46 protein-coding genes and 2 pseudogenes (2 of these 48 cut by a window edge) are annotated in these 57,671 nt (G+C 72.4%); 26 read left to right on the forward strand and 22 right to left on the reverse strand.

All coding sequences use genetic code 11. The features are described from left to right. A protein-coding gene (locus ACFYO9_RS11625) for an alkyl sulfatase dimerization domain-containing protein (protein ID WP_358773554.1) crosses the window boundary here: on the forward strand, positions 1-1,013 show its 3' portion. The gene continues 862 nt to the left of window position 1, outside the view; only the last 1,013 of its 1,875 coding nucleotides appear in the window; the start codon falls outside the window, past its left edge; its stop codon occupies positions 1,011-1,013. Here the strand turns inward: ACFYO9_RS11625 and ACFYO9_RS11630 are convergent. Continuing rightward, positions 1,003-2,259, reverse strand: coding sequence for a helix-turn-helix domain-containing protein (locus tag ACFYO9_RS11630; protein WP_358773552.1), 1,257 nt, complete (start codon positions 2,257-2,259; stop codon positions 1,003-1,005). The genes ACFYO9_RS11625 and ACFYO9_RS11630 overlap by 11 nt on opposite strands. Positions 2,260-2,396: 137 nt before the next feature. On the opposite strand from ACFYO9_RS11630, the gene ACFYO9_RS11635 reads away from it, so the two are divergent. Both ACFYO9_RS11635 and ACFYO9_RS11640 read left to right on the forward strand, forming a co-directional pair. After that, the gene (locus ACFYO9_RS11635) at positions 2,397-3,686 is read left to right on the forward strand and encodes an MFS transporter (protein ID WP_358773551.1); all 1,290 of its coding nucleotides are present in this window, start codon (positions 2,397-2,399) and stop codon (positions 3,684-3,686) included. Positions 3,687-3,735: 49 nt separating this feature from the next. Beyond that, positions 3,736-4,950, forward strand: coding sequence for a cation:proton antiporter (locus tag ACFYO9_RS11640; protein ID WP_358773549.1), 1,215 nt, complete (start codon positions 3,736-3,738; stop codon positions 4,948-4,950). A gap of 30 nt (positions 4,951-4,980) precedes the next feature. Here the strand turns inward: ACFYO9_RS11640 and ACFYO9_RS11645 are convergent, their stop codons facing one another. From ACFYO9_RS11645 to ACFYO9_RS11665, 5 genes and pseudogenes are all read right to left on the reverse strand, one after another. Further along, a complete protein-coding gene (locus ACFYO9_RS11645; protein WP_358773822.1) occupies positions 4,981-6,099 on the reverse strand; it encodes a cytochrome P450 in 1,119 nt (372 codons plus the stop codon). A 180-nt stretch (positions 6,100-6,279) separates the two neighbouring features. Further along, positions 6,280-7,558, reverse strand: a pseudogene (locus tag ACFYO9_RS11650) (GNAT family N-acetyltransferase). Between the two features lie 167 nt (positions 7,559-7,725). After that, positions 7,726-8,892 (reverse strand): oxygenase MpaB family protein, encoded by a 1,167-nt coding sequence (locus tag ACFYO9_RS11655; RefSeq protein ID WP_358773547.1) that lies wholly within the window; start codon positions 8,890-8,892, stop codon positions 7,726-7,728. 126 nt (positions 8,893-9,018) lie between these two features. Further along, positions 9,019-10,074, reverse strand: a complete 1,056-nt coding sequence (locus ACFYO9_RS11660) for a polyprenyl synthetase family protein (RefSeq protein WP_358773545.1) — start codon at positions 10,072-10,074, stop codon at positions 9,019-9,021. Further along, positions 10,064-10,384, reverse strand: coding sequence for a polyprenyl synthetase (locus tag ACFYO9_RS11665; RefSeq protein WP_388666149.1), 321 nt, complete (start codon positions 10,382-10,384; stop codon positions 10,064-10,066). The genes ACFYO9_RS11660 and ACFYO9_RS11665 overlap by 11 nt, the downstream gene beginning before the upstream one ends. 349 nt (positions 10,385-10,733) lie before the next feature. On the opposite strand from ACFYO9_RS11665, the gene ACFYO9_RS11670 reads away from it, so the two are divergent. Continuing rightward, on the forward strand, positions 10,734-11,147 hold the full coding sequence (locus ACFYO9_RS11670; protein WP_358773543.1) for an SRPBCC family protein: 414 nt from the start codon (positions 10,734-10,736) through the stop codon (positions 11,145-11,147). A gap of 70 nt (positions 11,148-11,217) precedes the next feature. Here the strand turns inward: ACFYO9_RS11670 and ACFYO9_RS11675 are convergent, their stop codons facing one another. Continuing rightward, complete coding sequence (locus ACFYO9_RS11675; RefSeq protein ID WP_358773541.1) at positions 11,218-12,198, reverse strand: TIGR03557 family F420-dependent LLM class oxidoreductase; 981 nt, start codon at positions 12,196-12,198, stop codon at positions 11,218-11,220. Between the two features lie 253 nt (positions 12,199-12,451). Between ACFYO9_RS11675 and murJ the strand changes: the two genes are divergently transcribed. From murJ to ACFYO9_RS11695, 4 genes are all read left to right on the forward strand, one after another. Then, entirely contained in the window at positions 12,452-14,215 is a 1,764-nt protein-coding gene (murJ, locus tag ACFYO9_RS11680) for a murein biosynthesis integral membrane protein MurJ (protein ID WP_358773539.1), read from the forward strand. A gap of 587 nt (positions 14,216-14,802) precedes the next feature. After that, a complete protein-coding gene (locus tag ACFYO9_RS11685; protein WP_358711820.1) occupies positions 14,803-15,708 on the forward strand; it encodes an NAD-dependent protein deacetylase in 906 nt (301 codons plus the stop codon). Positions 15,709-16,125: 417 nt separating this feature from the next. Beyond that, the gene (locus ACFYO9_RS11690; RefSeq protein WP_358773538.1) at positions 16,126-17,646 is read left to right on the forward strand and encodes a UDP-N-acetylmuramoyl-L-alanyl-D-glutamate--2,6-diaminopimelate ligase; all 1,521 of its coding nucleotides are present in this window, start codon (positions 16,126-16,128) and stop codon (positions 17,644-17,646) included. A gap of 111 nt (positions 17,647-17,757) precedes the next feature. Beyond that, entirely contained in the window at positions 17,758-18,702 is a 945-nt protein-coding gene (locus ACFYO9_RS11695; RefSeq protein WP_358773536.1) for an aldo/keto reductase, read from the forward strand. Between the two features lie 47 nt (positions 18,703-18,749). Here ACFYO9_RS11695 and ACFYO9_RS11700 read toward each other — a convergent pair whose 3' ends face one another. Further along, positions 18,750-19,409, reverse strand: a complete 660-nt coding sequence (locus ACFYO9_RS11700) for a helix-turn-helix domain-containing protein (protein WP_358773534.1) — start codon at positions 19,407-19,409, stop codon at positions 18,750-18,752. Between the two features lie 84 nt (positions 19,410-19,493). Between ACFYO9_RS11700 and ACFYO9_RS11705 the strand changes: the two genes are divergently transcribed. The 8 genes from ACFYO9_RS11705 (at position 19,494) to ACFYO9_RS11740 (ending at position 27,275) form a co-directional block, all read left to right on the forward strand. Then, positions 19,494-20,705 (forward strand): pyridoxal phosphate-dependent aminotransferase, encoded by a 1,212-nt coding sequence (locus tag ACFYO9_RS11705; RefSeq protein ID WP_358773532.1) that lies wholly within the window; start codon positions 19,494-19,496, stop codon positions 20,703-20,705. 73 nt (positions 20,706-20,778) lie between these two features. Beyond that, on the forward strand, positions 20,779-21,384 hold the full coding sequence (locus ACFYO9_RS11710; RefSeq protein WP_388666152.1) for a peptidase: 606 nt from the start codon (positions 20,779-20,781) through the stop codon (positions 21,382-21,384). Positions 21,385-21,418: 34 nt separating this feature from the next. After that, a complete protein-coding gene (locus ACFYO9_RS11715; protein WP_388666212.1) occupies positions 21,419-22,654 on the forward strand; it encodes an FAD-dependent monooxygenase in 1,236 nt (411 codons plus the stop codon). Positions 22,655-22,801: 147 nt separating this feature from the next. Next, positions 22,802-24,097, forward strand: a complete 1,296-nt coding sequence (locus ACFYO9_RS11720; protein ID WP_358773527.1) for a VWA domain-containing protein — start codon at positions 22,802-22,804, stop codon at positions 24,095-24,097. After that, a complete protein-coding gene (locus ACFYO9_RS11725; RefSeq protein ID WP_358773525.1) occupies positions 24,097-24,885 on the forward strand; it encodes a hypothetical protein in 789 nt (262 codons plus the stop codon). The genes ACFYO9_RS11720 and ACFYO9_RS11725 overlap by 1 nt, the downstream gene beginning before the upstream one ends. Positions 24,886-24,995: 110 nt before the next feature. After that, positions 24,996-25,601 (forward strand): histidine phosphatase family protein, encoded by a 606-nt coding sequence (locus ACFYO9_RS11730; RefSeq protein ID WP_355805711.1) that lies wholly within the window; start codon positions 24,996-24,998, stop codon positions 25,599-25,601. Between the two features lie 90 nt (positions 25,602-25,691). Continuing rightward, the gene (locus tag ACFYO9_RS11735; protein WP_358773523.1) at positions 25,692-26,579 is read left to right on the forward strand and encodes a TIGR03619 family F420-dependent LLM class oxidoreductase; all 888 of its coding nucleotides are present in this window, start codon (positions 25,692-25,694) and stop codon (positions 26,577-26,579) included. Between the two features lie 63 nt (positions 26,580-26,642). Further along, positions 26,643-27,275: a hypothetical protein gene (locus ACFYO9_RS11740; RefSeq protein ID WP_358773521.1), complete on the forward strand. Its 633-nt coding sequence runs from the start codon at positions 26,643-26,645 to the stop codon at positions 27,273-27,275. Positions 27,276-27,516: 241 nt separating this feature from the next. Here the strand turns inward: ACFYO9_RS11740 and ACFYO9_RS11745 are convergent, their stop codons facing one another. Next, positions 27,517-28,989, reverse strand: coding sequence for an MFS transporter (locus tag ACFYO9_RS11745; protein ID WP_358773519.1), 1,473 nt, complete (start codon positions 28,987-28,989; stop codon positions 27,517-27,519). 343 nt (positions 28,990-29,332) lie between these two features. Between ACFYO9_RS11745 and ACFYO9_RS11750 the strand changes: the two genes are divergently transcribed. Then, complete coding sequence (locus ACFYO9_RS11750; protein ID WP_358773517.1) at positions 29,333-30,169, forward strand: endonuclease; 837 nt, start codon at positions 29,333-29,335, stop codon at positions 30,167-30,169. A gap of 1 nt (position 30,170) precedes the next feature. On the opposite strand, the gene ACFYO9_RS11755 is transcribed toward ACFYO9_RS11750, so the two are convergent. After that, on the reverse strand, positions 30,171-31,064 hold the full coding sequence (locus tag ACFYO9_RS11755) for an aldo/keto reductase (protein WP_358773515.1): 894 nt from the start codon (positions 31,062-31,064) through the stop codon (positions 30,171-30,173). Positions 31,065-31,162: 98 nt separating this feature from the next. Between ACFYO9_RS11755 and ACFYO9_RS11760 the strand changes: the two genes are divergently transcribed. From ACFYO9_RS11760 to ACFYO9_RS11770, 3 genes are all read left to right on the forward strand, one after another. Next, entirely contained in the window at positions 31,163-31,915 is a 753-nt protein-coding gene (locus tag ACFYO9_RS11760) for a helix-turn-helix transcriptional regulator (RefSeq protein WP_358773513.1), read from the forward strand. A gap of 70 nt (positions 31,916-31,985) precedes the next feature. Beyond that, the gene (locus tag ACFYO9_RS11765) at positions 31,986-32,804 is read left to right on the forward strand and encodes an SAM-dependent methyltransferase (RefSeq protein WP_355805690.1); all 819 of its coding nucleotides are present in this window, start codon (positions 31,986-31,988) and stop codon (positions 32,802-32,804) included. Between the two features lie 138 nt (positions 32,805-32,942). Then, a complete protein-coding gene (locus ACFYO9_RS11770) occupies positions 32,943-34,109 on the forward strand; it encodes a serine hydrolase domain-containing protein (protein ID WP_358773511.1) in 1,167 nt (388 codons plus the stop codon). A gap of 15 nt (positions 34,110-34,124) precedes the next feature. Here the strand turns inward: ACFYO9_RS11770 and ACFYO9_RS11775 are convergent, their stop codons facing one another. The 5 genes from ACFYO9_RS11775 to ACFYO9_RS11795 form a co-directional block, all read right to left on the reverse strand. Further along, positions 34,125-37,490 carry a trypsin-like peptidase domain-containing protein gene (locus ACFYO9_RS11775; protein ID WP_358773509.1) on the reverse strand — a complete coding sequence of 1,122 codons (3,366 nt, stop codon included), beginning with the start codon at positions 37,488-37,490 and terminating at the stop codon, positions 34,125-34,127. Positions 37,491-37,503: 13 nt separating this feature from the next. Next, positions 37,504-37,842, reverse strand: coding sequence for a trypco2 family protein (locus tag ACFYO9_RS11780; protein WP_358773507.1), 339 nt, complete (start codon positions 37,840-37,842; stop codon positions 37,504-37,506). Between the two features lie 99 nt (positions 37,843-37,941). Next, positions 37,942-39,243, reverse strand: a complete 1,302-nt coding sequence (locus ACFYO9_RS11785) for a phytase (protein ID WP_388666155.1) — start codon at positions 39,241-39,243, stop codon at positions 37,942-37,944. A 208-nt stretch (positions 39,244-39,451) separates the two neighbouring features. Next, positions 39,452-40,921, reverse strand: coding sequence for a glycine betaine/L-proline transporter ProP (proP, locus tag ACFYO9_RS11790; RefSeq protein ID WP_358773505.1), 1,470 nt, complete (start codon positions 40,919-40,921; stop codon positions 39,452-39,454). Positions 40,922-41,098: 177 nt separating this feature from the next. Then, positions 41,099-42,934: an alpha-L-fucosidase gene (locus ACFYO9_RS11795; protein ID WP_358773504.1), complete on the reverse strand. Its 1,836-nt coding sequence runs from the start codon at positions 42,932-42,934 to the stop codon at positions 41,099-41,101. A 287-nt stretch (positions 42,935-43,221) separates the two neighbouring features. On the opposite strand from ACFYO9_RS11795, the pseudogene ACFYO9_RS11800 reads away from it, so the two are divergent. Beyond that, positions 43,222-45,410 (forward strand): annotated as a pseudogene (locus ACFYO9_RS11800) (alpha-N-acetylglucosaminidase). 57 nt (positions 45,411-45,467) lie between these two features. Here the strand turns inward: ACFYO9_RS11800 and ACFYO9_RS11805 are convergent. Further along, positions 45,468-46,115, reverse strand: a complete 648-nt coding sequence (locus tag ACFYO9_RS11805) for a DUF4360 domain-containing protein (protein WP_355805670.1) — start codon at positions 46,113-46,115, stop codon at positions 45,468-45,470. Between the two features lie 265 nt (positions 46,116-46,380). On the opposite strand from ACFYO9_RS11805, the gene ACFYO9_RS11810 reads away from it, so the two are divergent. Both ACFYO9_RS11810 and ACFYO9_RS11815 read left to right on the forward strand, forming a co-directional pair. Further along, positions 46,381-47,268, forward strand: a complete 888-nt coding sequence (locus ACFYO9_RS11810; protein WP_388666158.1) for a chitosanase — start codon at positions 46,381-46,383, stop codon at positions 47,266-47,268. 169 nt (positions 47,269-47,437) lie between these two features. Further along, on the forward strand, positions 47,438-48,436 hold the full coding sequence (locus ACFYO9_RS11815) for a hypothetical protein (RefSeq protein WP_358773502.1): 999 nt from the start codon (positions 47,438-47,440) through the stop codon (positions 48,434-48,436). Between the two features lies 1 nt (position 48,437). Here ACFYO9_RS11815 and ACFYO9_RS11820 read toward each other — a convergent pair whose 3' ends face one another. Then, positions 48,438-48,893 carry an ATP-binding protein gene (locus ACFYO9_RS11820; protein WP_358773501.1) on the reverse strand — a complete coding sequence of 152 codons (456 nt, stop codon included), beginning with the start codon at positions 48,891-48,893 and terminating at the stop codon, positions 48,438-48,440. Positions 48,894-49,046: 153 nt separating this feature from the next. On the opposite strand from ACFYO9_RS11820, the gene ACFYO9_RS11825 reads away from it, so the two are divergent. Together ACFYO9_RS11825 and ACFYO9_RS11830 are read left to right on the forward strand one after the other, a co-directional pair. Next, a complete protein-coding gene (locus ACFYO9_RS11825) occupies positions 49,047-49,883 on the forward strand; it encodes a helix-turn-helix transcriptional regulator (protein WP_355805660.1) in 837 nt (278 codons plus the stop codon). Further along, on the forward strand, positions 49,880-50,194 hold the full coding sequence (locus ACFYO9_RS11830; RefSeq protein WP_355805657.1) for a DUF397 domain-containing protein: 315 nt from the start codon (positions 49,880-49,882) through the stop codon (positions 50,192-50,194). The genes ACFYO9_RS11825 and ACFYO9_RS11830 overlap by 4 nt, the downstream gene beginning before the upstream one ends. On the opposite strand, the gene ACFYO9_RS11835 is transcribed toward ACFYO9_RS11830, so the two are convergent. The 3 genes from ACFYO9_RS11835 to ACFYO9_RS11845 all read right to left on the reverse strand — a co-directional run bounded on the left by ACFYO9_RS11835 (position 50,163) and on the right by ACFYO9_RS11845 (position 53,405). Continuing rightward, positions 50,163-51,365, reverse strand: a complete 1,203-nt coding sequence (locus tag ACFYO9_RS11835; RefSeq protein ID WP_358773498.1) for an MFS transporter — start codon at positions 51,363-51,365, stop codon at positions 50,163-50,165. The genes ACFYO9_RS11830 and ACFYO9_RS11835 overlap by 32 nt on opposite strands. 105 nt (positions 51,366-51,470) lie before the next feature. Then, on the reverse strand, positions 51,471-51,932 hold the full coding sequence (locus ACFYO9_RS11840; protein WP_358773497.1) for an SgcJ/EcaC family oxidoreductase: 462 nt from the start codon (positions 51,930-51,932) through the stop codon (positions 51,471-51,473). Between the two features lie 81 nt (positions 51,933-52,013). Continuing rightward, positions 52,014-53,405, reverse strand: a complete 1,392-nt coding sequence (locus ACFYO9_RS11845) for a nucleobase:cation symporter-2 family protein (protein ID WP_358773495.1) — start codon at positions 53,403-53,405, stop codon at positions 52,014-52,016. 270 nt (positions 53,406-53,675) lie between these two features. Between ACFYO9_RS11845 and ACFYO9_RS11850 the strand changes: the two genes are divergently transcribed. Further along, complete coding sequence (locus ACFYO9_RS11850) at positions 53,676-54,620, forward strand: hypothetical protein (RefSeq protein WP_358706511.1); 945 nt, start codon at positions 53,676-53,678, stop codon at positions 54,618-54,620. A gap of 113 nt (positions 54,621-54,733) precedes the next feature. Here ACFYO9_RS11850 and ACFYO9_RS11855 read toward each other — a convergent pair whose 3' ends face one another. Together ACFYO9_RS11855 and ACFYO9_RS11860 are read right to left on the reverse strand one after the other, a co-directional pair. Beyond that, positions 54,734-56,083, reverse strand: a complete 1,350-nt coding sequence (locus ACFYO9_RS11855; RefSeq protein ID WP_388666215.1) for a nucleobase:cation symporter-2 family protein — start codon at positions 56,081-56,083, stop codon at positions 54,734-54,736. 389 nt (positions 56,084-56,472) lie between these two features. Then, on the reverse strand, positions 56,473-57,671 hold the 3' portion of the coding sequence (locus ACFYO9_RS11860; protein WP_355805643.1) for an 8-oxoguanine deaminase. The gene runs 211 nt beyond the window's last position; 1,199 of the gene's 1,410 nt are visible here — the last part of the coding sequence; the start codon falls outside the window, past its right edge; it ends in the stop codon at positions 56,473-56,475.

Consider the following 57,671-nt stretch of genomic DNA (forward strand, 5'->3'; position numbering starts at 1 on the left):
TCCGTGACCCGAGCGCGTGGGCCCGGTATCTGACCGAGACGATCCGGCTGTACGCCGAGGACACCGACGTCGTCTTCGGCTCCCACCACTGGCCGACCTGGGGGCAGGACCGCGCCGTCCGCTTCCTGGAGGAGCAGCGCGACGCCTACGCGTACCTGCACGACCAGTCCGTACGGCTGATCAACGCCGGGCACACCGGTGCGGAGATCGGCGAGGAGCTGCGCTTCCCTCCCGGCCTGGAGCGTGCCTGGCACGCACGGGGCTACTACGGGTCGTTGAGTCACAACGCCAAGGCGGTCTACCAGCGGTACATGGGCTGGTTCGACGGCAACCCCACCCACCTGTGGCAGCACCCGCCGACGGAATCCGCCCGACGGTACGTGGAGTTCATGGGCGGCGCCGACGCTGTCGTCGGCAAGGCGCGTACGTCCTACGAGGCCGGGGATCTGCGGTGGGTCGCGGAAGTGCTCGGCCACGTCCTGTTCGCCGAGCCGGAACACGCCGGGGCGCGCGCTCTGCAGGCCGACACGTTCGAGCGGATCGGCCAGGGCTCCGAGTGCGGGCCGTGGCGCAACTTCTACCTCATGGGCGCCGCGGAGCTGCGCGACGGCGTCCTCGGCACCCCGACGCGCTCGGCGCCGGACATCCTGGCCGCGCTCACCGCCGAGCAGATCTTCCAGTCGATGGCGGTACGGCTCAACGGCCCGCGCGCGGCCGAGGCCGGCCGGCTGGTGCTGCGCTGGGAGTTCACCGACACCGGCGAGGACTGGACCCTGCTCCTGTCCAACGGCGCGCTGACCCCGATGCGGGGTGACGCCCCGCGCGGCGAACGGCCCGTCGCCACCCTCCGGTTGGCGCGCACCACCCTCGATGCGGTCCTGGGCGGACGTACGACGTTCGCCGCCGAGATCGCGGGGGGCGGCGTGACGCTCGACGGTGACGCCCAGGCGCTGCTGACGTTCGGAGGGCTGTTGGACGCGCCCGATCCGGACTTCGCGATCGTCACCCCGTAGCGCCGGGCCGGGCGGTGGCGCCGCCGTCCGCGACGCCTCCTCCTGTGGCGTCGGCGGCTCGCACCGACAGGGCCGCGAGTGCCAGTGCCGTGTCCCTCGGTGAGCCGAGGTCGAGGCCGGTCAACTCCTGGATCCGGGTGAGCCGGTTGTCCACGGAGTTGGGGTGCAGGCTCAGGACGCGGGCGGTGGCCCGGCGGTCCTGACGCTGTCCCAGGTGGATGCGGAGGGTCTGGAGGAGTTCGGGGCGGGCGCCCAGCGGGGCGAGGAGGGCGGCGATCCGGTCACTCGCGTCGCTCGGGCGGGACAGGTGGTACTCCAGCAGGACGTCGTCGAGCCGGTGCAGACCGGGTGGGCGGCCGCATGCCCGGGCCACGCGGACCACCTCCGCGACCTGCCGGCCGGCCGCCGGGATGCCCTGTGCCGACTGTGACGCAGCCCAGGCCACCCGTACCTCGGGGCCCACCGCCTCCCGCAACGCGTCGAGGAGACGTGGGGGCGCCTCGCCGCAGCCGGGGACGACGACGTGGCCGCCCCCGGCGTCCAGCAGGGCGAGGGTCTCGGCGCCGAACGCACGGTCGAGTGCGGTCTGGGCCCGGCGCAGCAGACGCCGCACCGCCACCGGCGACCGCTCGCCGGAGGGCTCCGGTTCCATGAACCGCGCGTACAGCACCAGCGTGGGCCCGTGCACTACGGGGCCGCCCGGGTCCATGGCTCCCTCCAGGAGGGCGCGGGCGCGGGACCGGCGCTGCTCCTGCCGTTCCGCGACGAGAGCGGCCTGTTCGTCGAGGTAGCTCTCGGTCACGGCGCCCACGACCCGGTCCTCCGCGGTGAACAGCGCCTCGGCCAATTCGGCGAGTGCGTCGCGTTCCTCGGGGGCTGCGGTGTCCCGCAGGACCCGCCACAACTCCCGTACGCCCAGGCCGTACGTACGCAGCAGGAGGTGCAGCGGCATGCCTTCCTCGGCGCGCTGGGCGGCACGCTCCTGGAAGTGTTCCAACGCGTCCGGGGCCACTCCCCCGTCGGCACCGCGCAGGAACAGCCGCATCGCGTGCCGGGCCGTCGCCGCGATCTCCACGTCCTTGACGTCGGCGGGCAAGCCGGAGTATCCGCGCAGTTGCTCGAACACCTCGCGGGCCATGCGCCGGGCCAGTTCGTTCACCTTCGGCTCGCAGCGGGCGGCCAGCGCCACCGCGGCCGGGGAGAGGCCGGCCGACTGCCCGGGGTCCCGCGGTCCCTCTCGCGTCATGGTCCACACCTCGCCTACGACTGTGACCCGTCACAGTACCCGGCGCCCACGACTGTGACCCCGACGGGTGTCCGCCCCACCCTCTCTGCCTGCAAGATCGGCGCCATGCCGGTGACGCGATCCCCCCAAGGAGCTCCATGTCCGCTATGACACGGCACAGCCCTGACGGGTCCAACGGGTCCGTGTACGGCTCCGGTTGGCGGACCACGTGGGTGCTGCTGGCCTTCATGCTCGTCAACTTCGCCGACAAGACCGTGCTGGGGCTCGCCGCGAACCCGATCATGGACGACCTCGGCCTCACCCGGGAGCAGTTCGGCACCGCCTCCGCGGCGTTCTTCGCCCTGTTCAGCGTCTCCGCCCTGGCGGTCTCCTCGCTGACCCGCACGGTCCGTACGACGGTGCTGCTGCTGGCGATGGCGCTGCTGTGGTCGGCCGCGCAGCTGCCGATGCTGTGGACGGCCGCCGGGTTCGGCACGCTGGTGGCCACGCGGGTGCTGCTCGGCGCGGCCGAGGGGCCCGCCATGCCGGTCGCCACCCACCATCTGCACGGCTGGTTCGAGCAGCGGGAGCGCACCCTGCCGACCGCGGTGCTCCTGACCGGCGCCGCGGCCGGAGTCGCCGTCGCCGCGCCCACGTTGACCCTGGTGATCGACCGCTTCGGCTGGCGCTGGGCGTTCGGCGCGGTCGGCCTTGCGGGCCTGGCGTGGGCGGCCTACTGGGCGGTGCGCGGGGCCGAGGGCCCGTACGCACGCCGGGCCGGAGACGAGGGGACCACCCAGGACACCGTCCCCTACCGTCGCATCCTGCTCTCGGGCACCTGGATCAGCGCCGCGCTCGGAGCGTTCGCCGCGTACTGGATGCTCAGCGCCAATCTGACCTGGATGCCGGACTACCTGGAGTCGGTCACCGGCCTGAGCCTGCATCAGGCCGGCCTCCTGGTGACCGGCGCGGCGCTCGCCAACGGCGTCGTACTCGTGGGACACGGGCTGCTGGCCCAGCGCCGGCCGCGGCCCGCGAACGGACCGGGCACGGGCGCCCTGATGTGCCTGGCCGCGGTCGCCGTGGCCCTGTTCGCCCTCACTGACGCCGTATGGCTCAAGGTGCTGTTGATGCTCGGCCCGATGGCGCTGGCCAACGTCTTCATGACGGTGGCGCAGACCGCGTGCGCGCGGATCGCCCCGGCCTCGCAGCGGGGCGTGGTCCTCGGCGCGCTGGCGTTCGTCTACGCGCTCGCCGGCGCGCTGGCCCCCTGGACGACCGGCCGCGTCGTGGACGCCGCCGACTCGGTCGGCGCCGGGTACCGCACCGCGTTCCTGTTCACGTCCACGCTGCTCGGCCTCAGCGGGCTGGTGGCCCTGCGGTTTCTGCGTCCGGAGCGGGACGCCCGGCGCCTGGCGACGCACCAGGACCCTCAGCCGTCACCGTGACGCCGACACCCAGGTTGTCCGCTTTGCCCGGCCCCATTTAGATCGAGGCATGTCGCAGCCAGGCACGCTCATCCTGATCATGGCCATCGCGGTCCTCGCGCCCCTGCTCGCCTACGGCCTCCGCCGCAGGCTCTCGATCCCGCTGGTCATCTTCGAGATCGCGCTGGGCATCCTGATCGGCCCCGACGTCCTCGGCTGGGCGCACCACGACGAGGTCATCGACACCCTGTCGGACCTCGGCCTGACCATGCTGATCTTCCTCGCCGGATATGAGCTCGACTTCGCGGCCGTCCGCGGTGGCACCCTGCGCCGGGCGGTCACCGCCTGGGTGATCTCCCTCGGCGCCGGGCTCGGCATCGCCTTCGCCCTCACCGGCGGCGCCGCCACCAAGAGCTTCGTCATCGGCACCGCGCTCACCAGCACGGCCCTCGGCACCGTCCTGCCGATCCTGCGTGACTCGGGCGATCTGCACGGCCGGTTCGGGACCACCGTCCTCGCCTTCGGCGCCGTAGGGGAGTTCGGCCCCATCATCGCCATGGCCCTGCTCCTCAGCGGACGCCGGCCGGGCGTCTCCACCGCGCTGCTCCTGGCATTCGCCGTCATCACCGCGGGCGCCGTCCACTGGGCCCTGCGGCCCGCCCCGCCGTGGTTCTCCCAGATCATCGACAAGACCCTGCACAGCAGCGGCCAGTTCGCCGTCCGTTACGTGATGCTCGTGCTCGCCGGCATGCTCGGTCTGGCCCACGCCTTCGGCCTCGACACCTTGCTCGGCGCCTTCGCCGCGGGGGTCATCACGCGTCTGATCCTGCGCAGCGCCGCGCCCGGGAGCAGCGCGGAAGTGCTGGGCAAGGTCGAGGCGATGGGCTTCGGCTTCCTCGTACCGCTGTTCTTCGTCGTCACCGGAATCGACTTCAACCTCGACGCGCTCCTCGACGACGGCCGCCCGCTCGTCCTGCTGCTCGCCTTCCTCCTCCTCTTCCTCCTGGTCCGTGGCACGCCCCTCTACCTACTGGCCCCGCCCGGCCTGTCCCGCCGGGACCGCACGGCCCTGCTCCTGCACGGCTCCACCTGCCTTCCCCTGGTCGTCGCCATCACCACGCTCGGCCTCGACAACGGAACCATCACCACCGGCGAGGCCGCCGCCCTGGTCGGCGCGGCCATGGTGTCCGTCCTCGTCTTCCCCCTCCTGGCCCTCAGACTCCGCGCGGGCCACGCCGCGTCACAGCCGTCCGCGGCGCGGGGCGGTGGCGAGGAGTCCTGGTGAGACGCAATCGCCATCCCCTCCGTCACGGGGTCACGCCAGTACCGGAAGCGACGTCAGGCCGCGGACCAGGCGGGTGTGGCGCCAGGTCAGTTGGGGCGGTGGGGTGGCCAGGCGGATGGCGGGGAAGCGGGTCAGTACCGCTCGCAGGGCGATCTCCGCCTCCGCCTTGGCCAGCGGAGCGCCAACGCAGCGGTGGATGCCGTGGCCGAAGCCCAGGTGGGCGGCGGCGTCCCGGTCCAGGTCGAGGCGGTCCGGTGCCGGGAAGCGCGCCGGGTCGCGGTTGGCCGCCCCCAGGGCGATCTGGACCGGGGCACCGGCCGGGATCTCCGTGCCGCCCAGCGTGACGGGCTCCGTGGTGAAACGGAAGGTGGCCGTGCTGACGGGGGCGTCGAACCGGAGCAGCTCGTCCAGGACGGCGGGGACGTCGTCCGGGTCCTCCCTGAGGCGGGCCAGATCGGCTGGGCTGCGGAGCAGCCCGAGAAGGGCGTTGCCAAGGAAGTTGGTGGTCGTCTCGTGCCCGGCCACGAGCAACAGGACCGCCAGGGAGACCAGTTCCTCCTCGCTCAGGCGGTCGTCGCCGTCCCGGGCCGCGATGAGCCCGTCCAGGAGCGAGCCGCCGGGGTCGCGGCGCTTGGCGGCGATGAGGTCCGTCATGTAGTCGGCCAGGGAGTGCGACGCCGCGTCGATGACGTCCGGTGCCCCCGCCGTGAACAGCTCGGCGGACCAGCGCCGCACCCGGGACCGGTCCGCCTCCGGGACGCCGAGCAGCTCGCAGATGACGATGACGGGCAGCGGCACCGCCAGACCGGCCACGAAGTCGAACGGCTCGCCGGCGTCCCACCGGTCCAGCAGGTCGTCGGTGACGTCGGTGATGAAGGGGCGCAGTTCCCTTACGGCTCCCGTCGTGAACGCCCTGGTCACCAGCCGCCGCAGCCGCGTGTGTTCGGGCGGGTCGGTGGCCAGCATGTGGTGGGCGACCGCCGGGTGCAGCCGGCGCCGTGAACCCTTGTCCGCGAAGAAGACGGCCGTGTCCTTCGAGAGCCGGGCGTCGGCGAGTGCCTCCCTGGCCTCGGCGTACCCGGTGACCACGTAGCTGTGCCGCCCGCCCGAACCGGCGGGCACGCGCTGCACCGGGCAGGCGGAGCGCATCGCCGCGTAGGCGGGGTAGGGGTCCTGGTGGGGCTGGGGGTCCTGGTGGGGCCAGGGGTCCTGGTGGGGTTGCGGGTTTTGGAGGGGCTGGGGGTCCCGGTGGGGCCGGGGGGTCTGCCTCGGGTCGGTCACGCTCACATTCTCGTCCACCTACAGATTCCGTCCCCTCGGTCCACCCCCTCAGAACCAGTGCAGGCAGTGCGGCGGCCGCTCCGCGCGGAAGAGCGCGTCGGCCAGCGCGGCCGCGCCCGGCCGGTGCGCCCGGATGTGACCGGCCCGCACCAGCGTGCTCGGCGCCGTGCCGCCGAGGTAGACCGAGCCCAGGTCGCGCACGTCCAGGGAGAGGTCGGGCGCCCGGTCCGTCGGGACGCAGTCGGCCCTGCCGTCCCGGACGGTCAGCAGATGGCGGCCGTGCTCGCCGAGGAAGGGGTCGTCCACGTCGAGGACGAGCTCGCCGTCCGTGCACCAGCCGCGCGCGGTCAGGGCACGCGGGACGTCCAGGAGCCGCACCCAGAGCCAGTCGGAGTCGTCGCTCACCTCGGCGGCGCGGAAGTCCGCGAACCGCCGGCGCAGCGGGTGGTCGGGGGAGACCGACGCGAACACGACCCGGGAGACCAGGTCGTGGCCGAGCACGAACCGGGCCAGCTCCGCGTACACGCCGTCGTCGGTGGCGATGGTCTCGTCGACCGTCAACGTGCCGCCCTCGCCCATCGAGTAGCTCGCGTAGCCGTCCGGGACGCCGTCGGCGTCGCGGTGCAGGGCGATGTGGCGCGGCGCCGGCGAGATCGGCGGCCGGCCCGCGCGCCGGTCCCACCAGATCCGCGGCCGGGACAGCGCGCCGGGCTGGGCGCGGCGGTACCGGTCGTAGACCTCCGCGAGGATGTCCCCGCACGCGGCACGAGGCAGCACCTCGACCGAGCCGAAGCCCGAGCCGGCGTCCGAGCCGGAGCCCAACCCGGGGCCCGCCGGAGTCCGAGTCCAGGCCCTCCGTGCCCGCGCCCGCGCCCGCCCGCGACGCCGCGAACGCCCCGTTGTGACGCGGCACCGTAAGCCGCGCCGCATACGTCGCGGGCCCGTAGCCGAACCGCCCGTAGATCGGTGCCTCGGACGCCAGCAGCACGGCGACGTACTCGCCGCGCTTCCGCAGGCCGGCGAGCTGATGCCGCATCAGCGCGCTGAGCACGCCCCGGCGTCGATGCGTCGGCAGGACCCCGACCGCGGTCACCCCGGACGCCGGGATGACGCTCTCGCCGGGCAGCGTGAGCTCGAAGGAGTACGCGGCGGCGGTGCCGACGGGCCGTCCGTCGTCCGCACGGGCGAGCAGGCAGCGTTCCGCTTCGAGCGCCGACCACCAGAGTCCGCCCCCGTCGACCGGGGTGTCCGGGAAACGGCCGAACGCCGTATGGACGGTGTCGACGAAGACGTCGAAGTCCTCATCGGTGGTCGATCGGATCTGCATCGCGGCCGCTGCCTCCTCGGAACACCGGCACCACGGTGCGCGGCGCCGCGCCCCAGTCCAACGCCGGCCCGCCGCCGGGGCAAGCGGATTTCCCCGGCTCGAAGCAGCGAGTCCGCGCCGGTCTCACGGCATGTCCGCGCCGGTCCTACGGCATGTCCGCGACGGCCTCACGAGGGGACGCTCGGCGCCGGCGGCGTCCAGCGGTGGCCCGGCGGCACCGTGTGCTCGAGCCCGTACTCCGTCTTCAGCTGTTCGGGGATGGCGTAGTGCATGACGCGTCCACGGGTCAGCGAGGACAGTTCGAGGACGGCGGTGAGGTGGCCGAGGCGGTCGAGGGCCCAGGCGCCGAGCGGCGAGCGGTCCTCGATGGTCTCCAGGACGCCGAGGAGGTGCGGCACCGCCTTGACGACCGTGTCCCACGAGGTGCGGGGCACCTCAAGCCAGTCGGCGCAGGTGTCGCCGGTGAGGTGGCGGATGAGCGCGGAGACGATCGGGTCGAAGAAGGTGCCGGGCACGACCTCCTCGTAGAGGTCGATGAGCTGGCGCGTCAGATGCGCGCCCTCCTCGGAGGGGCCCATGTGCCGCACCATGTAGAGGTCGAGGAACTGCCGTGCCTCCTCAAGGGACTTGGGCACGGCGTCCTGGTCGACGCCGAGCATGGCGCCGACCACGCGCCACGCGTAGTAGTACGCGGCCGCGCCCTCGTCGGACATGTGGATGCCGAGCCGGTGCAAGCTGTCCAGGACCAGCATCGAGAAGAACATCTGCCCGCCGATCATGTCCTCCTGACAGATCGGCACCCCCAGGGTCCCGGTGTCCCAGAGGCCCTCCCGCTTCAGGTGGTGGCGGATGGAGGCGTGCAGGAGGCGGACCTTCTGGGCGGCGGGGATGAAGCGGCTGCCCGCCTCGAAGGCGTCCGGCCGCATCAGGTGGACGGTGAACTGCCCGGTCTCCGCCATCCGCTTGGAGGGGTACTTCAGCCCGTGGGTGGCCGACAGGAGCTTCGCCACGTGCGGGACGACGTAGCAGGCCGGCATGGAGGCGAAGGAGAGGGCGGTGGAGATGTGCACGTTGTTGTCGATGAAGAACAGCCGGGCCTTCTCCATCTCGCCCCAGTCCACCCAGTCCGGCGGCGCGGCGGTGGCCCGCAGGTACTCGCGGGCGACGTCCGGCAGGCCCTCCGGGAGCGGGGCGCCGACCGTGGAGACGTACCGCATCAGGGTGTTGAACTTCCCGACCTCCCCGCGTTCGAAGAGAGTGGCGACGGTGGCGTCGGCGAGCTCGTCACCGGCGGTCCTGAGGGCGTCCATCGAGGCGTCGGTGTAGCGGGTCATGGCGGGCTCCTCGTCTCGTACGGGATGGGTACAGCGCGGGCGGGTCGTACGTGGGGCGCGCAGGCGGGTCGTACGCGGGGCGGCGCGGGCGGGTCGTACGTGGGGTCGGTCCCGGCCCGCGGGTCGTCAGGACACCCGCGCCGCCGCCGAGTGCGCCAGCGAGGTCAGCGCGGTCTCCGCGTGCGGGGGCAGGTTCAGCTCCTGGAGGGCGTCGAAGGCCTCCGCCACGCGCGCGGCGATCATGGCCTCGACGCGGTCGGGCGTCCCGAGCCGCCGCATCACCTCGCGCACCTCCCGCAGGCCCTCCCCGCCCGGATCACGCCGGCCCAGCAGAGCGCCGAGCCGTGCGCGGTCCTCGTCTCCGGCGAGCCGCCACGTCTCGGCCAGCAGGGCCGTCGGCCGGTGGCCGCGTACGTCGTCGGCGTTGGCCTTGCCCGTGTGCTCCGGGTCCCCGAACAGACCGAGCAGGTCGTCCCGGAGCTGGAAGGCCTCGCCGAGCGGAAGACCGTAGCCGGAGAACCCCGCGCGCAGCCGCCCGCTCGCACCCGCCAAAGCGCCGCCGATCAGCAGCGGCTGCTCGACGGTGTACTTGGCGGTCTTGTAGCGGATCACCTTGAGCGACGCCGCGGTGTCCGGCTCGGCACCGGTACGGAGGATCTCCAGACACTCCCCGGCGATCAGCTCGCGGGCCAGCACGGACCACAGCGGGCGGGCCCTGGCCAGATACGCGGCGGGCAGGCCGCTGGTGGTGAACAGCTGCCCGGCCATCCCCATCAACAGGTCCCCCACCAGCATCGCGAGGGACCTGGCGGCGGCGACGGCGCGCGGCCGGCCGCGTACCGCGCCGCGCAGGGCCACGTGCGCGGTGGGCCGGCCGTGCCGTCGCGCGCTGTCGTCGATGAGGTCGTCGTGCACGACAGCGGCGGCGTGCACGAGCTCCATGGAGGCCGCGGCCCGCACCAAGGCGTCGCTGTCGGGCTGCCCGACCGCCCGCCAGCCCCAGTAACAGAAGGCCGCCCGCAGGCGTTTGCCGTCCGCGACCGCCGCGCCCAGCTGCTCGGCCACCGGTTCGAGGGCCGGGTCGACGGCCGCGAAGCGGTCGCCCTCCTCGGCCACGAACGGATGCAACACCGCGTCGACGCGTGCCTTGAACGCGGCCGGCTCCCACCGCTCAGACGTCATCGGCGGCCCGTCGGGCCATGGCCTGGCGGGCGAGGATCTCCAGGTGGGCCGGGGGCGCGGCCGCGTACCGGTCGAGGGCCAGGCGTCCGCGGGCCAGCAGGTCGTGCTCGGCGTCGGCCGCCAGCTCCGTGGCGTCGGAGCGCCGCGTCAGCTCCCGTACGGTCCCGAGCACCGACCCCGCCGTGCTCACCGCCAGATCGGCGAGGCCCGCCACCAGCAGGACCATCCGCTCGTCGAGCCCCCCGCCCCTGCCGCCTCCGCTTCCCCCGCCGCCCCTTCCGGTTCCACCACTGCCGGCGTCTCGTGTCATGGCGCTCCCCACCCCCAGCACGTCCGTCGACGCCGGTCGGGCGCCGCGTTCTCCAGCATCGGGACGCGCCGGGCGCCGGGTGGGCGGAAGTCACGATCGGGCGATCATGTCGCTCGGCTGTACGGGGATCGGCGCCGTGCGGCATTCCGCTTCCATGCACGGGGCCCGGCTTTTCGTCCCCCGCGCGTGACGTGACGGCGAGGGCTCACCGCGAGCCCGGCGCCGCCCCGCGCGCAATCGGGTGGATTTGTCGCACCGCGGCTTCCCGTCCGGAGGTCCGGGCATGCGTTGTCTCGTACGTCCCCGAGTACGTCCCGAGTACCTCCCCGAGCCGAGGAACGGTGTCCCGATGACCGAGTACGAGCGTTCGCGCACGATGCCCGCCCTGCCGGAGCACGTCTTCGACCAGGCCGCCGACGTCGCCCAGATGGACGAGTGGCTGCCGCGGGAGCTGCACGTGGACGCCGGGGAGCTGCCCGCCGTCACCGTGCACGAGGACCGCACCGACCAGGACGTGTCCGCCCTGCTGCGCGCCCAGCCCGAGCAGATGCGGCTCGAATGGGGCACGCGCGAGCAGGGCGGCTACACGGGCTGGCTGCAGGTCGCGGGCCTGGACGGCGGGACCAGTGAGGTCACGGTGCACCTGTCGTTCTTCGAGGAGGCGCACGACCCGGGCGAGCAGGCCGTGCACTCCGCCCTGGACAGCAGCCTGCAGCGGCTGGAGGAACAGGTGCGGCTGCGCGTCGACAACGCGGCGGGCTGAACGATACGGCGACCGCGACGGAACCGGGCCCCGGGCGGAGGCCGGACAGCCCTCTCGGCGACCGGGCGGGTCAGCCCCGCCCGTCCCCCGGCCGCAGCGCACGCATGCGCCCGTCGAGTTCGCTCCGGTAGAAGTCGATGAAGCCGTCGGGGTCGGGCCCGGCGTTCTGCATGACCAGCCGGTCGAAGCCCGCGTCCACGAACGGCTGCGCCACCTCGACGAACCGGGCGGGGTCCGTGCCGCAGGCGAACTTCTCCCGGATGTCCTCCTCGCGCACGGTCGCGGTAGCCGCGTCGAAGTTGACCGGGTTGGGCAGCTCGCTCATGACCTTCCAGCCGGTCAGCGCCCAGCGCGAGGTCTCCAGGGCCGCCTTCGCCCCGGTGTGCTCGTCCGGCGCCCAGGCCATCGGCACCTCCGCGTAACACGGCCCGTTCCCGCCCGCCTCGCGGTACTGCCGGACGATCTCGGGCTTGTCCTCCGTGGCGAACAGGCCGTCGCCCAGCTCGGCGGCGAGCCCCGTGGAGGCCTTGCCGCTGGCGGCGACCGCGATCAGGGGGAGCTCGTCGGGCAGATCGAAGACCCGGGCGTCGCTCAGCCGCAGGTGCTTGCCCTCGTACGACCGGTAGCCGCCGCGCCACAGCAGCCGGATGATCTCCAGGGCCTCCCGGAACATCTCGTGCCGGGTGGACACGGCGTCGGGGAAGCCGACGCCCGTGACGTGCTCGTTGAGCCGCTCCCCCGAGCCGAGGCCGAGCACGAACCGGCCCTCCGAGAGGAGGGCGAGCGTGGCGGCGGCCTGCGCGATGATCGCCGGGTGGTAGCGCACCGTCGGGCAGGTCACGCCGGTCGCGAGACCGATCCGTTCGGTCTTGGCCGCGACGCTGCCGAGGACCGTCCACGCGAACGGCGAGTGGCCCTGGTTGTCGAGCCACGGGTGGTAGTGGTCGCTGATCTCCACGAAGTCGAAGCCGGCCCGCTCCGCGAGAACCGCCTGCCGCACCAGCTCCGCCGGGCCGAACGCCTCGGCCGCCAGCTTGTATCCGATCTGCATGTACCTCTCGTCTCCTCGCACCTCGGCACCGATTTCGTCCGCACAGAGGTACCCGCCGACATCCGGGCATAACACGCACACCCACCGATGCGGCCGATCGAGGCGGGGGCCCGGCGGGCCGCGCGGAAAGGGATTGATCTGACCATCTATTAGGCTTCTGGACCGGTTCGAAGGAACTGCCGTCCCTTCACCGCCCGTTCCGTGGAACAGGCGAACCCGCGAACCCGCGTATCCGCGAACCCCCTGGAGCCTCATGCGCATCGACCGGCCCGTCCCTCCGCCCGAACCGACCCTGAACCTGGGCGTCCTGAGGCCGGGCCCACCCCCGGCCCAGGAGACCGTGCCCGGCGGCCAGGGGCCGGGTGGCGGCGACGGCGCGGGCGGTCGTGACTCCGGTCTGCTGAAGTCCAGTGCGCTGATGGCCGTCGGCACCGTCGCCTCCCGGCTGACCGGGTTCCTGCGCACGCTGGTCATGGCCGCGGCCATCGGCGTCGGCACGCTCAACGACAGCTACCAGGTCGCCAACGTCCTGCCGACGATGATCTATGTGCTCGTCTGCGGCGGCGCGCTGAACTCCGTCTTCATCCCGCAGTTGGTGCGGTCGATGAAGGAGGACGACGACGGCGGCGAAGCGTACGCGAACCGCCTCACGACGCTGGTCCTCGTGCTGCTCGGGGCCATCACCCTCATATCGGTGCTTGCCGCCCCGCTCCTCGTGCAGATGATGTCGCCGTCCCTGCGGAAGGATCCGGAGCAGCTCGCACTGGCGACGACCTTCGCCCGTTACTGCCTGCCGACCATGTTCTTCATGGGCGCGCACGTCGTGCTCGGGCAGATCCTCAACGCCCGGGGCCGCTTCGGCGCGATGATGTGGACGCCGGTCCTCAACAACGTCCTGATCATCGCGTCGTTCGGCACGTTCATCTGGGCCTTCGGCCCGTTCTCCGACTCCCGCCTCGACGCCGGCAGCATCACGCCGCAGGGGGTGCGGCTGCTGGGGATCGGCACGCTCCTCGGCCTCGTGGTCCAGGCCCTCGCCATGGTGCCGTACGTCCGCGCGGCGGGGGTGCGGCTCAGGCTCCGCTTCGACTGGCGGGGGCACGGTCTCGGGCGGGCGTTCGGCCTCGCCAAGTGGACCCTCCTGTTCGTCCTCGCCAACCAGCTCGGCCTGATCGTCGTCACCCAACTCGCCACCTGGGCGGGGCCGATCGCCGAGAAGCAGGGGCACCCCGGCACGGGCATCGCCGCGTACAACGTCGCCCTGCAGCTGTGGCTGATGCCGCAGGCGATCATCACCGTGTCCGTGATGACGGCGGCGCTGCCGCGGATCGCCCGCGCCGCCGACGCCGGGGACACCGGTGCCGTGCGTGCCGACATCTCCTACGGGCTTCGCACCTCCGCCGTCGCCATCGTGCCCTTCGCCTTCGCCTTCCTGGCGTTGGGCGTGCCCATGGCCACGCTGATGTTCGCGACCGCCGGCAGCGGCGCGCGGAACATCGGCTACATCCTGATGGCGTTCGGCCTCGGCCTGATCCCGTACTCCGTGCAGTACGTGGTGCTGCGCGGCTTCTACGCCTTCGAGGACACCCGAACGCCCTTCTACAACACGGTCGTCGTGGCCCTGGTGAACGCGGCCGGCGCCGCCCTCTCCTTCTTCGTGCTGCCCGCGCGCTGGGCCGTCGTCGGTATGGCGGCCTCGTACGGGCTGGCCTTCGCCGTGGGCGTCGGGGTGGCCTGGCGCCGACTGCGGGCCCGCCTTGGCGGCGACCTGGACGGGGCGCGGGTCGTGCGGACGTACGGGCGTCTCACCGCCGCCTCGCTCCCGGCGGCCCTCGCGAGCGGCGCGCTCGCCTTCTTCCTCCTCGACGCACTCGGCACCGGAGCCCTGGGCTCCGCCACGGCCCTCGTGGCGGGCGGTGTCGTGCTCGTGGTCCTCTACGTCGCCCTCGCGCGCCGGCTCAAGGTCGACGAACTGGACGGGATGCTCGGCATGGTCCGGGGGCGGGGCAGCCGCTGAACGGCTCCGGCCGCCGGTCGCAGACCGGTCCGGAGGGCTCAGGCCCTGCTGGCGCAGAGCAGGTGTCCCCCACCGGGACGGTCTCTCTCCCCCCCGGCCGGGACGACCTCTCTTTGCCCCCCCCGACAGGGGTGATCACCCCCACCCGCCACGGGTTGAAGCCCGAGCGCCGACGAGGCGGCGGGGTGATGCCGGGCCGCGCGCGGCGGCCCCCTCTCCCGCGCCGGGGACACCGCCCCCGGGGCCGTCAACCGTCCTGGCCCGCCGTCCCCGTACCGGGAGCGGCACCGTCGACCGTCCCGGCCCGCGCCGCGCCGGGGGCGCACCTCAACCGTCCCGACCCCGCCCCACGCTGGGGGTGCACCCGCCGTGCGCGAAGCGCTGCGCCGCAGCCTTGCCGGCCCCGCCCCGGGCTGGCGGGGCACCCTCAACCGTCCAAACCCGCCGCCCCGCGCCGGGGGCACCCCAACCGTCCAAGCCCCCCACCCCGCGCCGGGGCACCCCCAACCGTCCAGGCCCCCGCCCCGCGCCGGGGGCACCGGAAACCGTCCAGGCCCGCCGCCCAGGCGTTGCGTACGCTGGGGCCCATGCGGATGCGCCCCACCCTTAGCTGGAACCCTCCCGAGGATCTGCCGCCCGCGACCGTGGATCTGACGCCCGTCGCCGACGCGCTCGGCGCGGGTGGCGTGCTCGTGCTCAGTGGGGCGGGGATCTCCACGGAGTCCGGGATCCCCGACTACCGGGGCGAGGGCGGGAGTCTCAGCCGGCACACCCCGATGACCTACCAGGAGTTCACCACCTCCGAGCGGGCCCGGCGCCGGTACTGGGCGCGCAGTCACCTCGGCTGGCGCACCTTCGGCCGTGCCCGTCCCAACGCCGGGCACCGCGCCGTGGCCGCGTTCGGGCGGCACGGGCTCCTCTCCGGCGTGATCACCCAGAACGTCGACGGTCTGCACCAGGGCGCCGGCAGCGAGGACGTCGTGGAGCTGCACGGCAGCCTCGACCGCGTCGTCTGCCTCACCTGCGGCACCTTCGGCCGGCGCCGCGAGCTCGCCCGCCGGCTGGAGGAGGCCAACCCCGGCTTCTCGCCGGTCGCCGCCGGCATCAACCCCGACGGTGACGCCGACCTCGACGACGAGCAGGTCGGCGACTTCCACGTCGTGCCCTGCACGGTCTGCGGCGGCGTCCTCAAACCGGACGTGGTCTTCTTCGGCGAGACCGTCCCCCCGCAACGGGTCGAGCACTGCCGCGAGCTGGTGCGCGGGGCCACCTCGCTGCTGGTCCTCGGCTCCTCGCTGACGGTGATGTCGGGCCTCCGGTTCGTCCGCCAGGCCGCCACCGCGGGGACGCCGGTGCTGATCGTCAACCAGGACCCGACCCGGGGCGACCAACACGCCGTCACACGGATCTCGCTCCCGCTGGGACCGGCGCTCACCACGGTCGCCGAGCGGCTGGGCGTCCCCGTCGGCTCCGGCATCCAGTCGGCCTTGTGAGCGCGTAGCCGAGCGGGCACCTGGGGACTCGGTCCCCGTAACAGCCGTACACTCGGCCCCATGGGTCACACGGGTTCCACCAGGCAGGGCCGAGAGCGGGCCGCCTCGGAACCACGCCCCGGAGACGTTCGACCGGTGACCACTACGGGTCCCGGAGCGCCCCGCGCCCTCCGCATCGCCGTGCACGAGCACGGCTAGCGATTCTCCCTGCGGCCCACCGGCCGCCCCCGTCGGCATCCCCGCAGGGCCGCCCCCGTCGGCCCTCCCCGCCGCACCGCTCGGGTCCGCCTCTCCCCTCTCAGGGTTTCCCTCTCCACCTCAGGGTTCCCCCCCCACCCCACCGCGCCCCGGCCCCCGCCGGTGCCGCAGCACGGCCGCGACCGCACGACCGGGCCGCGCCGCCTCGAAGGGATCACCGTGAAACTGAACGAGCTGTTGGCCGGACACGACCACCACGTACTCCGGGGCGAGCCGCGTTCGGTCGCGGTCACCGCGGGCGTGACCTTCGACGTCGACCGGGTCCGGCCCGGCACCCTCTTCGTCGCGGTGCCCGGTCACCGGGAGGGCGGGCCCGACTCCGTGGCCGCCGCGTTCGCCCGCGGCGCCGCCGCTGTCATCGTCGAGGGGGCGGACCCGACACGTACGACGGTGCCACCGTCCGCGGCCGGGTGCACCATACGCGTGGCGGACACCCGGCGGACCGCCGCCGTGGTGTCCTCCCGGTACTTCGGCGAACCGGGGCGGCACATGGACGTGGTGGCGGTCACCGGCACCAACGGCAAGACGTCCGTCTCGTACATGGTCGAGTCCGCCCTGCGGCTCGCCACCGGGGCGAAGGTCGGCGTCATCGGGACCGCGGGCAGCCGCATCGGTGACGAGCGGATCCCGATGCCGCCTTCGGTGCTCACCACGCCCGAATCACCCGATCTGCAGTACCTGTTGGGCCACATGCGCGACCGCGCGACCGGCAGCGTGGTGCTGGAGGCCACCTCCATGGCGCTGTTGAACCACCGGGTGGACCGGACGTTCATCGACGTCGGGGTGTTCACCAACCTGACGCAGGATCACCTCGACGACCACGGCACGATGGCCGCCTACCGCGACGCCAAGCTCCGGCTCTTCCAGGGCCTGTGCCGGCACGCCGTGGTCAACGCCGACGACCCGGTGGGGGCCGGCATCGGCGCGATGATGCCGGGCGCGGTGACCACGTACGCGCTCGACGCCCCGGCGGACTACCGGGCGACCGATCTGGTGGTGAGCGCCGAGGGCACGCGGTTCGTGCTCCATCACGAGGGGCGCGCCCGCCCGGCGTCGATCCCCTTCCCCGGCCGTTACTCGGTGGCCAACGCCCTCGCGACGCTCGCCTCCTGCCACGTGCTGGGACACGACCTGGACGCGCTCGTCGCCGCGCTCGGTCAACTGCCGCCCGTGCCGGGGCGGTTCGAGCGTTTCGAGACCGCCGAGGGTGTCTCGGTGGTCGTGGACTACGCCCACTCCCCCGACTCCCTGGACAAGGTCCTCGCGACCATCCGTGGCTACGCGCGCGGCCGGGTGATCACCGTCTTCGGGTGCGGCGGCGACCGGGACACGACGAAGCGGGCCGACATGGGGAGGATCGCCGGGCACCACTCCAACCTGTGCGTCCTGACCTCCGACAATCCGCGCGACGAGGACCCGGAGGCGATCCTCGACCAGATAGAGCCCGGCCTCGCCGCGGCCGGGGCCCCGTTCGAGCGGCTCGCCGACCGCCGCGAGGCCATCGCCTTCGCCCTGACGGCGGCGGCCCCCGGGGACACCGTGCTCATCGCGGGCAAGGGCAGCGAACCGCACCAGACCGTCCGCGGGCAGCTGCTCGCCTTCAGCGACATGGCCACCGCGCGGGAGCTCGCCGCCGCCCGGACGGCGGCCCGCCGGTCGGAAGTCCAGCCCGCCCGCTGAGCGGTTGAGCGACGACTGTGCAGGTGAGCGACGATTGAGCGGGTGAGCGACCATTGAGCGTGGAGCGACGATGAGCTGACGCGTCACGGAGTTCACCATGGAGGGAGACGTATGACCGCGCAGAACGACCTGCCCGCGGGACAGCCGCTGTACGGGTGCATGGGGCTCGGCGGGAGCTGGGACACCGCCCCGTACACCGCCGCGGACATCGCCCACGCGGAGGCCGCCGTCGAGGCCGCGCTGGCCGTCGGCATCACGGTGTTCGACCACGCCGACATCTACCGGAAGGGCAAGGCCGAGGCGGTCTTCGGCGAGCTGCTCGCCAGGGCTCCCGAGCTGCGCGGCCGCATCGTGCTGCAGACCAAGTGCGGCATCCGGCAGGCCGACGGCGAGCTGCCGGGGAGGTACGACCTGCGCGGCCCGAGCATCCTCCGGCGCGTCGAGGAGAGCCTCGGCCGGCTCCGCACGGACGTGATCGACGTACTCCTGCTGCACCGGCCGGACCCGCTGACCGGCCCCGAGGAGATCGCGGAGGCGCTCACCTCCCTGCGCGACCAGGGCCTGGTGCGCCACTTCGGGGTCTCCAACATGAGCGCCGCACAGATCGCGCACCTTCAGGAACACCTCGAATTCCCGCTGGTGGCCAACCAGTTGGAGATGAGCCTGAGCAGCAGGGACTGGGTCGAGGCGGGGGTCCTCGTGAACACCCCGGCCGCCGCCGAGAACGGCTTTCCGCACGGCACGATCGAGTACTGCCGGTCCCACGACGTCCAGTTGCAGGCGTGGGGCGCGCTCGCCCAGGGCCGCTACACCGGCGGCACCGACTCCCCCACCGCGACGCTCGTCTCCGCCCTCGCCGAACGCAAGCGGACGACACCGGAGACGATCCTGCTCTGGTGGCTCCAGCGCCACCCGGCCCGCATCGCACCGGTCATCGGCACGAGCCGCCCCGAACGCATCCTCGCCTGCCGCGACGCCGTCACCCGCGAGCCGGAACTCACCCACGAGGAGTGGTACGAGCTCTGGATCACGGCCCGCGGCGGCCCGCTGCCGTGACCCGCGCGAGCGGCCGGGGAGCCCGAGTCCTCGGAAACCGGCCGCCGTTACGACTCCCGCAGCGCCTTCGCAAGCACCGAGTCGCCGCTGACCTCGATCCGGCCCTCCCGTACGCCCTGCCCGATCGTGAGTTCGCCACGGCTCACCGCCACGCACGTCGCGGCGTCCAGCGTGAGGGCGGCGTCGGCCCCGTCCGGCGCGGGCCCGTCCCCGTACGTCCGGTCGTCGGCGTCGGCGGCGCCGCCGAGCCGCACGTGGAAGCAGCCCTCGTCGAGCCGCATCTCCACCACACCCTCTGCCCCCGGCCCCGCTCCCGCCGCCGCCGCGAGGCACCGCAGCAGCGGCAGCGCGAACCAGTGCGCCCGCACCGCGTCCGTCGGCGCACGCTCCGCCAGCGCGGGCGCGCCCCACGCGGCGAGTGCCTCCAGGACGGGCAGCAACTCCCGCCCCCGCAGGGTGAGTTCGTAGACGTACGCCGCCGACGGCGGGGGCAGCCTGCGTCGCGTCGCAAGGCCCCGCTGCTCCATGTCCTTCAGGCGCGAGGCCAGCACGTCCGTGCTGACGCCCGGCAGGTCGGCGTGGAGGTCGGTGTAGCGGCGGGGGCCGGCCAGCAGCTCCCTGACGATCAGCAGGGTCCAGCGGTCGCCCACGGCGTCGAGCGCCCGGGCGGCCGCGCAGTACTGGTCGTAGCTTCGGCGAGGTGGCATGCGACATAGTCTATGCAAGTTGTTGGACTTTCCAAGCGCCCCCTTGGTAAAACCAAGTAACACACGTCACGGGAGGCGCACCGCATGGAGTTCCGGCAGTCGAGCAAGCTCAGCGAGGTCTGTTACGAGATCCGGGGCCCCGTCATCGAGCACGCCAACGCCCTGGAAGAGGCGGGCCACAGCGTCCTGCGGCTCAACACCGGCAACCCCGCGCTCTTCGGCTTCGAGGCGCCCGAGGAGATCGTCCAGGACATGATCCGGATGCTCCCGCAGGCGCACGGCTACACGGACTCGCGCGGCATCCTCTCCGCCCGCCGCGCCGTCGCCCAGCGCTACCAGGCGCTCGGCCTCGACGAGGTCTCCGTGGACGACGTCTTCCTCGGCAACGGCGTCTCCGAACTCGTCACCATGGCGGTGCAGGCGCTCCTGGAGGACGGCGACGAAGTCCTCATCCCCGCCCCGGACTTCCCCCTCTGGACCGCCGCCACGACCCTCTCCGGGGGCAAGGCCGTCCACTACGTGTGCGACGAGGCCGCCGACTGGTATCCCGACCTCGACGACATGGCCTCGAAGATCACCGACCGCACCAAGGCCGTCGTGATCATCAACCCCAACAACCCCACGGGCGCGGTCTATCCGAAGGAGATCCTGGAGGGCATCCTCGACCTGGCGCGCCGGCACGGGTTGATGGTCTTCGCCGACGAGATCTACGACCAGATCCTGTACGACGACGCGGTGCACCACAGCGTCGCCGCCCTCGCCCCCGACCTCGTCGTCCTCACCTTCTGCGGGCTCTCCAAGACGTACCGCGTGGCCGGGTTCCGGTCGGGCTGGCTGGTCGTCACCGGGCCGCAGCAGCACGCGAAGAGCTATCTGGAGGGGCTGACGATGCTCGCCTCCATGCGGCTGTGCCCGAACGCCCCCGCGCAGTACGCCATCCAGGCCGCGCTCGGCGGCCGCCAGTCCATCCACGAACTCACCGCGCCCGGCGGCCGGTTGCACGAGCAGCGCGACCGGGCCTGGGAGAAGCTGAACGAGATCCCGGGCGTCTCCTGCGTGAAGCCGAAGGGCGCCCTGTACGCCTTCCCGCGCCTGGACCCGAAGGTCCACCCGATCCACGACGACGAGAAGTTCGTCCTCGACCTGCTCCTCCAGGAAAAGATCCAGGTCGTCCAGGGCACCGGCTTCAACTGGCCGCGCCCCGACCACTTCCGCGTCCTCACGCTCCCGCACGCCGACGACCTGGACACCGCGATCAGCCGCATCGGCCGCTTCCTCAGCGGATATCGTCAGTGACACCGGACCCGCCGCCGAGGCCCCGGAGCCACTGAGGGCGCGCCGCCCCGCCGACACCGACCCCTGGAGCCCCGTGCCGTCCTGCGCCACCTGCGCCGTGCCCGTCCACACGCAGTTCGCCTCGCCCGACCTCGTCGGGCCCATCGTGTACGAGGGCTTCGACCGCGCCGCCGACCCGGCGTGGCCCGCCTCGGGCGCGGCGACCGTGCAGGACTACGCCCGCTGGTGCGGCCACCTGTGCGGTCTGACCTGCTACCGGATGGCGCTCGGCCCGGACGCGCCCTCCCTCTTCGAACTGCGGGACGGAGCGCTGAAGTTCGGCGCCTACACCGACGTGGACGGCGAAATCCGCGGCATGATCTACGCGCCCTTCGCGGAGTACGCCCGCGCCGCGCACGGCGTCGACGCCGAGGTCCACCGGCACCTGACCGTCGAGGAGATCGGCGCCCTCCTCGACGAGGGTCACAAGGTCATCGCCTCGGTGCACTTCGAGATCCGCCGCCCGCACCGCCCCGCGCCGGGCAGGGGCGGCCACCTGGTCCTCGTGACCGGCCGCACCGCCGACGGGGACCTGCACTTCCACAACCCCTCGGGCATCGACGCGGCGACCCGCACCGCTCGGCTCTCCCCCGGCGAGTTCGAGCCGTTCTTCGCCGGGCGCAGGGTCTCGCTGCGCTGACACAGGCCACCGGTGCTGCCAGGATGCCGTCATGATGCGTGGAGGGAACGTCGCCGTCGTCGGCGGCAGCATCGCCGGGTGCGCGGCGGCGCTGGCCGCACACCGGGGCGGCGCGGACCGGATCACCGTGTACGAGCGCGCCGCCGGGGACCTGGCCGACCGGGGCGTGGGGCTCGCCGTGCACAACTCCCGTTACGCGGAGCTGGAGTCGGCGGGTTACCTCGACGCGGGCATGCCGTGGGTGCGGCTCACGCGGCGGCGCTGGTACGTGCGGGACGACGCGGCGGGATCCCCCGTGGGGCGGGAGATCGGCGTGCTGCCGTTCCCCTTTCGTACGTACAACTGGGGTCCGCTCTGGCGGGAGTTGCGCGGGCGCGTCCCGCAGGGCGTCGACTTCCGGACGGGCGCCGAAGTGCGGTCGGTCCGGCCGGCGCACGGCGGGGACGGCGGCGTCGAGGTGGTCACCGAGACGGGGAGCGCGCGCCACGACCTCGTCGTCGGCGCCGACGGCTACCGCTCGGTGGTCCGCGAGGCCCGCTTCGGTACGGTGCGTCCGGCGTACGCGGGGTATCTCGCCTGGCGTGGCGCGTTCCCCGAAGCCCGCCTGAGCGACCCGGAGTTGTGGGCCGACGACATCTGTGTGTACGCCGTCTTCCCCGGCGGTCACGTCATCATCTACCGCATCCCGGATGGCACGGGCGGCCACCGCGTCAACTGGGTCCTGTACACCGCGCCGCCCCCGGACCTCGACCTCGGGCTCGGCCTCGACCTGCGGCTGACCGGCCCCACGAGCCTGCCGCCCGGCGGCCTCACCGAGGCGCTCGCCACGCACCTGGCGTACGTCGCCGACGAACTCCTCCCGCCGTACTGGGGCAGTCTGCTGCGCGAGACGGCGCCCGACGAGCTCTTCCTGCAGCCCATGTACGACTTCACCGCGCCGCGCTGCACCGCCGACCACACCCTGCTGCTCGGCGACGCGGCGGCGGTCGCCCGGCCGCACACCGGCGCGGGCGCGGTGAAGGCGCTGCAGGACGCCACCGCCCTGGAGGCCGCCCTGACCTCGGCGGACACCTGGACGGACGCCCTCGCGGCGTACGACGCCGAGCGCACCGTCTCCGGCCGCGCGCTGGTGGACCTCGGGAGGCGGCTCGGCGGGGCGCTCGTCCAGGCGACCCCCGACTGGCACGCCATGGACCAGGCCGCGTTGGAGACGTGGTGGAAGCGGGCGGACGGGTCCGGGGCGTTCGGCGGCCGGGAGCTGAAGCGCTGATCCGCCCGCGCGGGCACGGTGTGACGCGTGATCAGACAGTGGCTGTGCGTGCCGTACTGACCACGCTTCGGGGATGGACGCACCTCGTTTCGGGGACGCACGCACCTCGTTTTGGGGGATGGGCGCGGAGATCAATAAGATCCGGCGATGATCACAAGACAACGGCCGGCGGCCTGGGTCATCGCCCTGCTCGCCGCCCTGACCGCCGGACTCGTCACGGCGGGCCCCGCCGCGGCCGACGACGGCGACGAACCGGCCCGGCCCTCCCCCAAGGTCGAGCTGGTCCTCGACGTCAGCGGCTCCATGCGCGCCCGCGACATCGACGGCAAGTCCCGCATGGCCGCCGCGAAGCAGGCCTTCAACGAGGTCCTGGACGCGACGCCCGACGAGGTCGCGCTCGGCATACGCACCCTCGGCGCCAACTACCGCGGCGACGACCGCAAGACGGGCTGCAAGGACACCGAGCTGCTCTACCCCGTGGAGCGGCTCGACAAGGCGGGCCGCACCGACGCCAAGACCGCCGTGGCGACGCTCGCGCCGACCGGCTGGACCCCCATCGGCCCGACGCTGCTCAAGGCCGCCCACGACCTGACGGACGACACCGCCGGGCGCAGCCGCCGTATCGTGCTGATCTCCGACGGCGAGGACACCTGCCAGCCGCTCGACCCGTGCGTGGTCGCCCGTGACATCTCGGCCAAGGGCATCCACCTCACCATCGACACGCTCGGCCTGGTGCCCGACGCCAAGACCCGCGACCAGCTGAGCTGCATCGCGGAGGCCACCGGCGGCACGTACACCTCGGTCCGGCACACCGATGAACTCTCCGGCCGGGTCAAGCAGTTGGTGGACCGGGCGGCCGACCCGGTCGTCACGCCCGTCGAGGCGAAGGGCGCCGCGCAGTGCGCCGCCGCCCCCAAGCTGGACTCGGGCCTCTACACCGACCGGGAGAAGTTCGGCGAGCACCGCTGGTACCGGGTGGACGTCCCGGCCGGCAAGGAGCTGCGCGCCTCCGTCAGCGTGGCCGCGGACCGTGCCGTGAACCAGGACTACGGCGTGCTGCTGCGCGCCGAGACGCCCAAGGGCCGCGAGATCGTGCGCGGCCAGGAGTCCGGCGACGGACGCACCGACGTGATCTCGACCGGCCTGCGCTACCCCAGGCCCGAGGCGGACGACGAGGACGACGAGAGCGCCGCGTCGCAGACCGTCTGCCTGCGTATCAGCAACTCCTTCTCCGCGCCCGCGTCGGTGAAGACGTCGCCGGGCCTGCCGGTCGAGCTCGCGGTCGACCTGGTCGACTCCCCCGACGACGCGTCCGACGTCGCCTTCTTCGGGCTCGGCCACGGCTGGTGGCTGCTCGGCCTGCTCGTCCTCGTCGGCTTCCTCGCCGGTGTGCTCTGGGGCTGGCTGTCGCGCTGGCGCTTCGCGGTCTGGAGGACCAACTGATGCGTACGACACGTGGGGTGCGGCGCTTCGCCACCGTGACCGGTACCGCCCTGCTGGCGCTGACCGGCGCCGCGGGGGCCGCGACCGCCGACGACGAGGCGCCGGAGAAGGTCACCGAGGCGGGCACGTCCTTCCGTACGGCGACCGCGATCCGCCCGGACCAGGAGGCCTCCGCGGAGGCGTCCACGGGTGACTACCTCTACTGGGCGTTCCCCGTGGACACCGGTCAGCGCGCCACCGTGCACGCGACGGTGAAGCTGCCGGACGCCGCGGCCCGGCACGCCGCGTCCACCTGGCGGGTCGACGTGTACGACGGGCTGCGGCGCCGCCAGGCCTGCCGGCTCGGCACGCCGTCGAGGACGGTCGGGCAGGACGCCGCGTCGGTGACGCTGACGTGCACGCTGCGCACGGTGCGGGCCTGGTCGGAGCAGTGGGCGAACGACCCGCTGCCGGGCACGTACTACGCGCGGCTCACCGTCGCCGACCTCAAGGCCGACGACCTGGGCCTTCCGGTGCGGGCCGAGGCGAAGGTCACCACGACCGACGCGGGCGGCGCGCAGGCGGTGGACGGGACGCTCGGCGACCCCCTGGTGCCGGGCGCGGGCGCGGACGAGAAGCAGGCCGGCGCGGCCGCCGTCGAGCCCGAGGACGGCTGGGCGGGCGGCTGGTGGTCCTCGCGCTGGCTGTGGACGGGCGCCGGCGGTGTCCTCGCGGCGCTCGCGGGCGTCGGCGGTTACGCCCTGACGCGCGGCTCGGGCCGTCCCGCGCGGGCGCCGCAGGGCGTGTAGCGCCCGCTTGCCGGTCCCCGCCGGGCGCCGGTCCCCGGGGGCGTGGCAGGCTCGGTGGTGGCGGTGCCGGACGGCGCCGCCACCACCGGAAGAACAGGAACGGCGCGACCATGGGTGATCTGCTCCTCGTGCGGCACGGCGAGACGGAGTGGTCCCTCTCGGGGCAGCACACCGGCTGGACGGACATCCCCCTCACCGACAACGGTAGGGAGCAGGCCCGCTCCCTCGCCCCGCTCATCGGCAGGTTCCGGATCGGGGCCGCCTTCACCAGCCCCCGGCAGCGCTCGCGGGAGACCGCTGAGCTGGCCGGTTTCGCCGACGCCCGGGTGGACCCCGACCTCGCCGAGTGGGACTACGGGGCGTACGAGGGCGTCACGACCTTCGACATCCACCGCACCCGGCCCGACTGGTACCTCTTCACGGACGGCGTCGCCCCGGGCCCGCCGGAGCACCCCGGGGAGTCGCCCGAGCAGGTGGGCGAGCGCGCCGACCGGATGCTCGCGAAGGTGGACGCGGCGCTCGCCGACAACGAGGGCAGCGTGGTCCTCTTCGCCCACAGCCACTTCCTGCGCGTCCTGACGGCCCGCAGGCTCGGCCTGCCCGCGTCGGGCGGCTCGATGTTCCTGCTCGCCACCGGCACGGTGAGCCGGCTGAGCACGGAGCACCGGCGCCATGTGGTGGCGAGCTGGAACCTGCGGCCGCAGCTGCTGCACTGACGGACCGCGTCCGACGGGGCGCCCTGTCCCAGGGGTGCCGGGCCCCTTCCGTATTCGACACGCCCGCCGATGATCATCAAGACTGCGCTCATGCGATACGGCGTGAACCTCCTCAACTTCGGCTCCGGCACCACCCCCGACTCCCTGCTGCGGCAGGCCACCGACGCCCGCGACCTCGGGTTCGAGTTCGCGATGATCTCCGACCACATAGCGGTGACCCCGGACGTCCACGGGGTCTATCCGGCGCCGTTCTACGACCAGTTCGTGCTCGCCGCGTATCTCGCGGGGCGGGTGCCGGGGCTGCGGCTCGGCACGACGATCACCGTCATCCCGTACCGGCACCCGCTGCAGACCGCGCGGATGGCCGCCAACATCGACCAGTTGAACGAGGCCGGGTTCATCCTGGGCGCCGGGGTGGGCTGGTCCGCCGCCGAGTACGAGGTGCTCGGCGTGCCCTTCCGTGAGCGCGGCGCGATCACCGACGAGTATCTGACGGCGATCCGCGCGGCGTGGAGCGAGGACCCGACGTCCTTCGCCGGCCGGTACGTCGCGTACGAGGGCGTCCGCACCGCCCCGGCGCCCGCGACCCGGCCCCACCTGCCCGTCTGGGTCGGCGGCAACTCCCCGGCGGCACAGCGCCGCGCGGCCGGTCTCGGCGAGGGCTGGCACCCGTTCATGCCGAGCCGTGCGCTGCTAGAGGAGGCGCTCCCGCGCATCGCGGCGCAGGCGGAGGCGGCGGGCCGTCCGGTGCCGGACCTGGTGCCGCGTCTGCAGATCCGGCTCGGCGAGCTCCCCGATTCCCCGGAGCGTCCGCTCGGGCACGGCAGCGCGGAGCAGGTCCGCGCCGACCTGGAGACGCTGGCGGTGCTCGGCGCCACGGACGTACTCCTGGACACGTATCCCGGCACGCCCGGGGAGCGGGCGGACGCGGCGGAGGACCGGCGGGTGCTCGAGCTCGTGATGTCGACGGCGCCCTGATGTCAGTGGCTCGGTGCACCATCGGCAGGAGGTGAGGGACCGGCCGGGAGAGGGGTGCGTGCGGTGAGACCGCCTACTGCCGTTCAGCGACGGATCATCGAGGCCGCGGACCCGGAGACCGGGCGCCTGTCCGGCACCGAGACCCAGCTCGCGGGCCTGGTGCGGGCGCGCCTCGCCTTCCGCCATCCCCGGCCGCCGCACGCGTGCTTTCTGACGCCGGCGGGCCATCGCGTACGGGAGGAGGGCGCGGCCCCGGCCCCTTCCCCGCCGCCCGTACCTGCGGCTGCTTCGGCGGTCTTCGCCGCGCGGACGGGCACGGAGACGGAGCGGCCCGGCACCGAAGGCGCCGCCCGCGCGCGGGAGGTCCGCAGCGCCTGGGAGGGCCTGGTGGAGCTGCGCCGCATGACGAACACGGACGGCGCGCGGGACCGTCCGTGCGGCTGGGAGCGGGCGCACCTGGTGCAGGCGGCGGCGCTGGCCCTGGAGGCGGCCGCGTGCCGCCCGGCGGCCCCCGGCACCCCCGGCTACCGGGTGGAGGAGACCCCGCAGCCGGAGGCGGTGGCCGTCCGGGAGCCGACGCGGGAGGGCCTGCGGGCGTGCGCGGACGCCCTGTCCCGTGCGGGCTGGCAGACGAGCGAACACGCGGAGCGGCGCGCCGGAGGACGGTATGTACTGGCGTCGCCGCGGAGGGCGTGAGCCCCGGGGGGGCGGCTGCGTCGGCTCGCCGGGGGGGGCGTGAGCGAGGGCGTACGGGAGCGATGGCGTGCGGGGCTGCGGGAACGAGGGGGTACGGGAGCGGGCCGAATCGCCTGCTCGGCGCGTCCCTCGCCGGGCCGCAGCAGCGGTTGGCGAGACGCCGGGGTCAGGCGCCCACCGGCACCACCGCCTCCTGCGCATCCCTCGCCGGGCCGCAGCAGGCGCGGGCGGGACGCCAGAGTCAGGCCCCCGCCACCCCCTCCGCCTCCGTACGGCGTTTGATCAGCACGCACATGCTCAGGACCGCCGCCACCAGCGCCAGGTCGATCAGGGCGGAAACCGTCATCGCGTGCGCGTAGTCGCTCGCCGTCGGGGACGCGCCCAGCATGGCGAAGAACGTCGCCCCGACCACCGCGACGCCCGCCGAACTCGCGAACTGCTGCGAGGTGGTGAGCACTCCGGAGGCCGCGCCCGCCTTGTGCGGACGTACCTGCACCAGGGCCGCGCCGATCAGCGCCGGCAGCACGAGGCCGTTGCCGAAGCCGATCAGGCAGAGGCAGAGCACGACCCACGGCACCCCGACCGACGCACCGGACGCGTGGAGCAGCAGCGTCAGCGCCAGCAGACCGGCCCCCGTCGTCGCGCTGCCCGCGAGCAGCACCTTCATCCCGTACCGGTCCATGAACCGTCGCCCCAGCAGTGAACTCACGCCGAAGAGGACGCCCATGGGAGCGAATGTCAGACCGGCGGCGAGCGGGCCGAGTCCGAGGCCCGACTGGAGCAGCAGTGTGAGGGTGAACATGAAGCTGCCGAAGTAGAGCTGGAAGGCGATCCCCGCGATCATGCCCGAGCTGAAGGAGGCGCTGCGGAACAGCGTGAGGTCGAGCACGGGGCTGCCCGAGCGGCGGGTCAGGGCGCGTTCCCAGAGCAGCGTGCCGACGGCCACCGGGGCCGCCGCCACCATGCAGATCCACGACCAGGCGGGCCAGCCGGAGGTCCGCCCCAGGGAGAGCGGCAGCAGGACGAGGACCAGCGCGAGGCAGACCCCGACCGCGCCCACCGGGTCGAGGCCCGCCTTGCCGCCCGGCGCCGGGGCGGGCAGGTGACGGGCCGCCAACACCGCGGCCACCGCGCAGACCGGCACGTTGATCAGGAAGATCAGCCGCCAGCCCGGCACGAACAGCTGCGTTTCGAGCAGCGCGCCGCCCAGCACCTGCCCCGCGATGGACCCCAGCCCGCTCGCCATGCCGTACCCGGCGAGGGCGCGCGGCTTCGACGCGGCCGGGAAGTGAGCGGTGATCACGGCCAGCACCTGAGGAACCATCAGCGCGCCCGCCGCACCCTGCACCAGGCGCGCCGCCACGAGCTGTCCGGCCGTGACGGTGACGCCGCAGAGCAGCGAGGCGATGCCGAAGGCGGCCATGCCGGTGACGAACAGGCGGCGGTGACCGTAGAGGTCGCCGAGGCGTCCGCCGGTGATCATTCCGCTGGCGAAGGCGAACGCGTAACCGCCGACGACGAGTTCGAGCATGCCCGCACTCGCGTGCAGGTCGCGCTCCAGTGACGGCGCGGCCACGTTCACGACGAAGAAGTCGAACTGGACGATGAACATCGCCGAGAGCAGCACGCCGAGCACCAGGCCGCCGGGTGCCGATCCCTTCGTCTCGTCATGTCCGGCGGCGCCTGCGTCGGCGGTGGGCAGAGCCTCGGGCAACGGGAGCTCCTCACGGGTACGGCGGCGGTGCGCGACGGGCGGCGCGCGGTGAGCCAACCCGCGCACCGGGCCGGGTCGATGGCCCGGCCACTCAGTTTTTAGAATAGTTCTTCCGCACTCCGAAATGACACGCACCCGCGGCGCGGCACCGAGTCCCGCACCCCACCGACCGTGCACATGACATCGTCACCCAACCGCCGCAATCCGTTCACACGGCCGTACACACATCCGTGCCACTCTCCCGATGGTTGATTAGTCAACTCGCGTAGACCGCACGCCTCTTGGCCCCCCACGGCCGGGCGCGCGGCGTGCGCGAGACCTTCGGGAAAGGACACACCCCCACATGCCCCTCCCGCGTGTACCCCACTGGAAACCGCTGGCCCTGACCGCCGCCGCCCTCCTCGTCGGCGTCACCGTCCCGGCCACCGCCACGGCGACCCCGGCCGCCCCCGCGCCGCCCCGCACGTCCGTCGGCGCCCACGCCGGCACGTACTACGACGACACGTACTACAAGGACGCGCTCGGCAAGACGGGCCCCGAGCTGAAGTCGGCGCTGCACACGATCATCAGCGAGCAGACCAAGCTGACGTACGACCAGGTCTGGGACGCGATCAAGACCACCGACCAGGACCCGGCCAACAGCTCGAACGTCATCCTGCTCTACAGCGGCGCCTCACGGAGCAAGAGCGCGAGCGGCGGCGACCAGGGCGACTGGAACCGCGAGCACGTCTGGGCCAAGTCCCACGGCGACTTCGGTACGGCGACCGGACCCGGCACCGACATCCACCACCTGCGCCCCGCGGATGTCACGGTCAACAGCATCCGCGGCAACAAGGACTTCGACAACGGCGGCAGCGCGGTCGACGGCGCCCCCGGCAGCCTCACCGACGACGACTCCTTCGAACCGCGCGACGCGGTCAAGGGCGACGTGGCCCGGATGATCCTCTACATGGCCGTACGGTACGACGGCGACGGCGGCTTCCCCGACCTGGAGCCCAACGACAAGGTCGACAACGGCAGCGCACCGGCGATCGGCCGCCTCTCGGTCCTGAAGCAGTGGAGCGACGAGGATCCGCCGGACGCGTTCGAGAAGAACCGCAACCAGGTCATATTCGACAAGTTCCAGCACAACCGGAACCCGTTCATCGACCACCCGGAATGGGTGGAAGAGGTCTGGTAGATCAGGCGAGTTCCGCGAGTTCCGCGAGGTCGTCGGCGTCGAGTCGCAGTCCGGCCGCCGCCACGTTCTCCTTCAGGTGGTCCGGGGACGACGTCCCCGGGATCACCAGCGTCGCCGGGGACATGCCGAGCAGCCACGCCAGCGTGACCTGCGCGGGCGTGGCCCCGTGCCGGTCGGCGACGCGCCGCAGCACATCGAGGTCGGGCGCGCCCGCGCCGCCGAACGGAAAGTACGGGACGTACGCGATGCCCTGCTCCGCGCACAGGTCGACCAGGCCCGCGTGCTCGCGCGACAGCGGGCTGAACCTGTTCTGCACGGCGGCGACGGGCGCGATCTCCCGTGCCTCGGCGAGCTGTTCGGGCGTGGCGCCGCTGACGCCGAGGTGGCGGATCAGGCCCTCCTCGCGCAGCGCCGCCAGCGTGGCGAAGCGGTCGTCGCCGGGGCCGTCGGTCCGCAGGAAGCGGAGGTAGACCAGGTCGAGATGGTCGCGGCCCAGCTCGCGCAGGTTGCGGTGCACGGCCGCGCGCAGCTCGGCGGGGCCTGCCGGATCCGTCCAACTCCCGTCCGGCCGACGGCCCGGGCCTACCTTGGTGGCGATGACGAGGTCGTCGGGGTACGGGTGCAGGGCCCTGCGGATGAGGTCGTTGGCCGCGATGTCCTCGAAGAAGTAGAAGGCCGCCGTGTCGATGTGGTTCACGCCGAGTTCGGCGGCGCGGCGCAGCACGGCGACGCTCCGGTCGGGGTCGTGTGCGGGCCCGTCCCACTGGGCGGCGGGCAGCCGCATCGCCCCGAACCCCATGCGGCGGACGGGGAGTTCACCGCCGATGCGGAAGTGGCCCGCGGCGGCCGCAGAGGCCTCGGCGGCCGAGGTGTCGCCGTCGTTCGTCGTCGTCATGGGCGAGATCCTCAGTCGTACGCATTTCGTACGCGAACACATGGCCACTTGCTGCCACCGTTGACCCCCTCGACCCGGCGCCGCAGACTGTCGCCACCATGGCGAGCACATCGGACAACGATCAGATCGTGACCCTGCGGGGCGAGCGGGAGCTGGTGCGGCGGGCGGGCGGCCTGTTCACCGGGGCCCGCGAGGAGTTCCTGTGCGCGGCCGCCGATCTCGTGACCTTCTCGCCCGGCGTGAACGCCGCGTTCGCCGGCGGCAGACGGCCGCCGCTCACCCCCGGCGGGCTGACCATGCGCAAGCTGTACACGCCGCGGGCGCTGGCGAACCAGGAGTCCGAGGAACGGCTGCTCAGGATCGCCGAGTCCGGGGCGCACGTGCGCATTTCTGCGGCGCCGCTCGCCCACGAGGCGATCGTCATCGACCGGCGCGTGGCGATCCTCGCCGGCGCCCCGGTGCGCGGCGTGCGGACCTTCACGGTGATCCGGTCCCCGATCGCCGTCGACGGCGTCAGGGCCCTGGTGTACGCGGCGTGGGAGACGGCCGCCGACCTGGCCGAGTTCCGCCGCACCCGGCCGCCCGCGCTGGACGAGGAGGAGCGCCGGATCCTGCGGGCGCTCGGCGCCGGGCAGACGGACGAGGTGACGGCGCGCGAGCTGGGCATGTCGCTGCGCACGTACCGCAGACGCGTCGCCGGACTGATGACGGTGCTCGGCGCCACGTCCCGTTTTCAAGCGGGCCTGCGGGCGCACGAGTTCGACCTGAGAGGGCCGGGAGGGACCGGCGACGCGAAGGTGTCCGGCACTAAGCGTGGAACAGGGCATGGAACAGGGCGGAAAACCGTCTAGATTGTCGCTCGATCGTCGAACTACCCGGTACGGCGGACGCAGGACGCAAGCACCTTGCCAGGAGGCAACCGTGTCAGATCACGACCCTCAGCACGACTCAGCAGCCGCTGCCATACGCACGCGCATCGACACCAGCACACCGCACTCCGCGCGCTTCTGGAACTACTTCGTGGGCGGCAAGGACAACTACGAGAAGGACCGGGAGCTCGGCGACCACATCAAGCAGATCTTCCCCGGCCTGGTCGACGTGGCGCGCACCAGCCGGCTCTTCCTCGGGCGCGCGGTGCGCCACCTCGCCGCGGAGCAGGGCGTACGGCAGTTCCTGGACATCGGCACGGGCCTGCCGACGGCCGACAACACGCACGAGGTCGCCCAGCGGGCCGCCGCCGACTCGCGCATCGTGTACGTCGACAACGACCCGCTGGTCCTCGCGCACGCGCGGGCGCTGCTGACCAGCACCCCGGAGGGCCACACGGCGTACATCGACGCCGACCTCTACAAGCCGGAGGCGATCCTGGCGGAGGCCGGCAAGACGCTGGACCTCTCGCAGCCGGTCGCCCTGATCATCCTCAACACGCTCGGCCACGTCGCCGACCACGCACAGGCGCGCGACCTCGTGACCCGTCTCATGTCCGGCCTGGCGTCCGGGAGTTACCTGGTCATCAGCGACTCGACGGCGACGAGCGAGGGCATGATCGCGGCGTCGAACGAGTACAACAAGAGCGGCGCGATCCCGTACTACGTACGGAGCGTGGCGGAGATCGGCGCCTTCTTCGACGGCCTGGAGCTGCTGGAGCCGGGCGTGGCCCAGGTCACGCGCTGGCGCCCGGAGGACGAGGGGGAGGCGACGGAGGTCGACGCGTACGGGGCGGTGGGCAGGAAGCCGTAACGCGGCGCGGGCCTCCAGTCCCGTGGCGCTCCCACCGATGAGTTCCGGCCCCGCGGAAGGTCTCCTCTATGTACGTGGCGTATGCGGCGTACATACGGTCCGAGGACCCGAGGAGACGGTGATGGACGTGATGGACCGATGAGCGGGACGGAACTGCGGGACGTGCTGGAGGCACACGTCGGCAAGGGGCCGGGGATGGCGCCGGGAGCGGTCGCCGTGGTCGCGCGCGGCGACCGCGTCGAGGTGCGGGCCGTCGGCGCGGTCGACGCCGACGGCAGCGCGCCGATGGCCCGGGACTCCCTCTTCCGCATCGCCTCGATCACCAAGCCGATCGTCGCCGCGGCCGTGCTGATGCTGGTCGAGGAGGGCCGCCTCGCGCTCGACGCGCCCGTCGCGCGCTGGCTCCCCGAGCTCACGTCGCCGAGCGTGGTGCGCACCCCGTCCTCGCCGGTCGACGACGTCGTCCCGGCCGTGCGCCCGGTCACCGTCGAGGACCTCCTCACCTTCCGTGCCGGATACGGCTTCCCTGCCGACTTCTCGCTCCCGGCGGTGCAGGCGCTGTTCAGCGAGTTGAAGCAGGGGCCGCCGCAGCCGCAGCTGGTCCAGGGGCCGGACGCGTGGATGGCCGCGCTGGCCCGCGTACCGCTGCTGCGCCAGCCGGGCGAGGCCTGGCTGTACAACACGTGTTCCGACATCCAGGGCGTGCTGATCGCCCGCGCGTCGGGCCGTCCGCTGGACGAGTTCCTGGCCGAGCGGATCTTCGAGCCGCTCGGCATGAAGGACACGGCGTTCCACGTCCCGGCCGACCGACGCCACCGCTTCACCACCGCCTACCGTCCCGGTCCGGCGGACGGGCCCCTGCAGCTCGTGGACGCGCCCGACGGCCAGTGGAGCCGTCCGCCCGCCTTCCCCTCGGGTGCGGGCGGCCTGGTCTCGACGGTGGACGACTGGCACGCCTTCGCCCGCTTCCTGCTGGCGCGGGGCACGTCGGACGACGGCCGCGAGCTCCTCTCCCCGGAGTCGGTGCGCCGGATGACCACGGACCACCTGACCGCGGCCCAGCGCGAGGCGAGCGGCCTCTTCACGGAGGGCCAGGGCTGGGGCTACGGCGGCTCGGTCGACGTCGTCCCAACCTCTCCGTGGAACATCCCGGGCCGCTACGGCTGGGTCGGCGGCACCGGCACCACGGCCCACGTCACGCCGTCGACGGGCACGGTGGCGGTCCTCATGACCCAGCTCGAAATGACGGGCCCGACACCGCCGGCCGCGATGCGGGACTTCTGGCGGTACGCGGCGACGGTGTGAGCCCCAGCGGTCACCTCAGGCTTCGGCGTCCCTGAGGCGCTCCACCTCGGCGATGTCGTCCGCGAACGACCCCGGGGCCGCGCGGTCCAGCGCCCGGTACAAGTCCAATGCGGAGTCGTACGCCTGGCGGGCGTGCTCCTGACGGCCCAAGGCGATGAGAGCTCCGGCGTGGCGGACGTGGGCCGCCGCGCACTCCTCCGCCAGCTCGCTGTCGAGATCCTCGGAGAGTCCCGTCAGGTCCGTCAGTTCCGTCAGGACGGCGACAGCTTCGGCCGCCACCTGTTCGGCCTCTTCGTGACGCCGGGACGGCCGCAGGAACTGGAGTTGGTTGGTCAGTGCGGTCAACAGGCCTCTGTAGTCGCTCGGGTCCGCCCGGTGGACGGTCCTGAAGACCTGTGCGGCCTTGTTGTTCACCCGGAAGGCGACCGCCATGCACGACGCATGGGTCAACGCCAGTGTCTGGATGAGGAAGGACCCGCCGAGCAGGGGCAGGTAGGCGTGGCCGTGTGCGACCACCAGCCGGCGGGCCAGGCCGACGGCCTCGTCCGCCAGGTGCAGCGCCTCCGTCGCCGTGCCGACCTGGACGCTGAGCTCGACGGCGCTGTGCAGGGTCAGGACGAGGTCCGCCTGGGCGGACTCCGTACCGGAGCGGACGAGGTGACGCTCGATCGCCACCACCTCCGCCCGCGCCTCCAGCGCGCCGGTGACGTCGTCGAGGCTCAGGAGCACGTTCGACTTGTTGGTCAGGGTGGACGCGAGTTCTGCCAGGTACGCGTCCGGTTGGTCGTCCGCCGCCGTCCTGCGGACGACCAGGGACTCCTCGGCGGCCTCCAGCGCCTCGTCGAGGAGACCGACGTCGTGGAGGCGCAGGGTGAGGGTGTTCAGCGAACGGGCGAGGTCGGGCAGCGTCCCGGGATACTGTTCGGCCAGCTCTCGTCGTAGGCCGACCGAGGTCCGCGCGACCGCCAGGCCCTCGTCGTGCTCCCCCGCGTCGGCGAGGTGGTGCGAGAGGTTGTTCAGTGCCGCCGCCAGGACGAACCGCCGGTCGGCCTCGCTCTTCGGCCGCCACGCGGTCACCAGGTCGACGCTCTCGCGTCCCTCCCGGACGGCCTCCGCCACCCGGCCCAGTTTGCCGAGAGCCGCCGCCCGTTGGTGCAGGGCCAGCCCGCGTAACAGCGGGTCCGTCGTGCCCTCTTCGTCGAGGATGCCCAGGGCCGCCGTCGAAGCGTCCAGGCTCTCCTCGTACCGGTGTGCCGACATGAGTCTCATCGCCAGGTTGTGCAGCGAACTCGCGCGCTGCAGAGCGGGAGACGCCGACGACTGTTCGTCGATGACCTGCACCAGCTTCTCGTGCAGCCGGATGCTCCACGACGCCAAAGCCCGGGTCAGCGCCGGGATGCGCTGGGCGAGGTCAAGGAGCTGGTCCGGCGGCAGCAACTCCTCCACCAGGATCTGGTCGAGCGCGGCGATCAGGATCGCCGGCTCCGCGCTGCGCGTCCCCGCCGCCACCAGCAGCGACGCGAGACGCTCCGGGGACGCGCGCACGGCCGTCCGCAGGACCTCCGCCAGCGGCTCGGCCCCGACCCGCGCGGCGGCGCGGCTCAGCACGACCAGGGAGCCCACGGTCTCCTCCGCGTCGAGCACGTGCAGCAGGCGCAGGAAGATCTCCGGTTCGGCCGCCACGCGCGTACCCACGAGGTACTCGCCCAGGGGGTCCGGCTGCAGGGGGCCCCACTGCCACGCGCCGCCGCCCTCGGCGGAGTCGGGGCGCGGGTAGAGCTCGTGCAGCCAGTCCGCCACGGCCCGCCGCACCGACTCCCGGTGGTCGCCGATGCGCGGCACGTGGGCGAGCATCGTGTGGGCGCGGCTTCGCGCGACCGGCCCCACCAGCGTCGCCGTCACCACGGCGTTGCGCAGTGCGGCGTCGCCAAGGGTGCTGAGCGGGGCGCGCCGCGACGTCTCCTTCCAGTACGCCAACTCATGGCCCAGAAGCGCCTCTTGGGCGCCCCGCACCTGCGTCCGCGCGCTCGGTGCGAGGACGCTCGCGAGGGCCGCCATGTGGATGTCGAGCACGGTCCGCCGCGCCGGGTTCGGGACGCCCGGCCAGGAGGAGGACGGCGAGGACGGCCCGCCGCCGCCCGGCGTCGGCGGCCCCACCGCGAGGCCGATCGCCGCGGCCCCGCGCGCCAGGTCCTCCACGGCCGTACGGAACACCTCGTCCTCGTCCACGCCGAGCGAGGACGTGTCCAGGATCGACCAGCGCCGGGCCTGCCCCGACATGTCGGCCGCCTCGGCTCCCGCGTGGGAGCGCACCTCCTCCCACCAGGGTCCGACGGCGCGCGCCACGAGGAGGACCTTGAAGGGGGCGCCGCGCGGGCGTCGGCCCAGGTGGCGCAGGAGGTCGCCCAGCTCCTCCACCCGGCTCTCCGCGTAGTCGACCACGAGCAGGACGGGAGCCGTCGTGCCGGCGAGCAGCCGGTGCTGTTCCGGTGCACTGCCCCGCCTGAGGTGCACCACCGCGTACCTGGACGCGGCGAGCCGGTGGCCGACCTCGCGGGCCAGGCGGGTCTTTCCGGCGCCGCCCGCCCCCGCGAGGAGCGCCACCGACACGTCGTCGCCCGAGGTGCTCCAGGCCACCATCTCGTCGAGCAGTTCACGGCGTCCGGTGAACCGCACCGTCTCCGCCCTGGGGTGGAGCAGTGTGGCGGCGGACCTGGGCACCAGCGGTTCGATCGGCTCGGCGTGGTCGGCGAACTCCGCCGGTTCGAGGTGGACGGCCGACCCGGTGTGCCGGCGTACCAGTTCGCGGAAGGCCTCGTCGGCGAAGAGCACATAGCTGGGGACGGCCTCGATCCTGCTGTGCGGCCAGCCGGGCAGGTCGGCGACGGCGACGCCCACGAGCGTCCCCGCGCACCACACGGCGCCGCCCGACAGGCCGGCCCACGGCGACACCGTCGGGGAGCCGAGGGGCGGGCTGCCGGTCAGGCCCAGCACATAGCGGTCGGACTCGACGGCCTCCATCGGGTCCAGCGTGCCGCGGAACGACGTGGACCCGAGGCGGCCGTCGCGTCCGGACAGGCCGGTGTAGCCGCGGACCGAGGTCTGCGTCGGCTCGGGCGTCACCAGGCGGCCCCAGCGCACCGGGGCGGGATCGCGTGCGAGGTCCCGCTCGGCCAGCAGGAGGGCCGTGTCGTACGGACCGTCCGAGCGCGACCAGACCACCCGGCACGGCGTGGGCTCCCCACCGGGCGTCTGTACGGTCGCGTCCGTCCGGTCGCCCAGCACGTGCCGGGCGGTGAGGACGAGCCGCGGGGCCAGCACGTAACCCGACCCCTGCCCGGCCGCCCGCACCACCGCGGTGCGGCGTCTGTCGTCCACCACGGGCCGCCGGGTCTCAGCGCCCGTAGGAGGAGTCCAGCGAGCCCGTCTCCGGCGGTGCGTCGTTGCTGATCAGGAGGGGGTTGCCGGTCCGGTCGCGCGGGGTGAGGACGAGTTTGACGTGGTGGACGTCCTCTTTGGCGACCTTTCCGGAGGCGCCCGCGGAGACCACCGCGCTCAGGACGCGCCCCAGTCCGACCCGGGCGGTGGCCTCCCGGGTGAGGGTGACCGCGAACTCCAGCTCGATGGGCCCGACTTCGAACTGCACGTCACTGGCAGCGCCCGCCGTGGCCGCGCTCAACAACTCGTCCCGGAGCGCCTGCACCGCCTCGCCGACACCGATGGGCTCACTCACGTCTCCCCCGCTTCCCCACCCCGTCCGCCTCCACCGTGCGGCGGCCCGGGGCGACTTGGTGCACCGGCGCCACATTTTACGGCCCGCCCGGCGCGTCCGTCAGTCGTCCAGCGCCTCCAAGACCTTCCCCAGATCCACGAACTTGAAGTCGGTCGAGGGGCGGTCGCCCTCGCCGGGGGCGTCGTGGCCGTCCTGGACGACCAGGAGGCCGTGGGGGTACTTCGGGCCGAGCGGCTCGTTCAGGGCGGCCGCGCCGTCGCACTCCTCGGAGCCGTCCAGGGCGCCGCCCGCCGGGGTGACGCGGAAGCCGCCCTCGTACTCATTGTGCTCGCCCGGCTCGCGGTCGTACGCGGCGAACGTGTCGTCCCCCTGGCTGGAGGCCAGCAGGTAACCGTCGCCGCCGCGCTCCCGCACCAGGGTCAGACCCTCCACGTCGGACGCGATCCGCTTGCCGCCGTACCCGGGGTCGGGGCCCGGCACGCACTCCTCGGTCTCCTCGTCGTAGACACCGGGGACTCCGTACTCCCGTACCTTGTCGACGAGTTCGGGCTTTCCCGTGAGGTCCGCGCGGACGCGCCAGATGCCCACGTCCTCCTGGCCCGCGTAGAGCGTTCCGGTGGCCGGGTCGACCACCATGCCCTCGACCTGCGGGAGTTCGCCCGGCTCGGCGCACGGCGTCCACGGCCTGCCGTTCGGCAGCCGGAACGTGGACGGCAGGTCCAGGGTGCGGACCGTGCGGTAGGTGACCGTGCCGGCCCGGTTCGGGGTCAGCTCCAGGAGCGCCACGCTCGTGCGCTCGCGGCGGCTGACCAGGGCGTACGAGCGTCCCGTCGACCGGTCCTGCCAGGTGGCCAGGCCGTACGCGGTGCGCTGTTCGTTGATCTCGGCCTGGTTCGCGGAGAAGACCGGCGGGGCCGCGGGGTCCGTGACGTCGGTGAGCGGGCCGCCGGGGCGGTCGCGGTCGATCCGGTAGAAGCGCAGCCGGTCGTGGCCCCGGTCACTCGTGACGGCCAGGTCCGCGCGGCCGGCGCCGAGCTTCAGGCCGTGCACGAGGTCGACGTTGTTGAAGCGGCCGGGGGCGTCGTCGGGGCCCTCGGCCGGCGGCGCGGCGATCGACTGTACGGGCCGGGCGTCCAGGTCGTACGCGCGCAGGCCGCCCTCCTTCGCCGTGGCGATCACCAGGCTGCGCGCCGGGTCCGCGGCGTCGCGCCAGATCGCGGGGTCGTCGGCGTCCGCGTTGCCGCCCGCGTCGTCGTCGTGCAGGGCGGGCGTCTCGGCCCTCGGGGTGACGGCCGGCAGCGGGGCGCCAGCCGCGGGTGCGGCGGGGGCCGCCGCGAGGACGGCGGCCAGGGCCAGGACGACCGAACCGGTCGTTCGGCGGGTCGGACGGTGTCTGGTCACGCGATGTCTCCTCGTTCCGGGAACGGATGGATGATCGTGCGTGAGACTGGGGCCCGTCCGTGTCGCTCCGGCGTACGGCGCGCGTCCGGTAACACCCCGCCCGAATGTACACAGGGTGAATCACGGGCCCCAGCGGCGTCCGCGCCACTCCGCCGCCCCTAGGGCGCCGGCCCTTGCTCTCGGCGCGACGCCCCAACTGCCCAACAGGTCAACCGCGTTGCGCGTCCACCAGCTCGCGCGCCTCCTCGTCCGTCGCCACCGACGGCGGCGAGCCCTCCAGCGGCTTGCGCGCCGTCTCCTTCATCGCGGCCACCGCGACGATGCCGACCAGGCCCGCCAGCATCGTGTAGAACGCGGGCATCAGGTCGTTGCCCGTGGCGCCGATCAGCGCCGCGACCACCAGCGGCGTCGTACCGCCGAAGAGGGAGACGGAGATGTTGAAGCCGATCGACAGGGAGCCGTAGCGGACGTCGGTCGGGAACAGGGCGGGCAGCGACGAGGACATCGCGCCCAAGTAGCAGACCAGCGCGAGCCCGAGGATGAGCAGACCGGCGAAGACGGATACCGTGCCGCCCTGCTTGATGAGGAGGAAGGCCGGCAGGGCCAGGACGAAGAAGCCGATGGAGCCCGCCATCAGGACCGGCTTGCGGCCGATGCGGTCGGAGAGGCGGCCGACCGAGTTGATCAGGGCCATCAGGATCAGCATCACGACCACGATGGACATCAGCCCGCCGGTCTCGCCGAAGCCGAGCTGCGTGAGGTACGTCGGCATGTACGAGAGCAGCATGTAGTCCGTGACGTTGAACGCCGCCACCAGCGCGATGCACAGCAGCATCGCGCGCCACTGGCCGAAGAAGGACTCCCGGAAGGACTTCTTCTGGCGTTCGGCCGCGGGGCCCTCGCCCTCCTCCATCTTCTGGAAGGCGGGCGACTCGTCCAGCTTCAGCCGCAGGTAGAGGCCGATGAGGCCGAGCGGGGCCGCCACCAGGAACGGGATGCGCCACCCCCAGGACTGCATCGCGTCCTCGCTGAGCCCCATGGTCAGCGCGGTGACGAGGACCGCGGCGACCGTGTAGCCGATGAGGGTGCCGAACTCCAGGAAGGAGCCCCAGAATCCGCGGCGCTTGTCGGGCGCGTACTCCGCGATGAAGGTGGCGGCGCCGCCGTACTCACCGCCCGTCGAGAAGCCCTGCACCATGCGGCAGAGGACGAGGAGGACCGGCGCCCACACGCCGATCGAGGCGTAGCCGGGGATCAGGCCGATGGCGAGCGTCGCCGACGACATCATGATCATGGTGAGCGCGAGGATCTTCTTGCGGCCGACACGGTCGCCGAGCGGGCCGAAGAACATGCCGCCGATGGGGCGCACCAGGAAGGCCGCGGCGAAGGTGGCCAGCGAGGAGAGCGTCTGCGCGGTGTCGTTCCCGGAGGGGAAGAACTCCTTGCCGATGATCACGGCGAGGTAGGCGTAGACACCGAAGTCGTACCACTCCATGGCGTTGCCCAGCGCGGTCGCCTTCACCGCCCGCTTGACCTGGGCTTCCTCGGTGACCGTGATGTCCGCCTGGCGCAGCCTGGGGTTCTTGCGGCGGTGGATCGCGCGAAAGAGCGCACGGTGGCGGGCCACGGCTTCGGGCGCGGGCGGTGCCGGTGTTTCGGGGGCTTCTGGCGCGCTCACGTGACTGTCACTCTCTCTGTCGGCACCTTGGTCGTTCCGCCCGGCTACCCCGGTCGGACGTCGATCAACATTGCCAAGCCGCGAGAAGTCGAAGTGGCCGCCGATGGTCCTCACGCCGAGGGCCCCAAGTCCCTGATTCCAAGGACTTGAGGCCCGATTATCGACGTATCGCAGCCGTCAAGGTGTGTACAGCTGCGAACGGGGAATGATCTGCTGCTCCTGTCCGGGGCTCGACCACAACAGCCTCAGGTGGGCCTCACCCGTCTGCTCCGCGTACTCGACCCTCACCGCGTGGCGCTTGCCCGCGGTGAGCTTCACCTGTGCCTTGTCGATCTTCGGCTCGTGCGGCGTCCAGGAGTCGATCACGAGCTTGCCGTCGATCCAGACGCGCGCCATGTCGTCGGAGACGGTCGTCAGGGTGTACGTCTCCGAGCGGCGCGGCACCACCGATCCGGTCCAGCGGACGCTGAAGCGGTCGGCGGGGATGGCCGGGTCCGGCGAACCGGTGTATTTCCAGGCGTGGTTGAGGGTGGCATCGGTGCGCGTGATCTTGGGGTCGCCCGAGAGGGTCGCGTTGTCGAAGATCTCCTGCTTGAGCCCCGTGCCGTGGCCGACCCTTGCGGTCGGGCCGGGGTCCACCTTCAACTCGATGACGGTCGCGGTGTCGTTGGTGGCGGCGCCCGACGGCTTGAGATCGAAGCCGTCACCGGCCTCGGTGACCGTCACCCGCTGGTCACTGCCGAGGACCCGCGCCGCCTTCACCCGGATGTCCGTGCGCGCCGTCAGGTGCAGCGTGCCGCCCGCCGCGGGCCACCGCGTGACCGCCGCGTACAGCTTGTCGCCCTTGCGGCTCACCGACCCCCAGGCCGGCTCCTCGACGAGCCCGGCGTACCGGGCGCCGAAGACCGCCTCGCCCTGGCCGTCCTCGCGCAGCCAGTCGCCCATCTCCTTGAGGCGGTCGACGGAGGGCCGCGGGATGCGGCCGCGGGCGTCGGGGCCGACGTTCAGGAGGTAGTTGCCGCTGCGGGAGGTGGTGGCGAGGAGGTTGCGGGTCAGGGTCTGGGACGACTTCCAGTCCTGGTCGTAACGGGCGTACCCCCAGTGGCCGTTGAGGGTCATGCAGGACTCCCAGAGCTGGCCGTCGTCCGGGGCGGCGGGGATCTCCTGCTCGGGGGTGCCGTAGTCGCCGTCGACCACGCGGCGTTTGCCGACGCGGTTGTTGATGACCAGGCCGGGGTCGAGGCCGCGGAGGTAGGACTCCAGGCGCTCGCCGTCCCGCGCCGTCCACGGGTTGTGCGGGTTGTCGGTGTCCCACTCGCCGTCGAACCAGAGCAGCGCGGGGTCGTAGCGGTCGATGAGCTCCTTGAGCTGGGCGTACATGCGCTTCTCGTACGCGGGGAACGTGGCCGGGTCCGCGAAGTCCTTGTCGTGCCAGTCCCAGATCGAGTAGTAGAAGCCGAGTTTGATGCCCGCGTCGTCGGCCGCCTTCTTCAACTCGGCCATGATGTCGCGGTTCTTGTCGAAGGAGGAGTGGTCGCGCAGGTTCCAGTCGTTCACCTTCGTCGGCCACATCGCGTAGCCCTCGTGGTGCTTGGCGGTGATGACGATGTAGCGCATCCCGGCGTCCTGGGCGGCCTTGACGACGGCCTTCGCGTCGAAGTCGGCGGGGTCGAACTGCTGCGCCTGCTTCTCGTACGCGTCCATCGGGATCGCGCACTGCCGCTTGATCCACTCGGCGTCGCGGCAGGTGGTGCCGTCGGGCAGCCGGTACTCGCCCTCCAGGTTCGAGTAGGCCCCGAAGTGGATGAACATGCCGAAGCGGTCCTGCCGGAACCAGTTGGTGCGGTCGGCGGTGAAGGGGTCGTCCGCCGCGTGGTCCGTGCCGGGTCCGGCGGCGGCCCGTGGGGGGTGCGGGGCCGGGGCGCCGTCGGGGAGGGCCGTCGCGGCCGGTACGGCCGTGGCCGCGAGGGCGGCGGCGAGGAGCAGGACGAGTCCAGTGGCTCTGTGGCGCATGGGGCGGCTCCCGGGATTCCCTGGGGGGTTGGGGGGTCGCTCGGGAACGTAGGGAGGAATACATCGGATGTCAATGGGACCAACTCCCGCCGTGCTGCCATGATTTACGCTGCCGGGGCCACCATTGAGCCGTCGCCGCTCCGCCATTGATCTGTTCTTGATCTGCCATCGATCCGATGTATCCGCGTTGTACGAGGCCGAACCCCACCCCCGGAGGACCACCACGGGTCGACCGGGCAGCCCGGGGGAAGACCCCCCTCGCCACCCCTCCCACCGACGGAGCCCCCATGCCCCTCCCCCGCCGCACCTTCCTCACCGGACTCGCCGGCACCGCCGGTGTCGCCGCCGTCGCCTGCTCCGGCACCCCGGCCGACGGCGTGCCCGCCCCGCGCCGCACGGCCGCCGCCGAGGCGGCCCGGCGCCTGCTCCCCCGCCACGGGGACCAGCTGACGTTCCGGACCGCCCCGAAACAGCCGGACGCCGACGACTCCTTCCACGTCACCGGTGAGCGCGGCCGCATCACCGTCACGGCGACCGACCCCGCCACCCAACTGGTCGGCCTGCGCCACTACTTGACCCGGGTCGCGCACGCCGACATCACCTGGGCCGGCAGCAGCACCGACCAGCTGCCCGACCGGCTCCCCGCCCCGGCGCCGCCAACACCCCGCACCGCTTCGTCCTCAACGACACCAACGACGGCTACACCGGCGCCTATCACGACTGGGCGTACTGGGAGCGCGAGATCGACGTGCTCGCGCTGCACGGCTACAACGAGGTCCTCGTCTACGCGGGCGCGGACGCCGTCTACCACCGCGCCTTCCGGCAATTCGGCTACACCGACGCGGAGTTGCGGTCCTGGATACCCGCGCCGGCCCACCAGCCGTGGTGGCTCCTACAGAACATGGCCGCGTTTCCGCACCCGGTGTCGCGGCAGCTGCTCAACGCCCGCGCCCGGCTCGGCCGCCGCATCTGCGACCGGCTGCGCGACCTGGGCATGACGCCGGTCCTGCCGGGGTACTTCGGGACCGTCCCGCCCGAGTTCGAGGAGAGGAATCCGGGGGCGAGGACCGTGCCGCAGGGCGAGTGGGTCGGCTTCACGAGACCGGACTGGCTGGATCCGCGCACCGGCCATTTCGCGCGGGTCGCCGCAGCGTTCTACCGGGCCCAGGACGAGCTGTTCGGGCCGTCCACGATGTACAAGATGGACCTCCTGCACGAGGGCGGGCAGCCCGGCGACGTGCCCGTCGGCGACGCCGCCAAGGGCGTCGAGAAGGCCCTGCGCACCGCGCACCCCGGTGCGACCTGGGTGATCCTCGGCTGGCAGCACAATCCGCCGAAGGCCATCACGGACGCCGTCGACAAGCGCCGGATGCTCGTCGTCGACGGCATCTCCGACCGCTTCCCCGAGGTGACCGACCGCGAGTCCGACTGGGGCTCGACGCCGTACACCTTCGGCTCCATCTGGAACTTCGGCGGCCACACCACGCTCGGCGCCAACACCCCCGACTGGGCCGAGCTGTTCGAGACGTGGCGCACGAAGGAGGGCAGCACCCTGTGCGGCATATCGCTGATGCCGGAGGCGGCCGACAACAACCCCGCCGCGTTCGCCCTCTTCTCCGAGCTTGCCTGGCGCACGGGCGACCTGGACCTCACGTCCTGGTTCGCCACCTGGGCCACCACCCGCTACGGCGCCGCCGATCCGCACGCCGCCGCGGCCTGGGACGTGCTGCGCCGCACCGCCTACGGCACGACCCGCGCCGACGGCTGGGCGGAGGGCGCCGACGGCCTCTTCGGGGCGCGGCCCGACCTGGGCGCGGAGTCGGCGGCGGCCTGGTCGCCGAAGAAGATGCGGTACGAGCCGGCCGACTTCGAGCCTGCCCTCGGCGAACTCCTTGCCGTGCGACGCGGGTTGCGGGGCTCGTCCGCGTACCGCAGGGATCTGCTCGACGTCGCCCGGCAGACCCTGTCCAACCGCAGCCGCGTCCTCCTGCCGCGCATTAAGAAGGCCTACGACGCCGGGGACGCCACCGGATTCGACGCGCTCACCCGCGACTGGCTCGGCCTGATGGAGCTGCTCGACCGGCTCCTGGCCACCGACTCCCGCCATCTGCTGGGCCGTTGGGTGGCCGATGCCCGCGCGTGGGGCGCCGGCGCCGCGGAACGGGAGCGGCTCGCGTACGACCAGCTGTCGCTGGTGACGGTGTGGGGAGGGCGGGCGGGCGCCGACGCGGGGCTGCGCGACTACGCGAACCGCGAGTGGGCGGGGCTGGTCGGCGGCCTCTACCGGCTGCGCTGGGAGCGGTACTTCACGGAGCTGCGCACCGCCCTCGCGGAGGACCGCGCACCCCGGAAGATCGACTGGTTCGCCGTCGAGGACGCGTGGATCCGCGACCCGGGCCGGCTCGCGACCCGGCCGACGGGCGACACGTACGAGATCGCCGCGCGGGTGCGCGACCGGCTGAGCGCCGCCCCGTAAGGGACGGACGGACAGCGGTGCCCCGGGGCCACGACGCCCCGGGGCACCGCCTCCGCTTCACGCGCGGGGGCACTCCTTCCACGCCATGTGGTAGATCGTGCTGATGTCCCCGTCCGTGGAGTCCATCGTCATGAAGCTGGACTTCGCCGGGTCCGATGTCCCCGCGTCCACCCGCAGCTCCGTGTTGATGTTGAAGTTCCGTTTCACCCCGCAGGGCGCCCAGACCAGCTGCGCCCAGTCGGTCGTGTCGGTGGCCTGCCAGTTGTCGGTGTACGTGCCGTTGAACTGATGGCTGATCGAGGCCGTCTGCGGTGAGCCCTGGAAGTAGTACGACGCCTTCTCGGTCCCCTTGGCCCCCTGCTGAAGCGAGGCGTAGCCGCGGTAGTCGGCGCTGGCGATCGCGTAGGTGAAGCCCGACGGGACGTGCACGATGAGGCTGAGCTGGCAGTTCCTGCGGAACGCGGTGGGATCCGCGCCGCCGCCCGTCCTGGCGAGGTAGTCGCTGTAGGTGACCGTGAAGGCCGTGTTGTCCTCGGAGACGGCGACGGCCGCGGTGCCGAGGGGGCAGCCGGAACCGTTCACCGTGGCGACCTCGATCACGATCTTGTCCGGGGGCGGATCGAGGATCGCGGTCGTGTCCTGAGCGGGGAGTGTCGAGCCGAAGAGCGCCACGATGGCGCCGCTCAGCAGCAGTGCACCGGCCATGGTTCTCCATTCCGTTTCTGAGGAGGGGGGTTGGAGAAGTGCCTGTGGTGCGTGGAACGCATTGCGGGTGCCCGGAGCGGATTGCGTGAGCGAGGGGGAGCGTACGGACCGCTGAGGCGCGCTGCCAGAGCGAGGTCCGGCCATTCCGCATCGCGGACCCGTCGCGTCTTGACGGGTATACGTCACATCGAATCTCTGGTAGGAAACCTTCCTAACAGACGCGGTACCGACGCGGAACCATGAACTCCCTTACCTGGAGGCCCTCGTGGAGACCCCCCACATACGCCCGCGCACCACCCACACCACCCTCACCTCCCGCCGCACGCTGCTCGCCTTCATGGGCGCCGCGGCCGTGGCGGGCCCGCTCCTCGTCACCCAGGCGGCGAACGCGACCCCGGCCCCGGTCTCACCGGTCCGGCTCGCGGCCGGCGGCCTCGCGGCGGGCGGGCTCGACGACCCGGCGAAGAAGGAGATCGCGATGCAGATCGTCTGCAGCGCGGAGAACTCCTCGCTGGACTGGAAGAAGCAGTACCGGTACTGCGAGGACATCGACGACGGCCGCGGCTACACCGCGGGCATCATCGGGTTCTGTTCCGGCACCGGCGACATGCTCGACCTGGTCGAGCTCTACACGCAGCGCAAGCCGGGGAACGTCCTGGCCAAGTACCTCCCGGCGCTGCGCGAGGTCGACGGCACCGACTCGCACGAAGGCCTCGACCCGAACTTCAAGCGCGACTGGGAGCGGGCCGCCGACACGGACGCGGCGTTCCGCACGGCGCAGAACGACGAGCGCGACCGCGTCTACTTCAACCCCGCCGTCAAGCAGGGCAAGACGGACGGCATCGGCACCCTCGGCCAGTTCTGCTACTACGACGCCATCGTCATGCACGGCGACGGCGGTGACTCCACCAGTTTCCGCAACATCCGCAAGCGCGCGCTGCGCTCGGCCAAGCCGCCGGCCCAGGGCGGCAACGAGGTGACGTATCTGAACGCCTTCCTCGACGCCCGGGTCTGGGCGATGAAGCAGGAGGAGGCCCACGAGGACACCAGCCGGGTCGACACCGCCCAGCGGGTGTTCCTGCAGAAGCGGAACCTCAACCTCGACCCGCCGCTGGACTGGAAGGTCTACGGCGACCCGTACCACATCGGGTAACGGCCGCCCCTCCCCCGATTCGCCCCCTTCGGTTCACCCCTTCGCGCGGGGCGCCTCAGGCGTCCCGCGCGCCTGCACGCACCTCTTGCCTCCCAGCGGGTGACATGGGTACGGTCCCGGCCAGCTCCCCCGTCTACGCGCGTCCATCTGCACGAGGTGAAAGATCCCGATGTTTCCCCGAACGACCGTGCTGAGCACCGCAGCCGTCACCGTCGCCACGTCCGCCGCCGTGCTCCTGTCCACCGGCGCCGCGGCGACCCCCGCGGCCGCCCCCGGCGCGGCCCCCTCGCCGGGGGCGGCCTCCTCGGCGACGCCCGGCTGGCAGCAGGCCGGTGACGACATCACCTCCGGCATCAGCGGCCTCGCCCTCGCCGACAGCCCCGGCGGTCCCAAGGGTTCGCGCGGCACGGCTCACGCGCTCGTCGTCCGCGACAACAAGAAGCCCGGCCAGAACCGGATCGGCGAGCTCTCCTACCGCCCCGGCCGCTCCGCCCACATCGAACCGCTCACCTGGATGGACGGTGCCGAGCCCATCGACCTGGAGGCGATCGAGGCGGTGCCCGGCGCCTCCGACGAGTTCGTGGCCCTGGCCAGCCGGGGCCTCGTCTACCACCTGAAGGTGCGGGGCTCCGAGGCCCACGTCCTGGACACCTCCCCGCTCCCCGCCATCGCCGAGGGCGACGACTACGAGAGCTTCGCGCTGACCTCCCGGCACGGCAGGATGGCAGCGGTCTGGGCGGACCGCGGCGCGGGCAAGGAGCGCCCCGCGACGGTGCACGCGGCGCCGTTCTCCTTCAACGAGTACGACGAGGCCGAGTTCGGCCGCGTCTCCACCACCCGCCTCCGCGCGCCCTACCCGACCGGCGCGGTCCGGCACGCATCGGACATCTCCGTCACCGACTCCGGCCGCCTGCTGGTGAGTTCGGCGTCCGACGTGGGCGACGACGGCCCCTTCGACTCGGCGGTGATGGACGCGGGCACGCTCTCCGTGAACCGCTCCGGCAAGATACGGCTCTCCGTCGCCAAACACCCCGACGTACTGCGGAAGTTCAAGGGGCACAAGATCGAGGCCGTGGAGTGCGCGCCGGGTTCCGGTCCTGCGGTCCTCGGCACGGACGACGAGAACGCGGGCGGGTACGTCAACTCAGCCGATCTGTGCGGGCGTTGAACTAACCGCTGGGCGGGTGGCCGGCCGCGGGGCGGCGGTCGATCCACGCCCACACCGTCTTGCCGACGTCGCGCCGCGCCACCCCCCACTCGTCCGCCAGCGCGGCCACCAGGAGGAGCCCCCGCCCCGACTCGTCGTCGGGGTCCGGGCGCCGGGGCTCCTCCGTGGGGCACCGCTCGGTACGGGCGTCGCTCACCTCGATCCGGACCGCCTCGCCCGTGCAGGTCAGCCGGAGCTCGAAGTCCCGGCCCGCGACCCTGCCGTGGGTCGCGGCGTTCGCCGCCAGCTCGGCGATGATCTGCGCCGCCCGCTCGGAGATCTCACCCCCGTACGGGATGCCCCACCCATCCAGGCGGTACCGCGCCATCCGACGCGCGAGCCGGGCTCCTCGCGGCGTCGCACTGAAACGCTCCGTGAACATGTGGACGGAGACGGACGTCTGCACTCGCTGTGACATGACGCCCACGGTGGCCCCGCGCCCACCCTGTCACCAGGCACCCGACTCGTACGCTCCGTATTTGTACGGGTGCGAAGTGTGGACAGTACGCGTAACCGACCGTGACCATGGGCGGGTTGGCGGGGACCGGTGAGCGAGTGTCAGGGGACGCGCGTGACGTCGTCAAGCACGCAGGGCGCGAACGAGCCCGAACCGACGGACGGCCTCAAGGCGTTCGGAGCGGCACTGAAGAGTTTCCGCAAACGGGCGGGGTTCACGCAGGAGTCCCTCGCGCCGGAGATCGGGTACTCCCCGCACTTCATCGCCTCCGTCGAGCAGGGACGGCGCTTTCCGCCGTCGCGCTTCGTGGACCGGTGCGAGGCGGCGCTGGACGCGTTCGGGACGTTGCGGTTGGTGGTGCATCAGCTTTCCCGGCAGCGGGGGTTGGCTTCTTGGTTCCGGCGGTGGGCGCAGTTGGAGCAGGAGGCGCTCAACCTCTATACGTACGAGTGTCGGCTGGTGCCGGGTCTGCTGCAGACGGAGGCGTACCTGCGAACCCTGTTCGGCGCCCGTGTCCCACCCCTGTCCGACGAGGAGTTGGAAGCTCAGGTGGCTGCGCGTCTGGAGCGTCAGCACCTCTTGCGGGACCGACCGAACACGGACTTCAGCTTCATCATCGAGGAGCACATCTTCCTGCGTCGCACGGGGGGTGTGGAGACCGCCCGGGAGCTCATCGACCACGTACTGGACCTTGCTGCTTCTCGCAACGTCGAGTTGCAGATCATGCCGTTGAAGCGCGGGGTGCACTCCGGGTTGAACGGTCCCATTCAGCTCCTGGAAACACCGGACAACCGGTGGTTCGGGTACTGCGAGGGGCAGGAGAACGGCCAGTTCATCTCCGACCCGAAGGTAATCAGCACTCTGCAGATGCGGTATGCGAAACTGCGCACGCAGGCCCTCACGCCCGAGGATTCCGCGGACCTGCTGGAGCGACTGCGAGGAGCGCGATGAGCAGCACGATCGAACTTTCCTGGTTCAAGAGCAGCTACAGCGGCGACTCCAGCGGCGATTGCGTGGAGGTCGCCCTGGACTGGCGCAAGTCCAGCTACAGCAGCAGCGGTGACGGTGACTGCGTGGAGGTCGCCCTCAACTGGCACAAGTCCAGTTACAGCAGCGGGAGTTCTGGCGACTGCCTGGAGGTCGCCGTTTGCCCCGCCACCGTCCACATCCGCGATTCCAAGAACCCCCAGGGCCCCGCCCTGGCCCTTGCCCCCGCCGCGTGGCGGGACTTCATCGCGTACGCCCCCACCGCAGGGACATGACCGCCAGCGCAGCCGCAACGCCCCCGCACAGCATCGCGGTCGAGACCGATATCCCGTCGACCACCGCCCCGCCGGCCACCGCGCCCAGCGCGAACGTCGCCTGGAACGAGGACGTGAAGACGACGGACGCCGCCTCCGGAGCGTGGGGCGCGGCGCTGGCGAACCATGCCTGGGAGCAGACCGGCACCGCGCCGTAGGCGAGACCCCACACCAGGAGCAGCACGAACGCGCCGGCCTTGGCGGTGCCCAGCACCGGCAGGAGCAGCGTCGCCGTGGCGATGAGGCCCGCCGCCACGGCGAAGGTCGCCCGGAGCCTGCGCCGCGCCCACGTGCCCGCGAGGAAGTTGCCGCCGATGCCGGCGACGCCGTAGGCGAGCAGGAAGACGGTGATGAGGGAAGGGCCCGCGTCGGTGACCTCCGCGAGGAAGGGGGTGACGTACGTGTACGTGCCGAAGTGGGCCGCCACGACCAGGAACGTCACGACGAGGCCGAGCCGGACACGTGGCGCGCCGAGCAGCTCGCGCAGGACGGCGAGCCGGGTCACGTGCTGCGGGGGCAGCGGCGGCAGGGAGACGAGGAGCGCCGCGAGCACGGCCAGCGTGAGGACGCCCATGGCGACGAACGCGGTGCGCCAGCCCGCGAGTTGGCCGAGCAGCGTGCCCGCGGGGACGCCGAGGACGGAGCCGAGGGGGACGGCGGAGAAGATGACGGCGGTCGCGCGCCCGGCCTGCGCCTCGGGCACGAGGCGGGCGGCGAGGCCCGCGCCGATGGACCAGAACGCGCCGATGACGAGGCCGACGAGGACGCGGGAGACCATCATCGCCCAGTATGCGGGGGCGGTCGCGGCGATGAAGTTGGCGAGGGCGAGCACCAGCATGAGCAGGCAGAGCATGCGGCGCCGGTCGACGCGGCCGGTGGTGACGGTCACGGTGGGCGCGGCGAGGGCGGCGAGCAGGCCCGGCAGCATCATCATCAGGCCGGAGATGCCGTCGGAGGTGCCGAAGGTGTCGCCGATGGGGGTGAGGAGGCCGATGGGCAGGATCTCGGTGGTGACGATGGAGAAGATCCCCAGGGTCACGGAGACGACGGCGAGCCATCCCATGAGGGGTGTGCGGGTGGCGGTGGCGGGGGCGTCGAGGGGCGGGGCCGGAGTGGACGTCGGTGCGGACATGGTCCGAGTTCAGCAGCGGCCACCCGCCCGGGTCTGGCATGAATTCGACGTCAACGTCGTACGGGGTGCGCGGGGCGCCCGGACGGTCCCGGGCGTCGGTCCGGGTCAGTCCAGGATCGGCGTGGTCTGGGCGGAGGCGATCCGCCAGGTGCCGGCCTCCTTCACGACGACGTAGGTGAGCCGGCCCGAGGTGGCGTGCAGGGGTGTGACGGGGTCGCCGTCAGCCCCCGGTTGCCGTCGGTCGGAGACGTGCTTGACGCTCGCCACGAGGGCGACGTCGTCGCGGATCAGGCGGATGTCCTCGACCTCGACCGTGGTGACCACGTCGGCCAGCGGGGAGGCGAGGGCCTGACGCATCGCCGCGTCCAGCGTCTCCCGCCCCGCGACGCGGCGCCCGCGGAAGTTCACGACGCTGGTGTCTGCGGTGTGCAAGGGCAGGAAGCGGTCCGGGTCGGACTGCGACGCGACGGCGGCGTCGACGAGTTGACGTATCGCGACGAGGTCCGCGGACTCGGCGGACGGCGACTTCGTGGACGACGGTTCGGTGGTGGCTGATTCGGTGCGCATGACGGCCATGTTCGAACATCAAGCGCCCTTGAGGTCAAGCCCCGGCAGTACGGAGGACCGGGACAAGCCCCCCTCGTTCCGTCAGTGCGTCGCCGCCGCCTCCGGCACCGGCTCCGGTGCCGAACCCGGCTTCGTATCCAGGTGGTTGAAGACCAGGTTCAACGACACCGCGAGGATGCAGCCCGTCGAGATGCCCGAGCCGAGGACGATCTGCGCCCAGTCGGGGAACGCGTCGTAGAAGCCGTCGGAGAGGGCGGGGGCCAGGCCGGCGCCCAGGGTGACGACCACGATGAGGGCGTTGTCGCCGCGGTGCAGGTCGGCCTGGAGCAGTGTCTGCATGCCGCTCACGGCGATGGAGCCGAAGAGGAAGAGGCTGACGGCGGCGAGCACCGGCATCGGGACGACCGAGATCAGCGCCGCGGCGGCCGGGCTGAGGCCGATCAGGACGAGGATCGCGCCGCTGAGTGCCACGACGAAGCGGCTGCGCACCTTGGAGATGACGACCAGGCCGATGTTCTGGGCGAACGCGCTGGCGTGGAAGGCGTTGAAGAGCGGGCTGAGCGCGGAGCCGAGCGCGTCGGCGCGCAGGCCGCGCGCGATGGTCCTCTCGTCCACCTCGCGGTCGACGATCTTCCCGAGGGCGATCATGTCGGCGGTGGACTCCGTGAGGATCACCAGCATGACGACGCACATGGAGATGATCGCCGGGATGTTGAACTCCGGTGCGCCGAAGTGGAGCGGGGACGGGATGCCGACCGGGTCGGCGCCGTCGAGCTTCGAGAAGTCGGCGAGGCCCATCGGTATCGCGAGCACCGTGCCGAAGACCATCGCGACGAGCATGCTGATCTGCTTCAGGAACCCGTGCGTGAAACGCTGGAGCAGGAGCATCACAAGGACGGTCGCGCCCGCGAGCCCGATGCTCCTCGGCTCCGGCGTGCCCGTCGCCGAGTCGTCGACGATCCAGTCGTACGCGACAGGGATGAGCGAGACGCCGATGAGGGTGATGACCGAGCCGGTCACCACGGGCGGGAAGAACCGGACGAGCCGTGAGAAGTACGAACTGACCAGGAAACCGAAGAGACTTGAGACGATGATGGCGCCGAAGACGACCGGCATGCCCGCCTCGACGCCGCCCTGGGTCGCGATGATCGTCAGCATCACGCCGACGCCCGCGAACGAGACGCCGTTGACGAACGGGAGCTTCGAGCCGATGAAGGTGCCGATGCCGAGGGTCTGCAGCAGCGTCGCGATGCCCGCCATCAAGAGGCTGCCGCCCATGAGCACGGCCGTGTCGCCCGGTGACATCTTCGCCGCGACGGCGACGACGAGCGGCACGGAGACCGCCCCCGCGTACATGGAGGCGACGTGCTGGAGACTGGCGACGAGCATGCGGCCCGGCGGCAGGATCTCGTCGACCGGATGGACCTTCGGGGCGTCGTCACCGGTACCGGCGGACTTCACTTCAGAACTCATGGGTGGCGCTTCTTCCGTTGCGTGACGCCGGAATTCGGCTCGGTTCCGTGGGAGTTCGAGAGACGCGGAACCGAGACCGGCACATCCGACTGGAAAGTAACTTCCGCCATGCGGTTGACGGCGGCACGAACCTACGCCAGCAGACCCCGGCTACGGAAGCCCCCCGATAAACGGAATTGCCCCTTCAGTCATCCAGGCCTGCCCTTCGGTTCCTGGCCCCACGGGGGTGCTCTGTGAGAAGACTGGAGTCTCTGTGACCGAGGAGCCCCGATGCGCGCACACGAACGCGAGCCCGCCCGAACGAACGCCGCCGGGAAGCCGCGGACCCCGGCCGGCAAGGCCGCGGCCGAGACGGACTCGCACCTGCAGCGGCTGCTCGCCCTGCAAGGGTCCGCGGGCAACGCCGCCGTCGTACAGATGCTCCGGCAGGACGGCCGGGCCGAGGAGCGGCACCGGCACGGGGCCGGCTGCGGCCACGGGCAGGCCGGTGCGGCCGGGGAGGCCACCGTGCAGCGCGCGCCCGCGAGCCCCGACGCGATGGACGTCGACGCGCGGGACTTCTCCGACGCCGAGGAGCTCACGGACGGCGGCACCGACTCGGAGGCGGGCGAGTACGACTACGCGTCGTTCCTGGACGAGCGGAACAAGTATCCGCGGGAGACCACGCCGACCCCGCAGCCGACGGTGGGCTTCGGGGACAGCACGTACGGCCCCGATCCCGGCAAGGTGAAGTCGATGCGCGAGGACCGCAAGCAGGGCCGCGCCCTCCCGCCGCTGCGCTACCGCAAGGACAACGAGCTCCTGTACCGGTGGGACAAGCGCACCCCCGACCAGATCCTCGGCAAGGGGTTCGACTCCTGGAACGACAAGCTGCCGGCCAGCCTGCGGCACTACCAGAAGCTGCTGACCAAGACCGGTTTCGTCAGCACCACCCGCTCCCCCGGCGGATACGTGCCCGACTGGGCGCGCCAGCCCGACGGCAGCGGCTACCGCTATGTGATCAGCGCGCCCGGCGGCATCGACCTGGTGGACACGCTGGGCACCACGTCCTTCGCCCAGCAGCAGGAGGTCATCTTCTGGCGGGGCATGACGTCCGGTCACGTCCTGCGCGCGGAGCTGTGCGACAAGGACGGCAACATCCTCAAGGTCATTCCGGCCGGCGGCGCCGGGGCGGGGCAGCAGCAGGGCGACGCGATGGACGTCGACAGCGACTGAGCGAGCGTCGCGCGCACGAAAGTGGCGGTGCCTCGCACGCACAAAGGCGGTTCCTCGCCCGGGACCTGACCGCGCGAGGGACCACCTTTGTGCGTAAGGCAGTTGACGGTACGTCAGTGCGCCACGGTCTGGCCCGGCACCCGCGTCTCGGCGATCTCCTTGCCCGGCTCCATCGGCGACGTGACGTCGTCCTCCTCGGCGCCTCGACCGATGTGGTTGAAGACCAGGTTCAGCAGCACGGCGGCCACGCAGCCCGTCGAGATGCCCGAGTCGAGGATGATCTTCGCGGTCTCCGGGAACGCGTGGTAGAACTCCGGCGCCGCGATCGGGATCAGGCCGACCGCCAGCGAGACGGCCACGATCAGGACGTTGTTGTCCCGCTCCAGGTTCGCCTTGACCAGCGTCTGGATGCCGCTCGCGGCGACCGAGCCGAAGAGCACCACGCCCGCGCCGCCGAGCACGGGGCGCGGCACGACCGCGATGAGCGACGCGGCCATCGGGCACAGGCCCATGAGGACCAGGAAGGCGCCGCCGACGGCGACGACATAGCGGCTGCGGATCTTCGTCATCGCGACCAGGCCGATGTTCTGCGCGAAGGCGCTGCACATGAAGCCGTTGAAGAGCGGGCTGAGCGCCGAGCCGAGGGTGTCGGCGCGCAGTCCGGCCGCGATGGTCTTCTCGTCGGCGGGCCGCTCGACGATCTCGCCGAGGGCGAGCATGTCGGCCGTGGACTCCGTCATCGAGACGACCATGACGACGCAGAGGGAGACGATGGCGGCGGCCGCGAACTGCGGGGCGCCGAAGTGGAAGGGCGTCGGGAAGCCGATGACGTCGGCCTCGCCGATCGGGCTGAAGTCGGTGGCGTCGAACGGGATCGCGATGAGCGTGCCGATGACGAGGCCGAGCAGGACCGCGATCTGCTTCACGAAGCCGGTGGTAAAGCGGCGAAGGAGCAGGACGATGACGAGGGTGAGGCCGGCGAGCCCCAGGTTCTTCGTCGAGCCGTAGTCGTCGGCGCCGGGGACGGGCCCCTGGGCCCAGCCGAAGGCGACCGGCATCAGCGAGATGCCGATGAGGGTGATGACCGTGCCGGTCACGACCGGCGGGAAGAAGCGGACCATCTTCGAGAAGAACGGGGCGGCGATGAAGCCGAGCACGCCCGCGACGATCACCGCGCCGAAGATGAGCGGCAGGGCGTCCTTCTTGTCGTCGGTCGAGTCGACGACCGCGAGCATCGGCGCGACACCGGCGAAGGTGACGCCGTTGACGAAGGGCAGCCGGGCGCCGATCTTCCAGAACCCGAGGGTCTGCAGGAAGGTCGCGAGGCCCGCGGTGAACAGACAGGCGCCGGTGAGGAACGTCAGCTCCTTGGGCGAGAGTCCGACGGCCGCGCCCACGATGAGCGGCGGGGCGACGACGCCCGCGTACATGGCGGCCACGTGCTGCAGGCCGGTCGTCGCCATCTTCAGGGCGGGGAGCTTCTCGTCGACCGGGTGCACGGACCCGGTCGAAGGTATGGATTCCTCGTCGTTCTGTGGTGGTTCTGAGGTGGTGCCTTGCTTGGTGAACCTGGGCTGAGTGGCCACTGTGGCTCCTCCGGTTGTTTTCCGGTCCCGGCGGGCCGCCGGCACTTTTCGCTTCTGGGAGGTGGTGCGTAATGCAAGGACTTGCTCGATGTGAAGTTGTGGGTACCGCGGAGCACCGGCGTGGCCGGTGGGAAAATGCGCCCAGGTAGTACGGACCGCCCCAGGAACGCGAAGCTTTGGGCCGCGTTCCGGGGCGGCTCTTGAGCAGCCCGCTCGGCTGCTCAAGTCCGGTCGGGGGCCGTCCCCCCCGACCGGAGTTCTCGGGTTCAGCTCCCGGCGGCGATCCGCGCGAGACGCTGGGCCTGCTCCCGGGTGGAGCGGGCGATGGCGTCCTCGTCGGCGTGCAGCAGGGTGCCGTTCTCGACGACCGGCTTGCCGTTGACGAGGGACAGGGTGACCGGGGCCGCCGCGCCGAAGACGATGGCGGTCACCGGGTCGGCGATGGAGGCGTGGCCGATGCCGTCGATCTTCCAGAGCACCAGGTCGGCGAGCTTGCCGGCCTCCAGGGAACCGATCTGCGTGGCGCGGCCGAGGACCTGCGCGCCGCCGAAGGTGCCGAGGCGCAGCGCCTGACGGGCGTTCAGGGCGGCCTCGCGGTGGGCGCCGAGACGGTTGATCAGGAGCGCGTTGCGCAGTTCGGTGTGGAGCTCGCCGGACTCGTTAGACGCGGTGCCGTCGACGCCGAGGCCGACCGGGACACCCGCCTTCAGCATGTCGGGGACGCGGGCGATGCCGGCGGCGAGGCGGGCGTTGGAGGACGGGCAGTGCGCGACGCCGGTCTTCGTACGGGCGAAGGCCTCGATGTCGGAGTCGTTCATGTGGACGCAGTGCGCCATCCACACGTCCTCGCCGAGCCAGCCGGTCGACTCGAAGTAGTCGGTCGGGCCCATGCCGAACAGCTCGTGGCAGAACTTCTCCTCCTCGACCGTCTCGCTGCCGTGGGTGTGCAGCCGCACGCCCAGGCGGCGGGCCAACTCGGCGCCCTGCTTGAGGAGTTCGGTGGAGACGGAGAAGGGCGAGCACGGCGCGACGGCGACCTGCGTCATCGCGTCGAAGGAGGCGTCGTGGTGCTTCTTGACGGTCTCCTCGGTCGCGGCGAGCGCGCCTTCGAGGGTCTCGACGGCGAAGTCCGGGGGCAGCCCGCCGTCCTTCTCGCTGCGGTCCATGGAGCCGCGGGCCAGGGTGAAGCGGACGCCCATCTCGGAGGCGGCGCGGATGATCGAGCCGGAGAGGTCGCCGGAGCCCTGCGGGAAGACGTAGTGGTGGTCCATGGCGGTGGTGACGCCGCCGCGGGCCATCATGCCGAGGGAGCCCTGCGCGGCCGCGTACGTCATCTGCTCGTCGATGCGCGCCCACGTCGGGTAGAGCGCCACCAGCCAGTTGAACAGATTGTGGTCGGTGGCCAGGCCCCGGGTGATCCACTGGTAGAAGTGGTGGTGCGTGTTGACCAGGCCCGGGGTGACCA

Source organism: Streptomyces sp. NPDC005863 (genome assembly GCF_042871345.1).
Lineage (GTDB): Bacteria > Actinomycetota > Actinomycetes > Streptomycetales > Streptomycetaceae > Streptomyces.

Bases quoted from the DNA above. Each gene is read 5' to 3' on its own strand.
- ACFYO9_RS11630 (WP_358773552.1), bottom strand. From the start codon at position 2,259: ATGACGCGAGAGGGACCGCGGGACCCCGGGCAGTCGGCCGGCCTCTCC.
- ACFYO9_RS11635 (WP_358773551.1), top strand. From the start codon at position 2,397: ATGTCCGCTATGACACGGCACAGCCCTGACGGGTCCAACGGGTCCGTG.
- ACFYO9_RS11640 (WP_358773549.1), top strand. From the start codon at position 3,736: ATGTCGCAGCCAGGCACGCTCATCCTGATCATGGCCATCGCGGTCCTC.
- ACFYO9_RS11645 (WP_358773822.1), bottom strand. From the start codon at position 6,099: ATGCGCTCCGCCTGCCCGGTGCAGCGCGTGCCCGCCGGTTCGGGCGGG.
- ACFYO9_RS11655 (WP_358773547.1), bottom strand. From the start codon at position 8,892: ATGACCCGCTACACCGACGCCTCGATGGACGCCCTCAGGACCGCCGGT.
- ACFYO9_RS11660 (WP_358773545.1), bottom strand. From the start codon at position 10,074: ATGACGTCTGAGCGGTGGGAGCCGGCCGCGTTCAAGGCACGCGTCGAC.
- ACFYO9_RS11665 (WP_388666149.1), bottom strand. From the start codon at position 10,384: ATGACACGAGACGCCGGCAGTGGTGGAACCGGAAGGGGCGGCGGGGGA.
- ACFYO9_RS11670 (WP_358773543.1), top strand. From the start codon at position 10,734: ATGACCGAGTACGAGCGTTCGCGCACGATGCCCGCCCTGCCGGAGCAC.
- ACFYO9_RS11675 (WP_358773541.1), bottom strand. From the start codon at position 12,198: ATGCAGATCGGATACAAGCTGGCGGCCGAGGCGTTCGGCCCGGCGGAG.
- murJ (WP_358773539.1), top strand. From the start codon at position 12,452: ATGCGCATCGACCGGCCCGTCCCTCCGCCCGAACCGACCCTGAACCTG.
- ACFYO9_RS11685 (WP_358711820.1), top strand. From the start codon at position 14,803: ATGCGGATGCGCCCCACCCTTAGCTGGAACCCTCCCGAGGATCTGCCG.
- ACFYO9_RS11695 (WP_358773536.1), top strand. From the start codon at position 17,758: ATGACCGCGCAGAACGACCTGCCCGCGGGACAGCCGCTGTACGGGTGC.
- ACFYO9_RS11700 (WP_358773534.1), bottom strand. From the start codon at position 19,409: ATGCCACCTCGCCGAAGCTACGACCAGTACTGCGCGGCCGCCCGGGCG.
- ACFYO9_RS11705 (WP_358773532.1), top strand. From the start codon at position 19,494: ATGGAGTTCCGGCAGTCGAGCAAGCTCAGCGAGGTCTGTTACGAGATC.
- ACFYO9_RS11715 (WP_388666212.1), top strand. From the start codon at position 21,419: ATGCGTGGAGGGAACGTCGCCGTCGTCGGCGGCAGCATCGCCGGGTGC.
- ACFYO9_RS11720 (WP_358773527.1), top strand. From the start codon at position 22,802: ATGATCACAAGACAACGGCCGGCGGCCTGGGTCATCGCCCTGCTCGCC.
- ACFYO9_RS11725 (WP_358773525.1), top strand. From the start codon at position 24,097: ATGCGTACGACACGTGGGGTGCGGCGCTTCGCCACCGTGACCGGTACC.
- ACFYO9_RS11730 (WP_355805711.1), top strand. From the start codon at position 24,996: ATGGGTGATCTGCTCCTCGTGCGGCACGGCGAGACGGAGTGGTCCCTC.
- ACFYO9_RS11735 (WP_358773523.1), top strand. From the start codon at position 25,692: ATGCGATACGGCGTGAACCTCCTCAACTTCGGCTCCGGCACCACCCCC.
- ACFYO9_RS11750 (WP_358773517.1), top strand. From the start codon at position 29,333: ATGCCCCTCCCGCGTGTACCCCACTGGAAACCGCTGGCCCTGACCGCC.
- ACFYO9_RS11755 (WP_358773515.1), bottom strand. From the start codon at position 31,064: ATGACGACGACGAACGACGGCGACACCTCGGCCGCCGAGGCCTCTGCG.
- ACFYO9_RS11760 (WP_358773513.1), top strand. From the start codon at position 31,163: ATGGCGAGCACATCGGACAACGATCAGATCGTGACCCTGCGGGGCGAG.
- ACFYO9_RS11770 (WP_358773511.1), top strand. From the start codon at position 32,943: ATGAGCGGGACGGAACTGCGGGACGTGCTGGAGGCACACGTCGGCAAG.
- ACFYO9_RS11795 (WP_358773504.1), bottom strand. From the start codon at position 42,934: ATGCGCCACAGAGCCACTGGACTCGTCCTGCTCCTCGCCGCCGCCCTC.
- ACFYO9_RS11805 (WP_355805670.1), bottom strand. From the start codon at position 46,115: ATGGCCGGTGCACTGCTGCTGAGCGGCGCCATCGTGGCGCTCTTCGGC.
- ACFYO9_RS11815 (WP_358773502.1), top strand. From the start codon at position 47,438: ATGTTTCCCCGAACGACCGTGCTGAGCACCGCAGCCGTCACCGTCGCC.
- ACFYO9_RS11820 (WP_358773501.1), bottom strand. From the start codon at position 48,893: ATGTCACAGCGAGTGCAGACGTCCGTCTCCGTCCACATGTTCACGGAG.
- ACFYO9_RS11830 (WP_355805657.1), top strand. From the start codon at position 49,880: ATGAGCAGCACGATCGAACTTTCCTGGTTCAAGAGCAGCTACAGCGGC.
- ACFYO9_RS11835 (WP_358773498.1), bottom strand. From the start codon at position 51,365: ATGTCCGCACCGACGTCCACTCCGGCCCCGCCCCTCGACGCCCCCGCC.
- ACFYO9_RS11840 (WP_358773497.1), bottom strand. From the start codon at position 51,932: ATGCGCACCGAATCAGCCACCACCGAACCGTCGTCCACGAAGTCGCCG.
- ACFYO9_RS11845 (WP_358773495.1), bottom strand. From the start codon at position 53,405: ATGAGTTCTGAAGTGAAGTCCGCCGGTACCGGTGACGACGCCCCGAAG.
- ACFYO9_RS11850 (WP_358706511.1), top strand. From the start codon at position 53,676: ATGCGCGCACACGAACGCGAGCCCGCCCGAACGAACGCCGCCGGGAAG.
- ACFYO9_RS11855 (WP_388666215.1), bottom strand. From the start codon at position 56,083: ATGGCGACGACCGGCCTGCAGCACGTGGCCGCCATGTACGCGGGCGTC.